This is a genomic window from Thalassotalea litorea (assembly GCF_043642205.1).
GTDB lineage: Bacteria > Pseudomonadota > Gammaproteobacteria > Enterobacterales > Alteromonadaceae > Thalassotalea_A > Thalassotalea_A litorea.
This window is the reverse complement of record NZ_JBHZSG010000001.1, coordinates 1-57,671: the sequence shown is the minus strand read 5'-3', so window position 1 is coordinate 57,671 and position 57,671 is coordinate 1. Positions and strand designations below refer to the sequence as shown.

Genomic DNA, 57,671 nt, shown 5'->3' with positions numbered 1-57,671 from the left:
TCTTTACCGATCCCTCCCCTTAACAACAAACCGTCCGTTAATTCAGCAACAATATTGAATCTCGGTAAAACAAAATCATAATCACTTGATTCTACGCTCGGTGTTACCACACCATTGACTTCACTTGTACCTGTCGATTCGATGTCAGTGACGACATAGCGGACACCGAGATTACCACTGACGGGCACATCTCCGAACTCTACCTCATAGTCACCCTGAATATAGAGAGCGATGGTTTCCTCTTCGATATCAAAGAAAGAAGAGATCTGGGTTGTTGGCTCTGCTAATGATTCATTAACGTCTTCGCCATAAATCGCATTGTTCGCGGAAATTGCCTGATTTATGGTATCAAGTACTCGCTGCGGATCGCTAAAGGATACGCCATTATCAATAATCAAATAGTCACTGATATATAAGGTTCGATCATCCGCGCCATTAAAGTTATTCGCGCCAGGTGTAACGATATCTGAAAATAAATCGGCCATAGGTCGATTCCAGTTACCAAAACTATTACTCGATGTCGTGTTATTCGTCATATTGGTCGTGCGATTCCAGCGCACACCCGCATTAAAATCATAAAATAGCGGAACCATCTCAGAAATATCATACGTAAAGTCGACTCTGGCAGCCGCTTCGGTTCCTTCCCGAACCCGCAGTCCCTGACCAATACTTCTTAACGCATAGTTACTTGGATCAAGCAGTTGCGCAGATGTTGGTGATTCAGGCAGTCCCGGAGCAATACCAAATTCAAAGGTATTGTTGGCGATATTGAAAATGGCTGGTGTACCGTTATCGTTATAGGTATTCGGGCCCGGCTGGATACTATTGGGGTTAATAAAATCCAAAGAAGAGTTTAACGAGGGATTATCTGACTCTGAATCGGAATAAGAAACTTCAGCGTGAAGCTGATAATCATCACTGCTATATTCCGTCCCTAAAGCAAACACCCGACTTAATGTTAACCGCGAGGAGTTACTGTTACCGGTACGTAGATTCGGATCGACGCGCTCTCGCCCATTAACAAGTTCAGATCCCACTCCAAGTATACCGCTGGTAACCACGTTTACTTCGCCAAGATCTAAGCTCCCATACATGCCATCAACGGTACCTAAATCAATAGTTTCAAAGCTGGTATTGTCGGTGTTGTCGATAACGGGATTTCCGCCAGTGCCTGAAAAGAATGCCCGAGAGTTGGTCTGCACACGCTCTTGGTCATTGATGGTTGCGTCAAAATAAAATTTCAGATTGTCACTGGTTTGAATTTCAAATGAAGACGTCAGGTTCTTGGTTTCATAATTTTCAGCATTTAGTGGTTGATCCAGGAACTGAGTACGCAAGAAAGGAAATTCTTCGGCACTGGCTCTGCCTGAATCAGGCATAACGACTCGATCACGGTCAAAGCGAGGGTTAGCTGAAGCAACATCAAGTTCAGCATAGCTACCGGTAATAACAACGCCGATTTTTCCTAAATCCGTTTCCCAGTTGTCACCAAAGGTGCCGGAAATTCGCGGAGTCGTCGAATCCGCCAAATCACTATTTTCGGCCTGAATGCGAAATTGAGTCAAACGCTCTTCCAGACTATTGCCACGTAATGTGCGTAAATTAATAGTACCGCCAACCGAGCCTTCGACCGTTTTTGCGGTTGAAGCTTTGGTGACTTCTAAAGACGCGATAAGAGCTGCGGGTAAATCTTCAAAACTAATGCCGGTTCTGCCACTACCTGAACTTACCGTGGAAACTCCGTTTATTTCTACTCGGTTTGCGCCGGTACCCCGAATTTGCACTCCTGTTCCTACACCATTGGTCCGATCAATTTGTACACCCGTAATATTTTCAAGGACTTCAGCTAAGTTTTGATCGGGCAACTTACCGATGTCTTCTGCCTGAATGACTTCCTTAATATTTGATGAGTCACGCTTTTCCGCAAGCGCACTTGCTAATGCACTGCGAATCCCGGTAATTTCAATAACTTCAACGTCATCTTGCTGATTGTTCGCGTCATTTTCTTGTGCAAACACACCGCCTGATACGCCGCTTAAAGCGGCCGTAACCGATAAAGCCAATACAGATTTTCTCATGAACATGTTCTTCAACTTGTATCTCCCCGTTTATTTTTATAAAGCCAGCTGGCTAAAAATTAATCTAAACGCTAAAAACAGAAAAAACAAGCAAAAACAATCGAAACCGATCACTTACAGATCAAATATGATTGAATATGACCATAAAGTGTAAGGGGAAAGCGCGCCAACAGAATAATGGATTACGCCATGGTGATAATTATACCAATCACATTAAGTTTGTGCACAACTCAGAGTTAAGGCATAGGTTCAGTTACAACATAGATTTTATTGATATAGTCATTCTATATTAATGAAATATAGGGCCGTAAATGGACCTCTGATAAACTCCCTACGGGTGAGTTTTAAAGGCATTTATCCTGCGTTACTGATTTTGACCGATTTTGAGATAATGGAGCGACCATTCTCTGCAATCAAAGCCTTGCCTAAAAGCCTTAAAATTCTCACTGAGTGAGCAATAATTTAATGTGATTGGTATTACAATGATTGCCAGAGTTCACTGGCAATCATCGGCGAATGCAGGACAGCCCCTTCTTGTCAGAAATGGCTGTCATCAGGGACCCTTCATTAAAAGTGATTCACCCACTTGTCTAATCGAGAAAACGTATTATCCGTAATGGTAACACCCGTCGTTTCCCGACCATCTTCAAAACGTGTAACGATACCATAGGTGGTGGTGATGCCTTCACGTGAACTGCCCGTGATGCCACTTATCGTATTATAGCGAATCGTATTGCTGCCCTGGACGCCATTTAAGGCAATACCTTCGTAGTGATCCCCATATTTATTGATGGCTGTTGACTGGTTGGCGACTTCGGCACCCAGTGCCAGGATTTGATTATGTTCAATAGTCACATTGTTCGCGCGCTCAACACTCACTGGCCGCACCGCAGCAGTTATGTGATTATTACTGATGGTTACATTGGTTGACGTCCAACCATCATAAACCCGCTTTATACTCAATCCTACAACGACATCTTGCATCGTGTTGTTGAGCATCTTGATATTATCAGCACCACGCTTGCTGGTAATACCATCATATGCACGTTCCACATAGTTATTATGGATGGTAAAGTGATCACCAAATTCGCCATTTACGCCTCCGGCCGATACATAAATTGCGGCATCGCGTACGCCATAAAACCGGTTGTTTTTAATATCAACCTTTAATCCACCAATCAATAAAATTCCACTATCACCGCCAGCACGATCAAAGGCATCAGTAGTATTTTTCGTGCCTGTAAAGACAATATTTTCAATCTTCACGTCGTTTAATTTGTTGTCTCCATTGGCTTTCACTCCTCTTATCGACAAAGCATCAGCGGTGGCCTTGGTTCCCTCGCGACCAGCAGGAGTTCGATATCGGATGGGTACAACCGTAGATACTTTAGCTTCTGCCATATTGAAGTCCCCGCCTTGCCAGTCAAGGTCAACCAAAATTGCAGCGCTATCGCATTCATCGGATTTGCTGTTATGCGCATCAAAACTGAACATATCACCATCTAAGGATGAGGTAGCAATGAATTTAGCCCCCGCCGCATCAACGATTAAATCTTTCTTCAGGTAAACTTTCAGATCCGTATCGATATAGTAGGTGCCGCTAATTTCCAGGGGCAATCCAGTATTGGTTGCCTGCTGCAACGCGTCGCGTAATTTGTTTGTGTCCCCATTTGGATTTGCCGGCACTGAATTGCAGTCCGCGGCGAACACCCTATTCGCTGTCATGCATAACAACAAACAGATAACGACGTTTGTATTTATTCTTTTTAACATAATCATTTGCCTTTTTATTATTGTTCCTCCCTGAAAACAATGTAATCCCTACTGTCCCCTATTCCTGCAATCGCAACGGCTTCGCTGACACATGAACAACAAGGGTTTTACAATCTGTCATGTGTCAGCCTGTTGCAAAAACCTACCGATCTCTTAAACCTTAATTTGATGGCTTTTGCTTTACGGCTTTGTCAATCCCGTCTGTTGCAGGGCTTTGTCCGTCAGCCCATTAAAATAGTCATTGCCCCGGTAATAAGACACTGGCGACCAGTTTGCATTTTCTTGGGGTAGTTTCTGCTTCAGCTGATTTTTAATGTCCTGATAGTTAACCTCTGCCGCCAAATTATGCCATTCGTTTTTGTCGTGAAGATGGTCATACAACTCTTCCGATCCATCCGCGTAAACAATATATCGATAGCGCTCTGTTTTAATCGCATGATTATTGGGACCATAGGTTGTTACCGCCACGTGCTCCCAGGGAGCCTCCGGGTTCTTCAGCAACGGCGTCAGATCATTCCCCTGATTGGCTGCGTTATCGGGCAAGCCACAAATTTTGAGTAACGTTGGGTATAAATCCAATAAGCTCACCGGTTTGTGGGTCACGTTACTGGTAGCAGATCGCTGTTGATTCCTGGGTGGTTTGATAATCAATGGTGTCCTTGTCGCACGCTCCCAAAGAGACATTTTTGCAAATTTGCCCTTTTCGCCAAGCTGATAACCATGATCCCCCCAAACCACGACCGCGGTATTATGTGCATACGGACTGGTTTCTAACGCATCCAAAACGATACCAATGCAAGAATCGACAAAGGTGACACTGGCCAGATACGCTTGAACCATATTCTTCCACTCACCATTTTCAATCGCCCACTCGGTACTCGGCATTTGCGGTAGTTCTGCAACGGCTTTTGCAATCGCCGACACGTCATCCAAATCATCTGCTTTATAATTTGGCAGGGTTATTTTTTCGATGGGGTGCATATCAAACCACTTTTGCGGAACATGCCACGGCACATGCGGTCGTAAAAAACCGCCAGCCATAAAGAAAGGTTTTTCATGAGTCTGATGCAGCTGTTCGGCTAACCAATGGGCGCTGTCAAAATCAGGCATTTGATCATCGCGTTCAGGAAAAGCTCCCCAGTCGGTATTGGTTCTGGGATCATGCCACTTCATACGCTGCTCAGGATAAGGTCCAAACTGTTTTACGCGACCACCGTAAACGTCAAAGCTGCCGTCTGCCACCTGATCATGAAAGACTTTTCCCACGGCTGCGGTGTAATATCCATGTTGTCGAAAGTACTCACTCAAAAACACCGACTGTGCCGCCTTTTCGTTAGCGAGCTTAATGTCATTATCGCCAACATGACCGTAGATACCGGTAGTGGCAGGAGCAAGCCCTGTCATCACACTGGCTCTGGAAGGACCACAAATAGGTGCGGACGCATGGGCATTGGTGAATACGGTTCCCTGCTCTGCCAATCGATCGATATTCGGAGTTTTCGCGTTCGGGTGTCCGTCTAAAGGGCCAATCCAGTCATTTAGATCATCGACAATCAGCATAAGTACATTGGGGTACTCTTGCTTCAGCTTTTTAAACCAGCCTTGTTGAAAAATTGCCGCTGCAGCAAAGGCGCTAGCACCACCAACCAGAAAATGTCGTCTATTCATATCACTGCGTTGAACTTATTATTTGGATTGCCTATCAGACCAGATAAATTAACTCAGCCACCTCAAAGTTGCAACAACGCTCACAATAGTGCAACATCAATCAAAATTACAAAATAAGTTGAAAACTCTGCAAAAAGCCGATGGAGCCTGATCAACGTCGCTTTTGATACAAACAAGATGCTCCAGCCTGAAAGTACTGGTATGGCTTTCTTTACCTATGGTTTAAGCTTGGGCGTAAATCATGGTGTACTGAGTGAATCGGAATATTGAAAATAAAGGATAAAGTTATGACAACACGTTACGTAAAACCAATAAATTCATTACTGGTGTTGTTGGCCAGTAGTATATTGCTAAACGGTTGCACCGGCGCCAGTGATACACAACCAACAAGCAAAACGGCAACGGCACAATCGACCCCGGCGGCGAATACGCAAGTGATGGCATATGGTCGGTTTGTCCCAGAACGCAATGACGATTTTGCCTGGGAAAACGACAAAGTTGCTTTCCGTGTCTACGGACCAGCTGCACCATTAAAAGGGCACTCCAGTGGCGTTGATGCCTGGTTAAAACGGGTAGATTACTCGATTATCGACAAATGGTACCAAGGGCACCTTAATGGTATCTCCTATCATGTTGATCACGGCGAGGGCTATGACCCTTATCATACCGGCATTAGTAGAGGTGTTGGTGGTTCTGCGGTTTGGGTTGATGGCACAGCATACGCCCCGCACAGTTATAAAAGCTACAAGGTTCTTAAAAGTGGTGCTGATGAAGTGGTCTTTAACTTAGTCTATGAATGGTATACACCGTTAGGTATCGTTAAGGAATCGAAAACGGTCTCCTTAGCATTAGGCAGTCAACTATACACCGTCAACTCTGAGTATACGTTGGACGACAAACCCGCTGCTTTACCCATTGCCATCGGAATTGCCACCCATGATGAAAAAGCAGAGACTTTTTCCAACCCCGCAACTGGCCGAATCTCAGCATGGGAAATCATTGACGGTCAAGGGTTAGGTACCGGTGCACTTGTTGAACCAAGCAATGTTAAAGAGATTAAACATATAGCAAGCGATATTAAAGATGAGAGCCATATATGGATTTTCACCGAATCCGATGCTCAGGGAAAATTGTCCTATAAAGCAGGATTTGCCTGGCAAACTGCTGCAGAGATCACCACAGCAGATGCTTGGCATACCTATCTAGACACCTATCAATAATAAGCACTCGCTTGAGTCACTGGCAATACCCGGCTAGTGACTCCGGTTTACTGCTCGAATCAATCACTAACCCCTATATTGGATAAAAACCATGGAAAAAATTGCCTTTGTTATGACGCTTTTACCTGGCAAAGAAGCAGAATATAAAAAACGACATGATGATATTTGGCCGGAACTGGTAACCGCACTTAAAGCTGCTGGGGTTTCGGATTATTCAATTTTTCACGAAAAGTCCTCAAATAAATTATTTGCGGTGTTAAAACGCACTTCGAATCACAGCATGGATAATTTACCGTTACAGCCAATCGTTAAGAAATGGTGGGCATTTATGGCAGATATTATGGAAACCCATAGTGACAATGCTCCTATCGCCGAACCTATCGACTTAGTTTTCCATTTGGAGTAAATACGGATGAACCGTATTTTGCAAATGGCGCTCATAGCGACGCTGTTTTCTACCTTAATCCTAGGTAGCGCCCAGGCTTTCGATATAAAGCATGGCCTGCGTGACAGTGACGGGCGACACATGATCCCTCGCGGTTTTGTTATCAACACCAATGATCATGCAGGCTCAGTCGATTTTAATCCTGACGATTATCTTCGCATGGTGCGCATGGGCGCTAACGTTCAGGTAATTCGCCTTGAGTTGGGCAGGTTAAGTGAGTTTGGTCAATCATCATTTGAACCTGAGTATTTGGCTCGGGTAAAGAGAGCGACAACGTTAGCGAGAGAAGCCGGTATAAAAACCATTTTTAAATTGACTGTCTACGGTGCCAAGGGGTTTTCCTGGTCGGAACTTTACCTCGATGAAAACCATGCTCAGCAAACGTATATCAACGCATGGCGGCATATATGGGATACTTTCAAAGACAATGATGCGGTAATTGGCTATGACCTTGTTAATGAACCTCGTAAAAAAGACATGGATATTGCCTATGATGATTTAACCAATCAGTATTTGATCCCTTTTTACGAAAAGCTTATCGACGCAGCCTTGCCGTATAGCGAGACAAAACAGTTTTTAATACAAACCGTTTTTATGAATAAAGGTGACGCCATTAATAACAACCAATATGCCGAGATTAAGCAAAAAATCAAACGAAAAAATATTATTTTTGCGCCGCATATTTACCAAAAAAACATGGATTACATCGTTCCAACCATGGAACGATTTGCTAAAGAGTCGGAATTATTACAGGCGCCTATTTTAATTGGTGAGTGGGGTTTTCCAACGTTCGTGACCACCGATAATTCAGTAAAAGAGCAACTTAATTATATTGAGTTTTATATTAAAACCGCTGAAATATTTGACCAAATGGGCGTTGGCTCAATTAAAGCCTGGTTTTTAGGGAATCGCAGCTATCAAAACTTTTTACCCGGCGGCCAATCAACCTGGGCAATTTTTCGGGATAAACAAGCCATTGGCACGGTGGAGCGCAAATACATCACGGATATTATCGCCCGCCCTTATCCACAACTGATTGCCGGGGATATTAAAAGCTTTCTGTTTGACTTTGCAAGCAGGACATTAAACCTAACTATGGTAAGTGATAATCGTCAAGGTGCCTCGCGCATTTTTATTGGCGCGGATCGCCACTATCCCGACGGATTTACCTTACACATTGGTGACGACATGATTTTAACCAAAAGTCCTCTTACTCGAGGTTTTGAAGTTAAACATTCAAAGCCAAACACCAATCCTGGCAACATTATCTGGGATGAAGACAGACAACAATTAGTCATTCTTGCCTGGCCATCTGATAAATCCGAGCTAGACGTGCAAATCACGCCGGGTTTATACAAGCATCCAGACCCAGCGGTAAAGGATCATTAATCGTTAACTGTCAGATTGAATCTCGACATTCTAATACCAATCACACTAAGTTTGTGCACAACTCAGAGTTAGGGCAGAGGTTCAGTTACAACATAGATTTTATTGATATAGTCATTCTATATTAATGAAATATAGGGCCGTAAATGGACCTTAAGATAAACTCCCTACGGGTGAGTTTTAAAGGCATTTATCCTGTGTTAGTGATTTTGACCGATTTTGAGATAATGGAGCGACCATTCTCTGTAATCAAAGCCTTGCCTAAAAGCCTTTAAATTCTCACTGAGTGAGCAATAATTTAATGTGATTGGTATAACGCATTTTTTAGGACGCAAATGAAGGGAAAGTGGTTACCTTTCCCTGCTATTCATCATATTGGTACCATCGACAATGACAAATAACACGTTACTGACAATTTCATTGAGCTTTATCGCAATCGTTTTAAGCGGCGTTACGAAAACCCAAGCAGGGGACAATGCATCAACAGCTCTGGCGCATACCAATAAGCCAAGCATTATTTTTTATTTAGCCGACGATCAAGATGTTTACGACTACGGTGTTTACGGCAATGAAAAAGTACATACTCCGGCGATCGATCAACTCGCTAATCAGGGCATGTTATTTGAAAACGCCTTTACGGCTCAGGCAATTTGCGCTCCCAGCAGAACGCAACTTTTTACCGGTAAATATCCATTAAAAAATGGTGCTTTTGCCAATCATACTCCGACTCGACCGAATATAAAGTCGGTGACCAAGCACATGCGAGCATTAGGTTATGATGTTGTTTTGGCTGGTAAAAGTCATGTTAAACCGGAAAACATCTATGACTGGGATCATGAGTGGCAACCGATCCCCAAAGCTGGCGTCCCTAGAGACTATATTCCCCTGGCAGACATCGAAACCTACTTTAAAACAGTCAACAAGCCTTTTGTCATGTTTATCACCTCAAAGTATCCCCACGGTAAGTATTTTGACGTAAAGAATCCAAATCCAGAAGACCTTAAATTTCATCCTTACGATGAGCATTTAAAACATAATGAAACCTATGTGAAGAAAAAAGCCGGCTATTACCGAAGTATTGAAGAGGACAATACCCAACTGGAACATGTTCTGGCATTGGTAGACACGCATTTAACCGACAATACGCTGTTTATTTATAGCGCTGATCACGGGGTCTCAGGCAAGTTTGGTGTTAAAGACATCGGTTTAAAAGTCCCTTTTATCGTGCGCTGGCCAAATGTCATAAAACCTAACTCTCGTTCTGAACAGTTAATTCACTATACTGACGTACTGCCAACCTTTATCGATATTGCCGGTGGTAATGCGGATCAAAGCATGGACGGAAAAAGCTTCTTAACCTTGCTAAATGGCGCCGACAAAGCCATTCACCAATACGTATATGGGGTCAGAACCAATCAAAATATTATTAATGCGCATATTTTTCCCTCGCGGATGATCCGCAGCAAGCGCTATAAATATATCCGTAACTTTAATGCGCTTGAGGTACTCGATAAAAACCTGGGCGACAAACCGAATATCAATGCATTTTTACGGCTTGGTGCAATGCAGCACCCCAATGAACCCTTTGAAGCATTGTATGACTTAGAGTCGGACCCGTTTGAGCAGCATAATTTAATCGCCGTTCCAGAATTGACCAACATCAAAAACCGACTACAAAAACAGTTATTTACATGGATGTCTGAACAAGGTGACTTTCTCACGGAAGGCTTTGGTAATATTCCTGTAATCACAGCACCAGCATTTAAGTTAGATCAAAACAATCCGCCACGCAGGACAAGTGTCGACAAAGCACTGGAAAATACCTTAAAACCACAGGATTATCTGCTAATAGAGCATTGGCAAGAGTCAATGCCATAGTGTGCACCGGGCATGAGTGACCGAATACAGATTTTGATACAAGGTTTCCTCGAGAGGAACGTCATTGATCCGAGGCAGGTGATAGTATTCACTATAACGGGGGAGGAGCAACCACCACCGCAAAGACCGTGTTATCGCTTGCCAATACCGATTAAATTACCCGGATTATTGACTCGTTGAGTACCCCTCACTTTGATTTTTTAATTGCTGAAGCTGTGCCGATAAACGTTTAACATCGCTGTGATAACGAGGCTCAAATACAACATTGGTTGTTTCCTGTGGATCTACTGCCAGATCAAATAACATCCTCTGCAGATGACCGTCAGCGGTCACATACTCCGTATATATTAATGTTTCAGTGATAACCGTATCTCCTTGTTTGAAACGAGAATAAACCACGGGTTTATGTACATCCTCAGGATTGGTTAATAACGGTACCAGGCTACGTCCGACCATTTGTTGTGATAATTGCTGATCAGGTTTCAACCCGGCAAGCTCAATCAAGGTTGGAAAAACATCAACCAGGCTCACCAAAGCATCCGATGTTAATGCCGCTTCACGGTCAGGCGCATCAATGATCAAAGGAATGTGTAACGCACTATTGAGCATATTATGCTTTCCCCAATAATTGTGTTCGCCTAAGTTAAATCCATGATCGCTGGTTAACACCACTATCGTATCGTCACGTAGTCCTAACGCATCTAGAGTAGCTAATATGTCACCCACCTGCTGGTCGATAAAACTCACAGCTGCGTAATATCCCAGTAACGACAATCGATGAAATTCATCCGAGTTATACTGGTGATTTTTAAAGTGATAGACGTGAATTTCACCAGAACCCGTTAAAGACTCCGGTGCATTGATTGGCTTAGTTCGCAATGTTGACGGTTGAAAGTCCGTCTGATTGTATAACTCAAAATACGTTTTTGGGGCGTTGAAAGGCAAGTGCGGTCGGCGAAACCCTGCGGCTAAGAAAAAGGGTTTATCCTGTTGCGCTAATCGTTTCAAATCAGCAATGGTTTTTTGTTTTACCTGACCATCATAATACGCCTCATCGTCGTGATTTGAGCGTTCGTACCAAGGTCCTCTATTGCCAAAACGTTTGCTCGGTTTCACATAGTTTTTTGAATCTTCACTAAAATATGCCGGTCCTTTGGCCTTGGGCTCCCATGCTGATTCGCTCCAACTCTCTTCATTTGAGTCTTCTCTACTGTGAAATACTTTGCCATTAGAAATGGTATGGTATCCGGCACTTTTAAAAAACTCTCCCATAGTCACGGCGTCAGGGACTTCGCGCTCTGCATTGGCGAGGTAATCAATAAATCGCGTTTTGTGAGGGTAAATACTGGTCATCATACTGGCTCGTGATGCGCCACAAACGGGAACATTCGCGTAGGCACGATTAAATAACATTCCCTGAGAGGCCAATTTATCTAAATTCGGGGTTATGGCTCTGGTATCCCCCATGGCGCCCATCGCCGTGCGATAATCATCGACCATGATCAGCAATACGTTCGGCTGTTTTTGAATGCCCGCCCCTGGTTGTTGCGTTAACGATACCGACTGGCAACCTGCCAGGTATAGAGTACATATCGAAAGTAACGCCGAAAGTTTAACTGACATACGCGCCCTCATAGTTATCATTGTCCTGCGGTTGATGCGCATAGCGTTTGTGATACATAGCCGTAATAATCGGTACTAAAATAGAGGTGACAATGACGCTTGTGGCAATTAATGCCGTGGCACTTTGTGCCGCGAGAGCAAATTTAGGCTCAATCGCTGCAATGGCAGCAGGGTTTGCGATTGCAGCGCCAGCCGTGGATGATGCGGCGACTCCCGCGGTGCCATTGCCTTTACCAATCCAGCGATCCGCAAGAACAAGTGGGATACCGGTAATAACAATGACTGCAAGCCCCAAAATGATACCCAGCAATCCAGTTTCCATGATAACGCTCAGATTAATCGTATTGCCTAATGCAAACCCGACAAATGGGATCATCACGGCACTGGCTCGGCTAAAGAATTCCCGTAAACTTACGTCTAAATTACCGAGAATGAAACCCGCAAGAAACGGTAAAACTGCGCCAATAAAATGGTGAAGTTCAAAGGATGCTGCGCCAACAGACCCCAAAATTAGCATGGTCATTAGTGGGCCCGATTCAAGCGACATTAAGATAAACGCACCGGATTCTTCTTTCGAGCCATACTGGTTCATCAAACTGGCATATAAACCTCCGTTTGTCATATCCATTGCAGAAACTAATGCCAGAGTTGAAAGCCCGGCAAATATGCCAGCTTCAACGCCATGTTCCGGTATTAGCGCCGCTGCAATTATCGCCACAAGCCATGCGGTAGCAACTTTGGTGATTACCAGAGTGCCGGATTTACGTAACACAGTTCCGGTGGAACGTAGGTTAATACTTGCACCAATACAAAAAAACCAAACGGCTAAAATGGGTAATATCCCGGTCATCATTCCTTTGGTAAAACCGCCAAAATAATCCGCCGAATTGGGTGCAAAAGTATTTATGAGTGCCCCTAGAAATAATGGTACCAGCATCATTCCACCGGGTACGCGCTCTATCGATTGTTTAATGTTCATGGGTATCTCACCTAATCTCGTTTCTATATTAGTTTTGTTGTTAAGTCTTGTTGTCTAGGGCTATTCGTGGTCGATGGCCGCATTATTACCAAGCGCTCGCTTTGGATGAAATGAAGGCGCATCGGCGGGAATTTCCTATCAATGTCGCCATTTCACGTTTAGGTTCCATTCAGGTTGATCTGCAGAACATATTGCCCGGCAGAATACTTTGCCGGTTGTTTTGTTTTAGCTCCCTTTGCGTTTATCTCAGGCACGCTCACATAAGCCACGGTGTTGTCAGGCACAGTGAATTTCCAGACAACGGTATCCGTTTCTCGCTGCCAGTGACTTTTTATCGTCCCATAATGGGTTTGGTAACTCACTTTGACCCAATCCAATCCGTCTACAAATTCAGGCTGTAACGCAAAATGTTGGTAACCGACGCTATCGTCCAGAGGCCTTATTCCCCCTAACCCTTCGTAAAACCAACCATCATAGCCACTGTGAAAAGGATGGTTTAGAGAAAAACCTGGCGCTTCGGTGCCATCCGGATCTTGCTGAGGATCATAAAACCCTTTGCGCTCCCAGAGTGTGGTGGCATTGAGCTCATTAAACATATAGTCATAACCCGGATAACCTTTGGCCTTAAAAATATTAAACGCCGTGTTGGCATAGCCAAAATCGCTTAAAGCCCGATAAAGATACGTTTGTCCAAGCGCGCCAACCGAAGCATGTCCATGCCAGTCGCGGATCACATTCTCATTGAGAGCATGAGCAATCGATGGCCGCAAATGTGCAGGGGCAATAGCAAACATAATTGCCATTGCATCGGCGGTTTGACTCCCATAATGACCAGTTTTAGGGTCGTAGAACTCCTGATGAAATTGCTCAGAGATACGCGTAAACAACTGCGAATAGTGTTTCGCTTGTTCGGGCTTGTTCAATTGCGTTGAGATGTTTGCCATCAGATCAGCGGTATGGGCAAACAATGCGGAACTGGTTATGGTTGGCGTTGTATGCTGCGGGCTGCACCTGCCATTGACACGCGGCGTGCCTGGCTTGACCACAGGATCACACCAGTCGCCATAACCGGCTCTGAGCAATGAATTCTCCAGTTTCGCTTCTCCAGCCTGCATATATTCCTGCATGCTTGGGTATTGATTTTGCAATAATTGCAGGTCGCCATAATGTCGATAGTGCTCCCAGGCAATAATAATCTCCGCGGCAGCCCAATCAAAATTGCCACCATGGGTGCGTTTTCCGGGAACGACGGCGGGTGCAACATAGGCAGCGGTTTTAAAATCTCCAAGATATTTTTGCCAGAAGTTTCCCATTTGATAGTTATAGTTACCGGTGATCAAGGCGGCGTGCGCATCACCAGTCCAGCCGGCGCGTTCACGAATAGGGCAATCCATTGGCAATGCCATCAAATTACTTTCATAGCCCCACAAAGCCGTCTCATGAATCCGATTTAACAGTGGATCGGAACTCTCAAAGGTGCCTGCCACAGCGACATCACTGCGCACTAAATGCGCAGAAATTGCGTCCAATGCTGGTTGTTCCTGCAACCCTGTCACTTCAACGTAGCGAAAACCATGCCAGGTAAATATTGGTGTCCAGGTACCTTGCTCATCACCAGTAGCAATATAGCCATCGACTTGTTTTAACAGGGGCGCACCGCCACCGGATTTAAGGCTAATGTTGCCAAACGTATCGACCCACTCCCCATAACGAAAGTAGACTGCCTGATCCTTTGATAAATTTAATTTCGCCAAATCAATGGTTGGTATGCCGGTGAAGTTTTGGCCGAAGTCGAATACCCATACATTGGCCTGCGGATTAAACATCGCCACCGGGGTGAGCTTTTTAATCGCTTTTATCGGGGGCAATAATTGCGGTTCTAACACCTTTGTTGGCCACTGGTTCAGGACTCTGACAGGCTGCCAGTCTTTTACCTCAAGACCAGTACGATTCCAGCCATCAATGGCTAAGTTAGCATCGAGTAATTCTCCTGAGAAAACCCCTTCTTTTACAATGGGAGAAGGATGACTTAACCAAGATTCATCTGACACGATAAGCTGACTCGAACCGTCATCATAAGTAACGTGCAATTGCGCAATAAATTTTGGTTGGCCGTAAGATAATGATTTTTTCTTGGCGGTTGAGGACTTTTTGTCGGGGTTGCTCCAGCGACTAAAAGCGATATTTTCGTCATACCAACCGCTCCCTAAGTGAACTGCGATGGTGTTTTTACCTGGCGACAAAAAATCAGATACGGCATCGGTATTGTATAAAATGCGTTGGTCGAAATCGGTTTGCCCGGGGTCCATGATACGGTCATCAACATTCCTGCCATTCAAATAAACTTCATAATAGCCTGCGGCGGTACTATGCAGTTTAGCCTTAACAATCTTTCTACCATCAAGGTGAAAATCATGCCTGAACAAAGCAGCGGTTGGTTGCTCGATTAGCTGTTTCAGCACCTGGTGTTGCGTATCTCTTTTGCTTTGATTCAATTTTGGATTAGTTAAATCCGCGGCCAAACGCATCCAGTGTTCAACGGCATCATTGTTCTGTACCGCAACTTGTTGTTCCGCCTGAATCCATTTGGCCTGCCAGGAATGGGCACTAAGCAGACCCATCTCCCAATATTCTGCCTGACTCCAGGCTCCCGGATTAATAGCATCATCCGACCAAACCCGGACACGCCACACAGCCCGTTGATTCGCCTTCAACGTCTTACCTTGATATGGGATATTGACCGAGCGGCTCGAATCGACTTTACCGCTGTCCCATAAATCAGACTCGCCGTCATGTAGCTTAGCCAGAGTCGTTGCAACCTGAATCTGGTAGTAACGTTGTCGTTCGACATTCGCATGCCATGACATATTGGCATTGCCATTATGGACATTTAAGGGCGTTTTATTGCCCTCAATAAGTAGATTTGATGGACTTAACGACGTTTCCTGTGTCGACTTCTGTATCGATTTAGCGGTAATTTCTTCAGCGGTTGGTTGCGGTGAACACCCCAAGCATATCGCGCTGATCGCTACCCAGAAAATCAATCTGCTACGCCCATTTTTCATCATACTCTTCTCTGTTTATTTTATGATCATGCTGCCAACCCAAACGATTGAGGCGAAAAGATTCAATCCCATCGAAGCCGGTCCAGATCTGTCTAAGCCCTGCATTCTCTCAATACACAGAGGAAACCCGACGTGATGTTATTAAACTAGCGCATGATATTTTGTTATAGGTGCTAGCCAAACTAACAAACTTCAGATTGAAACTGAAGCAATTAATGAGCACAAATGATTATATGTGACCACTTTTGAGCTGTGCAAAAAAACGAGTAACGCTCATGGCATAGAAAAATGTTGAGTTGTACAACGTTTAGGAAACGCTGTAACAGAAGATAATGTAAGGAGTTAACACCGCGACCGATGCAAGCCGCGTATATCCATCAGACATCCGGTAAGACTTTGAAGGGGTGTCGTTCAGGATATAAGCCACAAATAGCTGTGCAAACCAATGTTCGCATGAGTCGGATAATTACAGACATGAAAATAACCCGTTTTTTCGATGCATTAACATAAATCGGTTATGCAACATTATGGTTTTCCCCATCCATCGTGATAGTTCAAACTTCGCCGCGATCAACTCGGGCTTGTGGTTTTTCGCGACTTTAAAAGTTGATTTATCGGCGTATTCCAATAGCGCTAGCTATTTTTAACCAGGGCCATCCATCCTAATATCACTCAAACTTTGTGTGTATTTTGAGCTCATCTATCAGTTGTTGATTTATATCTGCGTCATATTCAGGGTTAAGCTGTGTTGGCATATCTGCGCCCGTTTTGAGTCGCCATGCCTGCAGTTTTGCTTTCAGTTCATTCAACTTTTCTGGTAATTTCGCGGCCAGGTTATGTGTTTCAGCCATATCTTTGGCAAGGTCGTACAATTCATACTCATCGTCCTCAAAGTAATGAATCAACTTCCAGCTGCCACTGCGCATCGCACTACCCGGGCGAGTCCGAAATAAGGGATCCTGGCTCTGGTCTGTTGCTGCATTACGTGCTTGCAGGTATACAGGAAAGTGCCAAAAAAGATCGCGGGATTCTATGAATTGCTGGTCCAACAACACCGAACTTAAATCGATACCATCCAACACTTGATTTGGCCGTTGCGCATTTGCCACACTTAGTAATGTCGGGTAAAAATCGGCATTGATTACCGGCGTGTGGTTGACGCCAGATGGGATGTGATCTGGCCAACGAACCAGCAATGGTACACGCAAGCCGCCATCGTAATAAGAGCCTTTGCCCGCGCGCAGAGGCGATGGGAAATTAGACATACGATAACCACCATTATCTGAAGTAAAAATCACTAAGGTGTTGGCCGCTATATTTTCAGCCTCCAATGCTGTCAAAATACGACCGACATTGCTATCCATCAGTTCAACCATTGCCGCGTAGGTTGCTTGTTTTTCGTCTGTTATACCTTTTTGATGGTATTTTTTGACTTTATCGGCAGCTGCTTGGAACGGTGTATGCACGGTATAGTAAGGAAGATATGCAAAAAATGGCGTGTCTTTCTGGGTTCTCACCCAGTCAATCACTTCCGATGTCAGGCGATGAGTCAAGTACTCGCCTTTTGGACCATCCTGAATATTAGGTAACTCGTATGGACTAAAGTAATGAAAGGTCATTCCCTGATGACTACCGGCAACATTGATATCAAACCCTTGGGAATCCGGATCTGCACCTAAATGCCATTTGCCAAAATGGCCGGTGGCATATCCCGCAGTTTTTAACGCTTCAGCTAGGGTAATGACGTCTGGTTTTAAACCACGCTGATTTTTTATCGGAATTAATTTGCGTGCTTTTGCATTTCCTCTTGCCGAAGGCGATACCGTATAGACACCATGGCGAGGGCCATATTGTCCTGACATCAACACCGCCCGGCTTGGGGCGCAATTCGCCGCGCCAGCATATGCATTATCAAACTGTAAACTTTGTCGGGCTAACGCATCAATATTGGGTGTCTCAAATAAATCCGTTGTTTGGTTATAGCCAATATCAGACCAACCCAAATCATCGACCACAATCATGATGATGTTCGGTGGCGTTTTAACGCGAGTAGACATCGAGGAAAATGCGAATGCCGTCAGGCTTAAGGCACATGTCGACAATGCTGCGGTTAATAGCAATAAGGAATGGGATAATTTCATTTATGCTCCTGTATTCTTATTTTTATGGCGTATTTCTATGATTCGAAACGTTAAGTCACGCCACCCCTGGAGCAGACCCAAAACGGCGTTTTTGATTACCCGATCATTATAAAAACCATGTTTCATCGTTAACTTAGCGCCCCTGCTTTCTCGCAGACGCCGATCAAATTAACAAACTTCCGGTTGAAACTGAAGTACTTCTTGAGTAATTATGATTTATAATGACCAAGTTTGATTTTTATAGTATAAGTTATCAAAACTTGTCGAATTGAAAGCTGTCGATGTATACGGCTATCTCTAAAAATTCTGCCATCGGGAAAGGAAATCATGCCAGTTAACATACCAATATTCTGTTCTTCATTGTTATTTCTATTGGCGTTTTATGTCGGTAGTGCCGCAAGTACAGAGCAGCACGATTGCTCGCTGCCGGATACAAATACGCCGGCAGTGCAAGCTCCGACTCAAGGGTGTGCTGTGATACTTGGCAATAAAGTAGCCCAGTGGCAAATCAATCACCTAGACAATTTTGATTACCTGGCACCGCGTTACCACCACGCGTCATCAAATCCACAGGGCTGGATTCAGGCAGCATTTTATATTGGCTTAACTCGCTGGGTCGATACGGTTAATGATCCGCACATGCTGGCTCATATTGAGACAATGGCGAAAGCACAGCAATATTCATTGCGTCTGTCTCGGGGCAAACACGCCGACGATCATGCCATTGGCCAAACCTATTTATGGCTGGCCGAGAGAACCGGCAATAAAGCCGCTTATCAACCTGTAAAAGCATTGTTCGATGAAATTCTCGCCAACCCTTCAACGGTGAGTTTGGAAATGAATGAATCGCTCCCCAAACCCAAAGCTTATGAAAGCGTTTGTCAGGACCGCTGGTGTTGGGCAGATGCGTTGTTTATGGCCCCAAGAACCTGGCTTAAACTAAGCAACATCACCCAGGATAAAAAGTATTTTGACTTTGCCGATCAGGAGTTCTGGCTCACCGTAGACTACTTATTTTCAGAACAACATGGGCTATTTTACCGCGACAGTCGCTATTTTGATAAAGTCAGTGATAACAACCAACCTGTCTTTTGGAGTCGAGGCAATGGCTGGGTTTTTGCTGCGTTACCGCTATTGATCGAGGAACTTCCTCAACACCACCCTTCACGAAATAATTATATCGAACTCTACAAAAAATTCGCCAAAGGGTTAGTGAGCGTTCAAAAACCTGATGGTTATTGGCCCGCCTCGTTACTGGATCCAGATAAAGTAAAAACGCCAGAAGTTAGCGGCACTGGATTCATCACCTTTGGATTGGCATGGGGTGTAAATAACCAGATCCTTACTGACGACATCTATAAACAAGCGGTAAAAAATGGCTGGCAAGCGATTACACGTGCGATTGCCACAAACGGACGTGTTAACTGGGTACAACAAGTTGGCAAAGCACCTGATCCGGTAAACAAACAAGACACTCAGCTTTATGGTGTTGGAGCTGTGTTACTGGCAGCGTCAGAAATGACCCGTTACGAGGAGTAACCATGACCGCCGCTACCTATATGCACCGTGGCTTGCTGCCTTTATTCGTTCTGGCTCTGAGCTTGGGCTCTAATTTTACCGTTCAGGGTGACGAAGGCGTCCCACCAAATACTGAAAACTCTCTGGTAATCGAGGCAGAAAATTTCGCCAGCCAACACCTGGACAGCAAACGCCGCTGGATCGTGTTTTCTAAAGAAAGCCAGCCTCATCACTACCCTGATGCAGATCAGCCTCACTATCACAACGCCAGTGCGGGAAAATACATAGAATTGTTGCCCGACACACGCACCAATCATCATGAATTGCTGGAACAAGGTGAAAACTTTAGTCAACAACCCGGAAAACTCGCGATACTTAGCTACCCAACCTATTTTGCCTCGCCGGGAAAATACTACGTTTGGGCTCGCGCCTATAGCACGGGCAGTGAAGACAATGGCGTCCATATCGGTCTTAATGGGCAATGGCCAGCTTCCGGTCAACGCCTGCAATTATGTCAAGGTAAACACCAGTGGACCTGGTCTTCGGCACAACGCAGCAAAGAAAACCATTGTGGCGTTGCCAACACCATAAGCCTGGATATCCCTTCCGCGGGTGTGCATACCATCCAGGTATCGATGCGTGAAGATGGCTTTGAATTAGATCAGTTATTGCTGACCATGAATAAAGATGTTCAGCCTCAAGGTATAGTGCCAGGCAAACCCAAGGTCTCTTCGGCGCCCCTTGAGAAGAAAGTGATGTTGCATCAGATTGATAATTATCAGCGAATATTGGCTGCCCCTACAGATTTCACGTATCCCACAAGCAATAATCATGACGTTGAGCAAATCCCATTTTATCACCACAAAAAAGAGCATGCCTTGGCAATCAATGCTGTACAGCAAACCTTTCGCAATCAATTTGCTTACGCCGAGTATCAAGTGCAGGCAAAAGAAGCCGGTCAATACACACTAACGCTGGTTACCCTCTCTGAAATTGATGGTGAATCAAAATACCAGGTCATGATTAACGATAAGATCGTCGGTCAATTTCAAAACCCAGAGACGGCAATCGATTATCAGGAAGCTTATTTTCATATCGATAAGGTTACACTTTTAAAAGATGACATAATCAAAGTGGCGGCAATGGCCGTCACCAATGGCAAAATACCTGAAAATGGTGGTACTGCGTTTGCTCGAGGCCGCTGGCGGGCATTAGTGTTGAGTCGTCCAGAATCATAAATGGAATGCAAATGAAGTTAGAAAAAGAACAATCCGCTGTTTTCTTTAACGTATCGATACCCAGCATTATTCTGCTAATGATGGTTAGTCTGACTATGATGGCCTGCAACAGCGCGTCAATGCCTGAACATGGCACTCAAGCTTCCCCAGCCAGGCCCAATGTTTTATTTATTCTTGCTGATGACCATCGCTGGGATTTGATTGGTAAATATCACCCTATTATCAAAACCCCGAATTTAGATCGGCTAGCGAATAAAGGGACAGTGTTTACCAACGCATTTGTAACCACCCCAATTTGTGCAACATCGCGGGTTAGTATATTAACGAGTTTAACCGAGCGTACCCATGATTTTACCTTTGGTCGCCCGGCTACCGGCATTGACGAAAGCAATAGCATTTACCCAAAAATTTTAAAGGATAATGGCTATCGCTCTGCATTTGTTGGTAAATATGAGATTAAGCTGTCAGGCAAATCGGAAGATAAATTTGATTACTTTAAAGAATTGCTACAAACCAGAACGGTTGAGTACCAAGGTGAAGAGATACCACAGACTTATCATATTGCAGAATTAGCCAAAGCGTTTATCGCACAACCGGAAAATGACAACACCCCCTGGGTCATGGCCGTCAATTTTTGGGATCCGCATGCACACGATAGCGATCAAGAAAATCAATACCACTATCCTGAAGAATTCGAACAGTATTATCAGCATGTCACAATTCCAGACGCCAAGTTTTCTCGTGATACAACCTTCGCCGAACTGCCTCAATTTTTACAGGAATCGATTGGCCATGTACGTTGGCAGTACCGTTACGGCAGTGATGAACTCTATCAAAAAATGGTTAAACGGCATTACCGGGCAATTAGTGGTGTGGATAAAGCCGTTGGGATGATTTACGCCGAATTAGAGAAGCAAGGAATTGCCGATGATACGGTGATTATTTATGCCGGGGACAATGGCTATAACATCAACGAACGTCAATTAGCGGGCAAATGGTTTGGTTGGGAAGAAGACTTGAGAATTCCTCTTATCATTTACGACCCTCGCAACAAAGCGGCACAAGGGCAGGAAAAATCTGAAATGGCCTTAAATATTGATATTGCGCCGACGATTTTAGCGTTAGCTGGTGTGCAGGCACCAAAGAGCTATCAAGGGGAAAGTCTGGTTCCATTATTACAAAATGACCAACACGCAAGTGATTCCTGGCGCCAGGAATTCTTTTTCGAACATATGTATCAACCTAAACGCGTATCAATTCCGCCAACGGTTGGTATGAGAACTAAACAGTGGAAATATGTAGATTTTTACAAGCACGATTTTCAACAGCTATATGACCTAACCAAAGATCCACAAGAAGCTAAAAATCTTGCTAACTCTCCTCAACACCAGGCCATATTAAAAGAGTTAAGCGAGCGTACCGATGTTTATATCCAAGAATATGAACGTCAACGCACATCCGAAGTTAAGCAACGAACGTCATTTGTTAACCAACGTAATGAACAAGATTCACAAAATAAGAAGAATAACGAATATGAATAGACGTAAAGTTTTAAAATATGCGGCTATGGTTACGGGGACTGCGATTTGTGCCCCCCTGACCTCGGCTTTGCTAATGGGCTGTAGCGAACAATCCGTGACTGACACCGCCAAGCCAATCCCACTGACTGCCTCACAAGTGCCTGAATTTTTTGATCGGGAAACCTTTGAGGCAATCACCCAAATTATGGATACGATTTTACCAAAAACAGACTCGCCATCCGCTTCCGAGGTGAAGGTCCATTTGATTATGGACAATATGTTTCACAAGGTCTTTGATGAAAAGTACCGTCAGCGCTTTTTAAAACAATTCGCACACCTTAATGATTATTTGGCAAGTAACAACTTTTATCACGCAGGCCCTCAGGCACAATTAAAGCAATTACACCGATTAGAAGCCATGACATCTGAGCCTGAAAACCCTGTGTACCGAGCGTATATCGATTTAAAACAACAAACCATCTCTTACTATTTATCAACCGAAGAAATTGGTGAGAATTACCTTAACTATTTACCCATCCCTGGCGGCTACACACCTTGTGTAACCGTTGCAGAGGTTGGTGGCAAAGCGTGGGCTGAATAATGAATAATAATACGTTTGACGCCATTGTCATTGGCTCTGGAATTTCAGGTGGCTATAGTGCCATGGAACTTTGTAAAAAAGGCTATAAAACCTTAATGCTTGAACGTGGCCGTATGGTCAATCATGGTGAATACCCAACCGCAATGATGGATAAGTGGGATTTACCTAATCAAGGCGAAGTAAGTCTGGAAGAAAAACAAAAACACTACGGTAAACAAGAAAGACTGCATTGGTGGGTTAAAGAAGACGTTAAGCATTTTATTAATAAAGATGACGAATACCCATATGACGAAGATGAACGCTTTGACTGGATCCGTGGCCACCATGTTGGCGGTCGCTCCGTTATGTGGGGACGTCACTGCCCACGTTGGAGTGATATCGACTTTGAAGCCAATAAAAAAGAAGGGATCGCTATCGATTGGCCGATTCGTTACAAAGATATCGAGTCATGGTATGACTATGTAGAGACTTTTGTCGGTGTGGCAGGGCAAGCAGAAGGCTTAAAACAGGCTCCCGATGGTAAATTTATTGCCCCGTTCCCACTCAATTGTGTCGAACAAAAAATGCGTGAGGCGGTTAACGAAATGTATCCGGAACGAGTTGTCACGCCTTGTCGAATCGCGAATTTAAGCGAATACAATCCTGAGGTGCATTTAGGCAGTCGCGGACAGTGCCAGGCCCGTAATCGCTGTAAACGTGGTTGCCCATTCGGGGCGTATTTTAGCACTCAATCGGCAACCTTACCGGTCGCTCAGCAAACCAACAATCTCACTTTGCAATCGGATGCTATCGTGATGGAAATTATCTACGATACGCAGCTAAAGAAGGCAACCGGCGTCAAAGTGAAAGATGCCAACACAGGTGTGATCACCGAATATTACGCACGCATTATATTCTGTAATGCGAGTACCGTAGGTACCGCCGCGATTTTGCTCAATAGTCGCTCAGAAGCCTTTCCAAATGGATTAGGTAATAGCAGTGGTGAATTAGGCCATAACTTAATGGACCACCATTATGGTATGGGCGCTTCGGGCACACTGGATGACTATGAAGACGCCTATTACAAAGGCCGCAAGCCAAAAGGCTTTTTTATACCACCATTCACCAACATTGATGAACGGACCAGACAAAAAGACTACCTGAGAAACTTTAGTTATCAAGGGGGTGCCCGACGAACACACAACAACCCAAGCGGTGTTGTTGGTGCAGACTTAAAAGAGGCCATATTAAAACCCGGTAAATGGCGTATTGGCATGGAATGTTTTGGCGAAATTTTGCCATATCATGAAAACCGTATGTACCTGAACTTTGATAAACGCGATAAACATGGCATGCCGATTATCACTTTTGACGCTAAACTACGCGAAAATGAATTAAAAATGCGAGAACATGGCATAAAGTGTGCTGTAGAGATGCTTGAAGCTGCAGGCTGTACCGACATTCGTACGCACAATCGAACAACGGCACCTGGCGCATGTATTCACGAGATGGGCACCGCTCGAATGGGCCATGACCCAAAGACCAGTGTATTGAACAAGTGGAATCAACTCCATGATGTGGAGAATGTTTTTGTTACCGATGGCGCTTGCATGACAAGCTCAGGTACGCAAAACCCAAGCATTACTTACATGGCATTATCAGCACGTGCGGTTGATTATGCCGATAAACAAATCAAAGCTGGAAAGCTATAAAACGATAAGGTTTGGAAATTAATACAAGGTATTATGGCATCATTGGCGAAATTAACCCGCAGCAGGTTTACCGCAAGGATATCGTCTAACCCCAATTAGAGGTGAATGTTAACCGTGGCAATATCAAATATATATGATTTGATATTGCCGATGCGCCGCCGTTAATTAAAGCCGAAACTTTCGTTCAAAATAAGTAGCAATTTGAGTATTACAGAAATAGGACAGCTGGTTGGCGGGATCAGTTTTCTTCTCGCCGTGTTGGCCTTCTACCAAAAAGACGACCGTTACTTAAAAACCTTGTTAATGGCGGTGTACCTGATCCACGGAGTGCACTTTTACCTGCTCGATAGTTTGGTGCCCGCTACGCTTTGTTTAATAAGTTTTCTCAGAACTCTCATTTCTCTTTATATACGCTCATCGCGAATGGCAATCATCTTCATCGTTCTGATCGCGCTGTTGAGTTATCTCAACTATCAATCTCTTATTGACTTGCTCCCTATCGCCGCCAGCGTTCTTGGTACCTACGCGCTGTTATGTTTAAGTGGCATTAAAATGCGACTCGCAATCTTAATCGGTTCAGCCTTGTGGTTAATTAACAATATATTCATCGGCTCCATCGGCGGTACATTAATGGAAATATTTATCATTTCGACAAATGCATTCACGATCTATCGATTAATGGCGACGGCAGAGCCTCGAGGATAACTCAAGACACCCTTCCACGTGCATTAAAGGTGTCTAGTTCGGCTTGGGTTACGCAGCCTCGATAGGTTCCTGGGATCAACATAAAGTCAGGATTTGCCGGCTCTGAGGTGTAGTAAATATGAAAAATAATTTTCTTTAATTTGCGATAGCTTTTCGATAATTCAGACGTCTGATTAGCAAAAGCGCGTTTATCCAGTTGGCTCACCAATGCAACCCGCTCATCCTTACCTAGGTTGAGATAGTGAGTCTGAAACGAAGCCTTGGCAATTTCATTGAGTTTAACCAGCAACTGCAGAAACTGTTTTTTTGTCCCGGCTACCGCCCAGGTTAACATCATCGCATCCAGCACAGGAATAACATGAGCATCTGTCGCCCCTGCCGTGTCGCTGATGGGTATCATAATTTCGGCAATATCCGCCAGCATCGTCATATGCTCTGCCGAAAAAAACTGACCGCTATTGCTGATAACAAGCAGCTCTTTTTCTGTATTAGTTGTGCCTGCAAGTATTGGCGCGGCAACCAAAACCATCGCCGAGCCGATAAATACACGACGACTGATAATAAATTCACTACTGAATGTCCTCATCCTTTAAAGACTCCCTTTTTGCATCAATTTAGCGGCATAATCCGCAGCTCGCACGGTAATCGCCATATATGTTAAAGAAGGATTTTGGGTAGCACAGGAGGACATACAAGCGCCATCGGTCACAAATAGATTATCGACATCATGGGCTTGAGCCCATTTGTTTAATACGGAGGTGTTTGGATCATTTCCCATACAAGCTCCGCCCATTTCATGGATACGATCGCCAATAGCAATATGTCTGTCTTCAGGTGTTGTGTTGACATTGATATCGACGCAGCCCCCAACATCGAGTATTTCACCAATATCTTTAGCCGCTTGCCTGATCATTTTTCGCTCGTTGTCTCGAACGCGGGCATCAATATGTAACTGTGGAATCCCCCATTGATCGGTCTTAGTCGGATGCAAAGACGCCACATTATCAAAATACGGTAGCATTTCACCGTACATAATGGCTCGGAATTTCCAGGGGCCTGGCTGATTCGCGACTTCCTTCACATCTACACCAATTCCTGCCTTGTTCGCATGGGTTGGAGTCTTGGTTCGATGTTGAGCCGTTGCCTGAAACCCATAACCGCGCACAAATTCAACACCATCTTTTTGGTCATGCCGGTAATTGGGAATATAGGTTGCGATGGGTCGACGACCTGTTGCAAATTTATCGTCAAGCCCCGGGACAATGCCATCGGCCAGAACACCGCTAAAATGGTCCATTATATAGCGCCCGACGACGCCGCTTGAGTTGGCGATACCATTGGGAAACGTTGCGGATTTGGAATTTAACAGAATTTGCACCGACCCTAGTGCTGAAGCACATAAAAACACCACCCGTGCCTTGTAGCTGCGCTTTTCTTTGCTGAGCGTATCAATGATACTCACGCCCGAAGCCCGGCCGAGCTTTTCATCATAGTCAACGCGCTCAACAATGGCATTCGTGATCAGAGTAAGATTACCGGTATTATTCGCTGCTGGCAGCGTTGCCGATAACGAACTGAAATAGCCGCCAAACGTGCAACCCCGTTTGCAATAAGCGCGAGCCTGACATTGACCCCTTCCTAATTTCATTTGTTCTGCGGTAGGCTCGGTGATATTTGCTGCCCGGCCAATAATCAACCGGCGATCAGAATAGGCTTTGCGAAGGTTTTTTGCGATGACTTTCTCGGCACAACTCATCTCCCAGGGTTTTTGAAAAACACCATCCGGTAAGTCTTCCAACCCATCGCGATTTGCGGATACGCCAATAAATGATTCGACATAATCGTACCAGGGTGCCAAATCCTCGTAACCTATTGGCCAAGGAACACCGTTTCCATCTTTCTTATTAGCCACAAAGTCCTTAGGCCCCCAGCGCAGAGACTGTCTACCCCAGGTAACGCTACGACCACCTAATTGATAGCTTCTCACCCATTTAAACGGGCGAGCATCCGGATAGCTATAAGGATGTTCTTTGTCATCCGCAAAAAATTGCTTAGTTGCTCCTTTAAAATACCCTTTCTGCTTTATCAATTGGTATCGCCCTTGTTCATCGAAATCTTCAGGGACCAGATTACGATTTTCAATTTGCCAGGGCGCCTGCATATCCGTATATTCCGAACCACGGTGCTCCACATTGCGTCCTCGTTCGATGACTAAGGTTTTAAATCCTTTTTCGGTAAATTCCTTCGCCGCCCAACCGCCGGTTATGCCGGAACCGACCACGATAACATCATATTCCTGCGCCATAGTTTTATTCGTAACCCCTGTGTTTGTCCGCTAATCGAGTAGATTGCGATATGTGTTTCTAGATAAAAAGGATGTCTACAACTCAACGATGTAAATATTACGGAAGCGAACAATATTGTCGCTCTTTCCCGTTTCCCTGAGTTGTTTGCTGCCATGATGTTGTAAACCAATCACCCCTTTACTGTCTTTGCGATCGATAATATGGGTCGTCAAAATGCCATTGACGGTAATTTTTATCTCTGTGCCACGACATTCAATACGATAGTGGTTCCAGGCATTGGCTTTGAAAGTGCTTGCCAACTCTTCATTCCAGTTTGCTATGTATGATTTAATAAAGTCTTTATCCCTGTTGCTACGCACAGGATGTTCAGGGTGCAGCCACTGCCGCCGGCCCTGATCAAACAAACCGCCACTCCATCGTCTCGGGCTGGGATCGACTTCAGCCTGATAGCCAACAACGACTTTGCCCTGATCTAGATCGCGAATTTGACCTCGAAAAATAAAGCCAGAATTACTGTATTCGGTAACGTCAGGCATTTTAATTTCGGCAGTTAAAATGAAGTCTTGATAGGTTTTTCGGGTTGTTAAAAACCAATTGGATTCTGACTGCAAATGTAACTCGCCATCCACCATTGTCGCATTACCAAATGGGTAAACATTTTCAAACTGAGAGAGTTGAGGGTCGAGCAAACTGGCTTTATTAACCGTGGCGCATGATGCGCATAGAATCGCCATGTTCATAGCCAGCATGAGTTTAAAATTTCCTATTTTCACCGAAAATTCGCCTTTACTTAACGATCAATAATGATTACTTTTGATTGAATATAATCGATAGTTACATATTTTTATTCGGTTAAGCAACTGCAAATATTTGAATGAAGAGGAAGTTTCATTAGTGGGTTTAAAAAAACGATGTTTGATCTGGCTTTGGTCGTTGATATCGCTCTGGCCGATTGTCTTTGCAACGGCGGCGCCATTAAAAATAAGTGCGCAACTTCATTCCGTAAAGGATGAACTGAGCAGAGACTTTGATAAGACCCTAAGCGAATTAGCAAAAATGGGCTTTTCCGGGGTAGAATTTGCCGGACGATATGGCCCCTATGTTAACAACCCTGATGGCTTAAAGAAACGCCTTGCCGAGCTGCAACTCAAGGTCAGCGGCGTACACGTTCCGTTACAACAACTGCGTGGAGACGCTGGTGCTCGCAATCTTAGATTTTACCAAAGGATTGGCGCCGAAACGGTCATTATTCCTCACGATATCAGGGTCAACGACCCGAATAAAATCGACGAACTGATAAACGAACTGAATAAAATTTCCAGCATTGCTCAAGGCTATGGTTTAAAACTTGGTTACCACAACCATGCTAAAGAGTTCGATACCTACCTTAGCGGTTCGTACTGGGATTATTTGAATACTCATACAGACAACGCTGTGGTTATGCAATTGGATGTTGGTTGGGCACGCTTTGCCAAACAGGACCCCGTGCAATTACTCACACAACACCCCAATCGAACATTAACAACCCATTTCAAAATCCGAACCTATAAAGGCCGTCCTGGCAGTGTTGCAGCAGAGACTAAAGTACTTCTTGGAGAAGATAATTATGATTGGCATGCGCTGATCCAAGCTTGCAAAACTAAAGGTGCCACGCAATGGATTGTCATCGAGCAGGAAGAATACCCGCAAGGGCTAACCCCGCTGCAATCAATCGAGCGCTCTTTAAACGGCATTGCACCTTTCTTGGTGGGCAATTAACAAGCGCGGACGCCAGTATTAGCATTATTTCTGATGGAATAACCCTAGTCTTTTAACAGACAAACACAAAGGAAGTCTGGATAATAGATATATGCGTAGTGGTGCTTGCTCGAATACCCGATATGGATGACAAAACCTGTATCAATTGATTTGGATTCAACAGTGGACGTCGAGAATAAACACTGTTTGCAATGAAATTTCTATGAAGAGGAATGGCGCTCTCGGCAGGAATCGAACCTGCAACTTAGACTCCGGAGGTCCACGTGATATCCATTTCACCACGAGAGCCGCACATTGAAAGGGAATTTTATTCTAACCCTTTTGAATTTGCCATATAAATCTGTCGATAGCAGCGTCTTTGATGGCTATTTGTACAAAATATCGGCCTCAACCCTGCCTTTAAAGGAAATGAATCCTATTGAACATAGCGAAGTACCCGTGTCGTTCTTCACAATCATCATGCTCGTAACAAGATGCACCAGGTACGATTAACCTTGTAGCGGTTAAATCCGATACATTGTTGCCTGACTTAATACGTTTTAAATATTCTGCCATTGAATTCTGCGCAGGCCAAAAGTGCTACTCCTGGCGAATTTCCATCGCAGTGCAACCAGCCTGAACGCAGCTATTTTCCCGTTGCGGCAAATGCTATATGATGTATCTTTTGTACGCAGAAAGTCGTTATGGATCAATCAATCAAGCCGCCAAAATGGCAACAATGCCAAGTCGTATTGGCCGGGAATCTGGTCGCAAAGCCAGAGGTTCGTTATCGCGCCAATCCCGCCACGCCAGTGTCGGAATTCGTTATTGCTACCCACCAACGTTGGTTTGATAAATCCACTAATAGCTACAAAGACTGGACGACCTATTTAACCTGTCTTGCCCAGGGTGAGTCTCTGGAACGTGAATTTATTCATGCGGATAAAGGCCAGCTGGTCATGCTTAGTGGGAAACTCGGTGGTGACAATAACAAGCACCTTATTTTGACCGACGATGTATCGGTCGTCGGTAAAGGCCTGCCGCAGAGCATTAATCAATTACACATGCAGGCGACGTTAATTTCTGAGGTGAAACTGATGCAAACCCAGAATAATGTCAGCATGGCTGAATTTACCGTACAGTGTCAGCAGTCTGGGTTACCGGCAAAACATGCCAACGCCGAGCGAATCGTCCACGTTTTCGGGAAATCGGCACAGTTTCTAGCCGATAAAGCCATCCCCAATCAGCAGGTCATCATCGAAGCGAGTCTCGCTCAACAAGGTGACCATAAACAGTTACAGCTTATCGATGCCAAGCGGGTTATAATCTGCCCAGAATAATAATGCATAAGAAGTTGTTTACCCTTGTCCTTTAGTCGCCGATTTCTCGCCCTTGCAACCTGGCTTGGTCTAAGCCTGTTTTCGCCTTTTTTGTTCGGTAACTATGGCAGCGTCACCGTTGCCAGTATCGTCAATGTCTATGACGGCGATACCTTTCGCGCCAATATTGCCCACTGGCCCGATGTTATTGGCAATAATACTCCGATACGAATCAACGCAGTGGAAACACCGGAAATCCGCGGTAAGTGTGCAGCTGAAAAACAATTAGCCATTCAAGCCCGGGATTTTACCCGGGAACAATTACTAAAAGCAGAGTTAATCGAACTGAGGAATATTGAGCGCGGCAAGTATTTTCGTCTTGTTGCCGATGTTTATCTGGATGGTCAAAGTCTGGCTCAGCAATTACTGGCCCATGGGCTGGCGCGACCTTATGATGGTAATAAGAGGCATTCCTGGTGTACCGGCACGTCCTGAATCGAAAACAACTAAAACAGTGGTGGCTACGTCATCGCCTGACCATCAAGCTGATCTTAGGTTTTTTGCTGCTCGGCATCCTCATTAGCGCCGGCATTCACTATTCGGGTCTAAGCCAATATTTTAACCTCAACACTCTGGAGCAATTCAGGACTCAGTTTGCGGAAAATCTGGCCCTAAACTTTTTGCTCCTGATGATCCTGGGTACAGCTGTTGGTTTGCCCAGGCAAATTTGTGCATTTAGTGCCGGATATTTATTTGGTGCCATGTCAGGCATATTTCTGGCAACGACTGCAGCCATCCTTGGTTGCTTAATCACGATTGTTATCGCCAGATATGGGCTCAGACACCTGCTAGTGCCCAAATACCAACAGCAGGTGGATAAAATTCACAAGCTTTTGGCGCATCAAACATTTCGAAAAACCCTGATGGTTCGTTTTATCCCTGCGGGAAATAATTTTCTGTTTAACCTGTGTGCCGGAGCCGCCCATGTGCCGCTAAAGCCCTATTTGCTTGGCTCTTATCTTGGTTATATTCCCCAGATGAGTATTTTTGCGTTGATGGGAAGTGGGATTAAAATGCAATCGAGTGCACAGTTTAGCGTAAGTGTTGTGCTCGCCTGTATCGCCGTGGTGATTGCCTGGTCACTGAAATCCAAACAATAGGGCCCGTCCCCCCTCAGTTATCACACTGACCTGACACCAGAGAACATTGCTCGGCAAATTATTCGCGTTAAAGGCCAACTATCAGACAAAGAAAAAGGCGCTAAAAGCGCCTTTTAAAAACTATAATCTAATTATTAATCTAACTGGCTTAGATACACCACGATGTTTTTATAATCCGTCAGGAAATCTGCACGGTCTAGCTCATTGGCATTAACACGATACTTACCGTTAACCACAATCGTTGGCACGCCCGTTAAAGCTCGCTTGGCCACCAGATCATCTTGATTTTTCTTTTGCTTTTTCGCTTGCGAGTTTACCGCAAAGCTTTTAAACATTTTATCAAACGTTTCACCTTCAACACCGTTCATCACAAAGATTTTACGGATATCTTCTGGCGAAGTGATTGGACGACGCTGTACTTGAATTTCATTAAAAATTGCGCCAATTAGCTGATTTTTCTGTGGCAGTTGCTCAGCAACCACTAACGCTTTAGTGATGTCGAACTGTACTTGTTCGCTTGCAGCACGAAGAAAGTCCACATGATTTTTTTCAAAGCTTACGCCTTCAGGTAATGAGCGCGCTAAGTCCTGCATAAAGGGTTCAAAGCGTAAACAATGAGGACAATAAAAAGAGAAGTACTCGCGCACTTCCGGTTTGGCAGACGCGGTTTCACTCACCTTAGTGTAGTGCTTGCCTTCTACATACTTCGCGGCCTGACTACTAAACGCAGCAAGTGCGGTAATCAAAAATAAAGAGATTAACTTCTTCATGTAATTCTATTCCTTACGTATTTCTAATTCTAATTTGTGTGATACCAAATACGATGGTTTTATGATCGATTCCAAATGTCTAACGGACATTCCCGTATAGGTGAATGTTTTTATGACACCTTCACCTTGAAAATGTTCAACAAAGCAAAGCATTCTTGTCTTGGCGTGCGGTTTTCTGTTCGCTGAATGATCAATTTTCTGTCGTAATTGCTAATGAATATACCATTATGGCATTAAACTCAAGGGCGGTTCTTGTAAAGTGGCCACCTGTTCTTTTAATGCAAGTATTTGTTGTTCCCAATATTTCTCGGTATTAAACCAGGGGAAATTACGGGGAAAAGCCGGGTCTTGCCACCTTCTGGCAAGCCATGCCATATAATGCACTACTCTCATGGTTCTAAGCGATTCTATCAGTGACAGCTCACTACTATCAAATGAAAAGAATTCTTCATAACCCATTAATAATGTATCCATTTGTAACATTTGCTGCTGTCTGTCACCGCTGAGCATCATCCAAAGATCCTGGATTGCCGGTCCGGTTTTGCAATCATCGAGATCAACAAAATGTGGGCCATCATCGGTCCAAAGGATATTGCCGGCGTGACAATCGCCATGAAGTCGTATTTGACGGTTAGGCGCATAACGAGCGCTTGCCAACTCAATGACCTGATCCAGTATGGTGTAAAATGGCGTTTGCAACCCCAGCGGTAGCATCTGACAATCCTGCAATACCTGTCTGGCATCGAGCAAACTTTCCTGAATGGAAACGGTTGGGCGATGCTTAAAATCTTGCTGAGAGGAGACCGCATGTATACGGCCGACAAAACGCCCCATCCACTCTAGTTGCTCGAGATTATCAACTTCAAAGATTCGACCACCGCGACAGGGGAATACCGCAAAATGAAAGCCATTATGATGAAAAATGCTGATCCCATCACGCTTTAAAGGTGCCACAATCGGCAGTTCTTGCTCGTCCAACTGGAAAGAAAAATCGTGTTCTTCCTGAATTTGCTGCAACTGCCAACGGCCTGGGCGATAAAACTTGCAGACAAATTTACGACGCTCTTCATCGTGAAACTGGTATACCCGATTTTCATAGCTATTTAAGGCCAACAGACCACTATCGACCTGAAACCCGGCACTCTCCAGACCATCAATAATGGTTTCAGGTGACAACGATGAAAAATTAAAATCTGTCATAGCAAACCCAGTTTAAACAATAGAACGAAATTGTAACCTGTATCGAACCAATCCCCTAGGATGTATTTTCTTTGGCGTTAACGTCTTTATCGCCTTTACGGCCGACGATTAAAAAATTTGCTCGATTGCTTAATAATGACATCATTGTCCTTTGGCTCGATTTGCTGAACCACAAATGAAATATCTGTCATGTATTCCTTTAGTTCGTATGGGTCAACGGCGATACTGACGGTGACCGTTTCTAACTGCGCCGCTTTTACCCTGATTTTTTTCTTTCCTTGCCACTGAGTATGGTCCAGACCTTCTATCGATATTTTGTAAACACTGTCAATTTGCGACTTATTCAACACCTTGAGGGTATAAACATTTTCAATCAACCCTTCATTGGTTTCCCGGGATAAAGCATTGCGATCCCGAATAATATCCAGTTGCAGCGGCACTCGAGTCGCTAAATCTCCCACAAAAAATCCGGTCATCACCAATAAAATCGTCGCGTACATAAATAGTTTCGGGCGCAGTATATGTACCTTTTTGCCTGTCAGTTCATGTTCGGTGGTATAGCGGATCAGACCTTTGTCATAACCCATTTTATCCATAACACCATCACAGGCATCGGCACAGGCACCACAATTGATGCACTCATATTGCAAGCCATTACGGATATCTATGCCGGTCGGGCAAACCTGCACACACAAATTACAATCGATGCAATCACCAAGCCCCAGCTCTTCAGGGTTGGCTTTTCGTGAACGCGGGCCACGTGTTTCACCACGGTTAGTATCATAAGACACGGTAAGTGTATCTTTGTCGAACATGGCCGATTGAAATCTTGCATAAGGGCACATATGCAAGCACATAATCTCACGCATCCAACCCGCATTGCCGTAGGTCGCAAACGTGAAAAACACAATGCAGGCCGTCGCCATAACACTGGCATTGAAAGTAAAAAAGTCGAGTACAAGTTCACGCATCGGAGTGAAGTAACCAACAAAGGTAATCGCCGTCAACAATGCGAAGGCAATCCAGCAGGCATGTTTTGCCGCTTTGCGCCAAAATTTATTAAGCGACATGGGTTGCTGATCCAGTTTTTTACGCTGATTAGCGGTTCCTTCAAACCGTTCTTCAAACCAGATAAAAATAAACGTCCAGACCGTTTGCGGGCACAAATAACCGCACCATACCCTTCCCAAGAACGTAGTCACAAAAAACAGTAGGAAAGCGCCAATAATGAATAACCAGGCCAGTAGGGTCAGATCCTGAGGCCACAGGGTTAATCCCCAGAGATTAAACCGCTGTTCACCGATATCAAATAAAATCGCCTGTTGGCCATTAAACTGGAGCCAGGGTAAAACCGCAAACAGCGCCAGAAAGAAAAAATTCATTTTCTGGCGGACCTGTTGAAAGTAACCACTTACTTTTCGAACGTAAATTTGATCGCGAGGTTTATATTGCTCGACTTCAGCATTGCGGGGACGGTGAACCTTGATTTCTTTTACCGGTATCGTTTTGATCGGCACGGATTTAGAGTTATTTTCTTCCATCAGACGACAATCTCACCCTGGGACTATGTCATTAATTTGTTAAATTATACCTTAAGAGCCAAACCATAGTATGATTTAACACAAGTTTTATGGCTTTTTTCAAACAAAATTAGGTATCATGGGGCCAATAATAATTATCGGGTCCTGTTATGAAAAAAATACTGATATTGATCGTTGCAGCTGCAGTGTACCTTCACTATTACCCGTCACCACAGTTAAACGCCTGGTGGGAGGAACAAAAAACTGCGATAGATAACAAATTTAATGATGTTATGGATACGAAAGCCCGTGTTAGCCCGTCAAAATTACTTAGTGTTATGGCTGGCGATTTGAGGAAAGCGAGCAAAAATGAGCGCGCGTATATTGAACAGCTAACAGAGTCTCGCGACAATATCAGGAATTATTACAATGAATATTGTAGTACTGGTAAACACAACCGCCGGTTAAGTAAAAACTTGCAACTGAACCTGTGTTCAAATATCGAACAGCACCGCCTGTACTAAAAATCTCAGGCAGGTTATATCTGTCTTGTTTCTGATTTATGATAAACAACGTTCCGCCCGTCTCGGGCAAAGCCTACCAGATTCATATTACTTTTTTGTGCCAATGCCACCGCCATGCTGGTTGCTGCGGAAACCGTGACCAGGGTGGCAATCCCAAATAGTTGACACTTTTGCACCATTTCAAAGCTGGCTCGACTTGAGGCAAGAACAAAGCCTTGCTCACGATGAATGTTATGCTTGCTAAGATATCCAATAAGCTTGTCCAACGCATTATGTCGGCCGACATCTTCACTGATGTGGATTAGGTTACCGTCCTTATCAAAAAAACCACAAGCATGGACACTGCCACATTGTTGATTGAGTACCTGGGCATCAGAAAAGCATTGTAACGATGCAAGAATTCGTAAAGAGCTCGGCATTTCACTATAAGGTAGTGGGTCTTTATTCGGCGCAATCAAATCCAGGGATTCTTTGCCGCATAAGCCGCAGCCACTCCCCCCTTTAAGCATACGACGCCGCTGCTTTAAGCGATTAAACTGTCTTGAGTTGATATCCAGCTGCAATTCCAGGCCGTTTTCCTGAACAACCGTTTCAATACCAAACACATCGCTAGTCGAGTCGATAATGCCTTCCGTTAATGAAAAGCCCAAGGCAAAATATTCTAATTCCACCGGGGTTAGCATCATCACAGCATGGGTTAAGCCATTATAAACAATGGCGACAGGCAGCTCTTCAACCAAACAATCCTCTATGATACGTTCCCCACTTTCACTTGAATGACGGACACTAACGTACGCGGACAACGTGCCACAACGGCGATCGTTACTATCGCTTTGGAGGTTCGGGGGTTGTGTCTGCTTGATGCTGATAATCAGTTCTCCGAAGATAAATGCGCTAGTACTCTGGCAAAGTCATCTGCACTTTGCTGTTGCTCGCGGTGCTGATACTCATGAATCACCCACCGTCCATTCACCATCACATCGCGCACCGCATTACTGGCATTGGCAAAGATAAAGCTGTCCATACGATAGTCGGCACCGCCAGCGTACAGACGCATTTTATCCTGATCAAGAACTAATAAATCCGCTTGTCGACCTACAGCTATTTCACCGGTATTGCTGGATGTCGCCAGCGCGCCACCCTGGCTGCTGTGCTGCCATAAATTAAGGCCAACAGATGCGGTCTGAGCATTAGCCAATACGGCTCGCTGTTGCTTTTGTAGGCGCTGTGCGTATTCCAGTAATTTCAATTCTTCCGTCGCACTGACACTGATATGACTGTCAGAACCAATAGCCAATTGCCCACCGGCTTGTAAAAAATCTGCGGTAGGGAAAATTCCATCGCCAAGATTCGCCTCGGTGGTAGGGCAAATCCCAGCAATGGCACCACATTTGGCAATCCCTTTTAGTTCCTGTTCATCAATATGAGTAGCATGGATCAGGCACCAATGCTTATCCACGTCGATATTATCCAATAACCATTGCACCGGGCGTTTTTGATAATGCGCCAAGCAGTCATCCACTTCCTGCATTTGCTCGGCAATATGAATATGAATCGGCGCTTGAGCATCAAGACGTTTAACATGATTTACCACGTCATGTAGCGATTCTAAATCAACCGCACGCAATGAATGGGGAGCAATACCGACGTTGGCATTTTCTATCGATTTGGCGTAATCAAAACAGTCACTGACTAACTGATTGAACTGCTCAACACTATTAATAAAACGACGCTGTCCATGGGTTGGCGGCAAAGGACCAAAGCCGCTAAACCGATAAAGCACTGGCAATAGGGTAATGCCAATTCCAGCATCGCCTGCCGCCTGAAATATTGCTCTGGCCATGGTACTCAACTGCGGATAGCAATTACCTTCAGGGTCATGATGAAGATAATGAAACTCAGCGACGCGGGTATAGCCGGCTTTAAGCATCTCAATGTACAACTGTCTGGCAATAACCCTCGCTTGCTCTGGACTGATATGATCGACAAATTTGTACATGATCTTACGCCAAGTCCAAAAGCTGTCCTGCCCTTCACTCCCCTGCTCAGAAAAGCCAGCAAAACCACGTTGAAACGCATGCGAATGGCAATTAACCATGCCAGGGATAACGGGTCCCTGCGCTTCTTCCGCGTGATCAACCTTGCCAGCAATAATCTCAGCGATTACGCCATTTTCAATCATTAAGGTTTGATTTTGGTGCCAACGGGTACCAATAAGAACATCCCGCGCAAATAACGCGTGTGAACAAGGTTGTGTCATTACTGCGAAACTCCAGACGAAGAACAGTTAGAATTGCTACGGTGAGAATGATGGTTATCAGACATATAATCCAGAAAGCTTTGTACCATCATCCGCAACTGCGGAATCACCTGTTGAGCTTTGGTTTCATTGTAGGTGCTGACCTGCACGGTGTCGCCATCTAACGCTTCATTCATATAGGTTCTTTGTGATAACTCCAACTGCACCGTCTCAATGTGTTTATCCAAATTCGCGTATGCGCGAGTTATGTAACCGCCTTTAAAGCGACCATCGATAACCTGAGAATAAGGTGAAAAATCCATGCGTTCCAGTTGTTGATGCAGCGCCTGACTACAGCTTTTACCCTGGTTGGTTCCAAAATTAAAATCAGGCAGCTGACCGTCAAAAAAGCGTGGAACCTCAGAGCAGATGGAATGGGCTTCCAACAACAAGGCTTTACCATGAATTTTTTGGATCTCGGCTAATGTATCAGCCACCGCCTGATGATAAGGCTGCCAGAATGTGGCAACGCGACGCCTAATTTCTGCTTCGCTTGGTTGCATATCGGTTTTGTACAGAGGCTGGCGCTGAAAATTTGTGGTCGGACACAGTTCGGTGCTGTCTGCACCTGGATATAAGTTCGCGCCATCGGGGGAGCGATTCAAGTCAATCACGTAACGACTATAAGTAGGCACAATTACATAAGCACCCAGCGCTTTTGCAAACGCATATAATCTATCCAGATCCCAGTCAGTATCGGCAACATTCAAGCCTGCGGCAGTCATGGTTTGTCGAATATCATCGGGAATTTCTATGCCATTGTGAGGCATAGATATCAGCAGCGGTTGGCTGCCTTGTTGTAACTGAAAAATAGATTGCGTCATAGGATTTTTCGAATACCTGGTAAAGACCTTATCAGCCATAAAATTAAACGTTTATGCTGCGGTCAAAGTTGTATATACAATATTGCGTAATGTAGCATTTTCAAGCCATATCTAAAACCCGACAAACCAAACAAACCGCACAAACAAGCGATAATCGTCGAACGCAGTTACGATTTATTACGGTTTGAATTTTGCTTTTATCACAATCTTTTGCTTTAATTATAACTTTCGAAACGAAACTTAAAAGAACACATTCGAAACTTATGTCGAAACGCAATACTCAACAACGCCGCCATGTAATTTTAAGCCATTTAGCGCAGCAGGGCGAAGTCAGTGTCGATCAATTGGCCATTCAGTTCCAAACCTCAGAAGTAACCATACGAAAAGATTTGGCCGCTTTGGAAAATAGCGGCCTTTTGCTACGTAGATACGGTGGCGCAGTCCCTCTTCCTCAGGAAATCATCCAGGCTGAAAACAACGAACAAGTTTCGAAACGAAAGCTTTCTATTGCCCGTGAAGCGGCTCGCCATGTCAAAGACCATAACCGCATTATTATTGACAGTGGCCGGACAACTGCGGCGATCGTTCCCGAACTGCGTCACAAGCATGGTCTGGTGGTGATGACAAATTCACTGTCTATCGCCAATCAAATTCATGAGCTGGAAAATGAACCAACTTTATTGATGACCGGAGGAACCTGGGATGCCAGATCGGAAGCGTTTCAGGGAAAAGTCGCGGAACTGGTATTACGATCTTACGATTTCGACCAGCTGTTTATCGGTGCCGATGGCATAGATTTAGACCGCGGCACCACAACCTTTAACGAGTTAATCGGGCTGAGCCAGGTAATGTCTGAAGTCGCCCGTGAAGTCATCGTGGTAGTGGAATCGGAAAAAATCGGGCGCAGGATCCCAAATCAGGAACTGCCCTGGAGCTCGGTCGATACGCTAATCACCGACTCCCAATTAAGTAAACCATTAAAACAACAGATAGAAGCGCATCAAGTCAAAGTCGTTTGTGCGCAACCCCTAGACTAATGAATCGGATTACGATTCAGATAATGATTTAAATAACCAATATTTAAAAACAGGAACGAATTATGTGTGGAATTGTTGGTGCAGTAGCGCAACGTGATGTTGCCGATATCCTTGTAGAAGGTTTGCGTCGTCTTGAGTATCGTGGCTATGATTCAGCCGGTGTCGCAATTATTAATAACGCCAATGAACTGCAACGAGTCCGTCGTCTGGGCAAAGTGCAGGAGTTGGCCGATGCCGTCAATGCAAATCCATTAAGTGGCGGTACTGGTATCGCCCATACTCGCTGGGCTACCCATGGTGTACCGAGTGAAGAAAATGCTCATCCTCATGTCAGTAATCAAAACATTGCCGTCGTCCACAATGGCATAATTGAAAATCATCAGGAATTGAAAAACCTGTTGATTGAACAGGGTTATGAATTTACCTCACAAACTGATACCGAAGTGATTGCCCATTTAGTTGATCACCTGTTAAAAACGGAAGAAACTCTGCTTGCTGCAGTGCAAAAGGCCTGCAAACAGTTTATTGGAGCCTACGGTACGGTAATTATGGACCGCCGTGATCCGGAGCGCGTGGTTGTTGCTCGTTCTGGCAGTCCTTTGGTCATTGGTTATGGTCTTGGTGAGAACTTTCTGGCATCCGACATGATGGCACTATTACCTGTTACCCGTAAATTTGCTTTCTTAGAAGAGGGTGATGTCGCTGAAATTACCCGATTTGAGGTAAATATCTTCGATAAGGAAGGCAATGCCGTTGAACGTGAAGCGACTGAAGCTCAGGTCAGTCATGATGCAGGTGACAAAGGCGAATACCGTCACTACATGCTCAAGGAAATTTATGAGCAACCAACAGCCATTCGCAATACGCTAGAAAATCGCATTGTTGGCAATCAAATCAACACCGACGCTTTTGGTGGCGAGAATGTGAACGCCGATGAGCTATTAAAACATATCGATCATGTGCAAATCATTGCCTGTGGTACCAGCTACCATTCTGGCATGGTAGCCCGTTATTGGCTGGAGCAATATGCGGGAGTTTCCTGTAACGTAGAAATTGCCAGTGAATTTCGCTATCGCAAATCTTTTGTTCCTAAAAATGCGTTGCTGGTAACCATCTCTCAATCCGGTGAAACCGCCGATACCCTGGCCGCGCTTCGCTTAGGCAAAGAGCTTGGATATTCCTCAAGTCTGACAATCTGCAACGTCCCAGGTTCGTCATTAGTCCGTGAATCGGATATGGCATTTATGACCAAAGCCGGAGCGGAAATTGGCGTTGCGTCAACCAAAGCATTTACCACACAGTTGGTGGGCCTGATGATGATGACCATCGCCATCGGCAAAAACAAAGGCATGGCGCCAGCATTGCAACAAGATCTGGTGCAATCGCTAATGAGCTTACCAGCGAAAATTGACGAAGTGCTGGCATTGGCCAAAGATATCGAGGCGCTCGCCGAAGATTTTGCCGACAAGCAGCACTCGTTGTTTTTAGGTCGCGGCGATCAATATCCAATCGCCATGGAAGGGGCGCTAAAGCTTAAAGAGATTTCCTACATTCATGCCGAAGCTTATGCCGCTGGCGAGCTAAAACACGGACCGCTGGCGCTAATCGATGCCGATATGCCGGTTATCGTGGTGGCACCAAAAAATGATTTGATTGAAAAATTAAAGTCGAATGTTGAAGAGGTTCGTGCCCGTGGCGGATTGATGTATGTGTTTGCCGATACCGATGCAAAATTTGCCAGTGATGACACCATGAAAGTTATCCAGGTACCTCATTGTGATGAAGCCATAGCACCGATTGTTTATACCTTGCCGCTACAGTTACTTTCTTACTACGTAGCGATTATCAAGGGTACCGATGTCGACCAGCCGCGTAACCTGGCAAAATCTGTTACCGTTGAATAAATCGACTAAAACGCTAGCATAAAAAAAGGCCTGACTGATCGTCAGGCCTTTTTGGTTTAAAGCTCGGTGTGGTTATTTACTAACCGCTTCCATGCCCTCGCCCGATTCAGCTAATTTAATACCACTCACGTATTCCAAACCATGAGGGATCTGAATACTGCTATTTGCAAACGCCTCGCCCTGGGGTTCTGCACGACCACCATTACATGACGCTAAGAATGACTCCGCCACCGCATAAAAAGACAGGTTATTTTCAGGCTTGGCAAAACCATGACCTTCGTCAGGGTACAACACATAAGTAACCGGAATGTTTTTCGCTTTCATTGCTTCCACAATTTGATCCGATTCTGCTTGTTTGACCCTCGGGTCATTCGCACCTTGAGCAATCAATAGAGGTTTACGAATTTCATCAACTTTAAACAAAGGCGAGCGATCCACTAACAAGGCTTTACCCTCTTCTGTATTGGGATCGCCGATGGCGCGATAGAAGGTTTGTTTAAAGCTTTCCCAGTACGGTGGAATCGATTCCAGTAGCGTTTGCAGGTTCGATGGACCAACAATGTCGACACCGCAGGTAAATTCATCCGGGGTATAGGTCAAGCCAACCAAGGTTGCATAACCGCCATAGCTTCCGCCCATGATGGCAACCGTGTCTTTTTCAGTGATACCTTGTGCAACAGCCCAGCGTTTGGCATCAATTAAGTCATCATGCATGGCACCGGCCCACTGGCCATTCCCGGCATTAACAAAGTCTTTACCAAAGCCCGTTGAAGCGCGGAAGTTAACCTGCAACACCGCATAGCCACGATTCGCCAGCCATTGGATATCGCCGCGGTAGCCGTAACCATCGCGTCCCCAGGGGCCGCCATGAACGAGTAACACCATCGGCACAGGTTTATCCGCTTTGCCATCCTGATCAGGATCCGCTTCCAACGGCAAGGTGTAATAGGAAACCAAATCCATATTATCCCGAGATTTAATGACAGTACCGTGCATCTTCACCAGAGGCAGGCCTTGAAGGTCTGGATTGGTGACAAACAACTCATTCAATTCCCCTGACTGTGTGTCAAATACCTTGTAAACCGGGGACTCATCACTTTCATCGGTATACACCGTCCAGTAACGATTATCTGAGGTTTGCGCCAATACCTGTGAGCCTCCTGACAGTTGCTCATTGAGTTTGGCGATGGTGCCTTCCATATCGTCATCAATGGCGTACCAAATAGGACGAATTTTATCGATAGAATAAGCAATAGGCGCATGATTGTCGGGATCAAAAAGCACGGCGCCGATATCGACATTGTCGTCGCTGGCAATCACTTTTTTCTGCTTTGACGTTAAATCCATATGGACAAGTGCCGCTGTATTGCGCTCGCGACTATCGAGCATATATATGCCTTTGTTTTCACTATCAAAGCCAATGATATTGGTGGTAAGTGTATCGGCGAAGGGAATTGAGAAAATCTCATTCCAACCCGCCCCATCACGTTCCAGAATTTGATAGCTGCCATCAGCCAAGGACTTCATTGCCAGACGCACATCGAGGTTATTGTCCACCAAAATAGCGCCAAGACCCGTCGCATCAGCAAGCAGGGTTCTTTCACCGCTTGCCATATCCAGCAAATAGGCATCGTGCCATTTAGGGTCCCGATCATTAAGACCTACCACGACCACTCCGGGTTTGGATTTGCTTTGAGCGAGTACTTCGGCGCGGGTATTCTCATAAGGGGTAAGGTTTTTAGTTTCACCCGATTTGAGGTCAACGGCATAAAGGTGCCAGTTCTCATCGCCATTTTTGTCCTGGGTATACATCACATACTGGCTATCTTTCGACCAGAAATGCACGGGAATACCTCGACCTGTGTCCTGAGTGATTGGTTTGACGCTTTCAAAATCTCCGCGTTTGCCGACAAACACGTTCATCACCCCATTGAGTGGCGCGCGAAAACTCATCATTTCACCATCAGGACTGATACGCCCCTGGAAACGGCTGGGATTGCCAAATAATACTTTTCGATCGATTAATTGAGGTGCCGACACTTCAACATCAGCCTGGTTACTAACAAGTGGTTCTTGTTGCGCCGCAGAATCGTTGGATGACGAGTTACAGCCCGCAAGAGCGGCACAGAGAGACAGTAGTACTGCTATAGATTTTCGCATAGGTCTTCCTTTTTATAGAGAAAATTTCACCATGGGGGAAAACCACAAAACGAGTCGCGGCAACAACCTTATGCCAAAACCGCTTAATAACCCTAACAGATTGTTCTTAATAGTTTTATATAAATGGAAAATTTGCAAGGCACGATTCATATTTACTTACATCTTTGCCGTAAAGATGGCGAGCTAGCATCAAAAAAGCACATGTTAATGAGCACAGTAACCTTCATATCATCAATTTCCGGTTTTAATCTTCGCAAAAGCGTTTAATATGATGGCTCAATAATTTATCTCGATACCAGCATAACAATAGACGTTTTTTCGTCATGGAGTTTTATTGCAATGCAGCAGTCCAAGCGTCAGATAATGGCACAACAAAAGTATCAAGCCATTATTAAAGCGGCGACCAAATTATTCGCCGAGAAAGGTTTTCATGGCACGACGGTACCAGAAGTTGCCAAACAGGCAGGTATTGGCGCCGGTACCATTTATCTGTATTTTCAGAATAAAGAAGACCTTGTAAACGGGGTATTTCAGGAAAGTAAAAGCAAGCTTAAGCTGTATCTGGCCAGAGATATCAAGATTGACCAATCTCAGGATCTACAACAGGCCTTCAATGTGGCCTGGCAGAATTTGTGCGATTTTGCGTCAGAAAATCCTCAAGATTTTTGTTTTCTGGAGCTTCACGAGCACAGCAAATACCTCAATAGAGAAAGTAAGCGAATCGAAATTTCGATATTGGCTCCCCTAAGAATGATAATTTTACAGGGTAAAAAACAAAGTAAAATCAAACCCCTGCCCGCCATCACTCTGATTGCAATGATCTGGGGTGTGTTTGTTGGATTATTTAAAGCTAACCTGCACGGTTACGCTAAACTCAATCAATCTACCCTAACCAGCGCCCGTGACATGTGTTGGGATATGATATCGCCATAGGTCGAAAAAGCATTTCCAGAACTCTTCAAAAAATAAATTCTTGACTTGAAACTAGCGAGATGGAACTATTCAGAAATAACTGAATGAACGTTCATTCAATTTATTTGAGAGACTATAATAATGAGAATCCAAAACAAATATCTAGTTTTCTTTTTTCCGCCAATGGCTTACGACCTATTGCAGTACCTATTTTTTCCCGTCAATTATTTGCTAGGTTTACTCTGTTATATCCAACCGCAGAAATCCGTGTGGAATGAACCAGGGTTTGAAACCCAAGAGCTAAATGGCACCAACATCGACCAGGCCGCATTAACAGATATTATTTTGAATAAGAAAAATCATGTCTATCACGAACATGATATCGTCAAATTGTATGACTCACTGCCCGCGGCAAACGCTCGAAAAGATCTTATCGGTAGAGCTTGGAAAGGCAAAGTTTTGCGAACCAATCGCTCAACGCTCGATTTTGCTCACTGGTTTATTGCAACGCCACTAAAACTTCTGGGATTTACCTGGGGCAAACGATATTGCACCGCAAAAACGGGGGACCCGTTATTTCTCCGCTGGTTAAACCTGTTTTATATCCCGCTCCCGCTATGGGGCAATGTCAGCATGGTTGACGTAAGGTGGCGTGGTGAATGCACTGCGACTATGGTTTATGACCATCAGCCATGGCGCGATCACTTTAAAGTGTTATCTGATAATGGCGAACACGTGGTACTGCTTGGTGTATGGACTCACAAGCACATTGCCGGAGGTTGGTTTACCCTGACCCTGGACAAAAATATTACCGCCAATGCCAAGTAAACGCCGCATGATGCCTTAATGGCGTCTCAGTATTCGTAACGTTTTAGTAGTAGAACAGCTAAGTAGTCTTATGAATTTCGATTTTATTATTGTCGGTGCCGGGAGCGCCGGAGCAGTACTGGCAAATCGCCTGAGCAGTAATGCCGATGTAACAGTGTGTTTGCTTGAAGCAGGCAGCAGCGATTCGTCGTTACTCACGCAAGTGCCCGGAGCAGTTGGCGCCCATATGTTTTACCATAAGTACAACTGGGCTTATGATAGCGTGCCGGATCCCGACAATACTAACACGGGACACTTCTGTCCTCGTGGCAAAGGCCTTGGTGGTAGTAGTTTAATCAATGGCATGGTCTACACCCGCGGTCATTCAAGTGATTATGACCGATGGCAGGAGCTGGGCAATCCTGGTTGGTCGTTCGAAGCGTTACTTCCCTATTTTAAAAAGTCAGAAAACTTTCAACATGGCGAAAATTATTATCACGGTGCCGGTGGGCCACTGCCTGTCACAACAATAGATAAAGGTTTTTTTGCTACTGATGAGAAGTTCATTGAAGCATCCCAACAAGCCGGACTGCCATTGAATGAAGATTTTAATGACGATCAATTATTAGGCGTTGGTTATTATCAATTCACCATGGCCAATGGCAAACGGGCCAGCGTTGCAAGCGGATACTTAGATCCAATCCGCCAACGAAGAAACCTAACCATTATCAGCGACGCCAGGGTCAGTAAGGTTCTACTCGACAATAAAAAAGCCACAGGTATTCAATATATTAAGGAAGGGCAACGGCATACGTTGTTCTCAGACAAGGAAGTTATTCTAAGCTCAGGTGCATTTAACTCACCACAGATCCTGATGCTTTCCGGTATTGGCGATGAAGCGCATTTACGGGATGTAGGGGTTAAACCCATTCATCACTTGCCTGGCGTAGGTAAAAACCTGATCGAACACCCAGAAATTGTTCTTGCCTACGAAAACCGTAAAAAAGACGGTTATTCGTTGTCCAACGTAGGCAAACGTGCCTGGGAAGTATTGCAGTACGCTAGTACGAAAAAAGGCCCTTTAGGCAGTTCAATTTTATCCGTCGGCGGTTATCTGCAAACTGATGAGCAAGAAACCGTTCCCGATATTCAAATACATTTTGGTTCGCTGCTCTTTGAAAACCACGGACGCAATATTGAGTTCCTCTTAAGTCATGGCTTTTCGATGCATTTGAACGTATGTCAGCCACTGAGTCGTGGCGAAGTCTCACTACATAGTGCCAACCCAACAAGCGCGCCTCGAATCAATTTAAACCTGCTAAGTGAAGAAAAAGACATCGAACGACTTGTCGAAGCTGTCAGGAAAACCCGTCACATTATTGACCAAGATGCATTTAAACAGCACCGCGGCAAAGAAATTATTCCTGGCGAGCAGGTGCAAAGCGACGCCCAATTAAAAGCGTTAATCCGTGAAAAAGTATCCCATGTCTATCACCCGGTTGGCACCTGTAAAATGGGTAACGACAACATGTCCGTCGTCAATCATGAGTTAAAAGTCATTGGTATTGAAGGGCTTCGTGTCGTGGATGCCTCTGTTATGCCAACAACGGTTTCTGCCAACACCAATGCGCCAACCATCATGATTGGCGAAAAGGCAGCAGATATGATCAACACCGAATGGCAACAGCATGTTGCCAAAACCTCTGGCAACCATTAAATGGCGAGTTATTGTATGAAGTTATTTGTCGTCTTATCCATTGTTCTGGCGCTAACAGCGTGCCAGGACCAGCCAAACGTTAATGAGAATGAAAACAACACGCTAAGCCTTCGAGACCAGGCAGATGCAAGCTATCAACCGGATGCCGCCAGTCGTTCCACCCAATTGCACCAGCAACAATGGCAACAAAAATTGCCTGTTGGTGACTTTCTCGATGGTTCATTGATGTCGCAGCACAGTAAGGAACAACGTATAGCTGCGCTTCCCAAAGATATCGCAGCGATCAGAACCGGAGATTTTTTATTTACTAATGAGCAACCTGATACCATAAATCCATCGTTGTTTTCTTACATGCAGCAGGATCTGCAAGATACCGGCCTGTTTAAAATCTCGGAAGGTGTTTATCAAATTCGCGGTGATTTGGCCGACGTCACTCTGGTTCGAGGAAATTCCGGTTGGATTTTAATTGATGCCGGGGTTACTAAAACCTTTACCGAAAAAGCCTGGCAAGCTTTTCATTCCGTTCTACCGGGCGGAACTGAAGTGCCAATAACCTCTATCATATTGTCACATAGCCACATAGATCATTTTGGTGGGATCAAAGGATTTGTCAGTCAACAGCAGGTTGATGATGGTCAGGTTAGCGTCATCGCTCCCTATGGTTTTATGGAAGAAGTCTTAGCGGAAAATATCATTGTGGGTAGTGCCATGCAAAGGCGAGCACACTATCACTTTGGTTTTACGTTAGATACCCGTCAAGATGGTCGTGAACGCTTTTATTTTCCTCTGGTAAAAGGGGATTATTCGCTGATCCAGCCAACCGAAATTCTGCCGCAGAATAAGTCCCACATTGAAACCCGTGTTATTGATGGTGTAACCATACAATTTAAAGACATCAGTGGTGCCGAAGCGCCCGCATCGACCCTGATGTATTTTCCAGAACACAATATGCTTTATAACTCCGAGCTCATGTATCGCGGCCAACATAATATCTATGCATTACGAGGCGCTAAAGTCAGAGACGCGTTAGCGTGGTCGAAATTAATTAATGAAGTGATTGTCAAGTGGGGCGATAAGGTTGAATTGATGACCGGCCCACATGGACCAACTTTTTCTGGAAACGAGAAAATCAATGAGTTCATGGAAATTCAGCGGGATAATTATGGGTTCATTCATAATCAAACCGTCCGTCTTATAAATAGTGGCGTGAAACTGCAGGACGTGGGGCATCGCATTGAGGCTATGGTCCCGCAAAGTTTAACGAAAGTCTGGCATACCCATGGCTTTCATGGCTCCTATAGCCACAATGCACGTGGTGTAGCCAATCGATATTTAGGCTTCTACGATGGCAACCCAGCCTATCTGAATCCATTACCAAGCGTCGATGAAGCGACATTGTTTATTCGTTATATGGGCGGCGAAGAGTCTGTATTTACACAGTTAAAACAGGATTACCAGCAAGGAAAATATCAAGAAGTCGCGACCATAGCCAACAAGCTAGTAACGGTTAATCCTGACCACTGGCCGGCTCGGCATTTACTCGCCAAAGCGTATGAGCAACTTGCGTTTCAGGCAGAAAACCCACAATGGCGTAACGCCTATTTAGCCGCTGCGAAAGAGTTACGTTTAGGCGAAATTCAAGTCCCGGATATGCAAATCAAACTCGATGACTTGCTGCAAGCCGCAACCGTAGAGAACATTCTAGATTCCCTTGCTGTGCGCATCAATGGCGTTGATGCGGCTGATGAACGTCTGGCGTTTAACCTAAGGGTGACCGATACCGATGAGATCTTTTTCGTGCAATTGTCAAATGGCAATCTCAATTATGCGCGTGTCGACAAGTCAAAAGATACATCCCTGACACTAACCATTAAGCGTCAGGATCTCATCCGCTTATTAAGCAAAAACATGTCGGCGACGCAAATTCTATCCTTTGCATACGAGGCTATTTCCGGATCACCTTTACCTTTGATCACCCTGATAACACTGATAGAGAAAGACCAACCTTTCTATCCTTTAGTACCGATGCCTGAAGATTAATAAAACCAAACAAATAGACATAACAATAATAATCACAATGATAACGAGAAAAATGAGGGAGACGCTATGAAAACAAAAGGCGCTACAACACCAAAGATACATGCTTTATCACTGGCGATAGCCGCAAGTCTTGCCACACCCTATGCGATTGCAGCAGAGGCCGATGCCCCTGCAAAATCGGAATTAGAAACCATTGTTGTGACGTCGCAAAAACGTCAACAAACCCTGAAAGAAGTGCCCTTGTCAGTTTCGGCCGTTAATGGCAGTAAACTGGAGCAATCCGGCATAACGCAACTTTCTGAACTATCTACATACATTCCGAATTTCGCGATTCAAAAAGGTTCGTTAGGCGACACCATCAATATCCGTGGCATGCAATCCGGTAACCAAGCGGGATTTGAACAATCCGTAGGTACCTTCGTCAATGGTATTTATCGCGGCAGAGGACCACAATCGCGTTTCTCTTTTATGGATGTTGAACGTGTAGAAGTACTTCGTGGTCCGCAAAGTATTTTATTTGGCAAGAATACCGTTGCCGGAGCTTTGAATATAACCACCGCCGAAGCCGATAGTGAATTTAATGGCAAAGTTTCCGCTTCCTATAATCTGGATCACGAAGCGACGGAATACAGCGCGATGATTACCGGAGCACTAACCGATGATCTAAACGGTCGAATGTTTATCGTTAAACGAGACATGGATAAAGGCTGGGTTCACAACAACTATTACGATCAAGGTTCTCCGCAAAACGATGAACTGATGGGCCGGGCAACTCTGGATTGGCAAATGACCTCTGATTCTCGGGTGAAGTTTGTTTATGAAGCCAGCGATTTTGATGCCGCGGTCGCACACAGCATGAAAGTTGCCGGTCCTCTCGCCGCATTTGGCGCTAAAGACGATAGCTGGGACGAATCTAACATTGGTAATGAAGGCCCAATATTTGATATTGGCTCCGAGCAATCCATGACGGGCAAACACAACGAATTCTCGCTAACCAGCGAAACGCAATTTGAAAATGGCCTGTTAACTGCAATTTTCGGTCAATCAAATTACGATTACTCACGATTTACCGATGCGGATTATTCTGCATTAAATGCGCTTCGTTATGATGATAGCGAAGAATTTGAACAAACCAGTTTCGAATTACGCTATAACTCGCAGTTAGGTGATAATTTTGAATATACCGCCGGACTATATTGGCAGACTCAAAAACTCACCACGGACAGCTTGTCTTACTTTAACCTGCCAACTCTGCAGAATGTCATGTATGCCGGTTGTGGGCAGGCATTAACGATGCTAGGTGGTGATATTAATCAGGTATTCGTGCCCGGTGATGCTGTGCAAACTGCCGCCGGTGTTGTCCTGGGGGTTCCAGGCGCACCTGCTTCAATTGTAAACGGATGTGGATTGTCTGCCGCATTCGTTGGCGCCCCAGCCATTGGCCGCTATGCACAATTGCAACAAGATACCGATACGTTAGGCGTGTTTGCACAAGGAACCTGGCATTTCAGTGATGATTTGCGCACCACGTTCGGTTTGCGTTACACCAATGAAGAAAAATCGGCAAATCAGAATGTACATACCAGCAACCTTACAAGCGCTGGCGACAAACAAGAATCGATGATCCCGCCGTTGATTGCATTAGGGGAAACCGTTGGCGAGTTTAAAACTCACCACTTCACCGATCAAGATCCTGGCATGAGCAGAGATGAAAACAGTCCAACGTGGTTGCTGAACCTGCAATATGACTTGTCAGACGCCACGACAACCTATGCAACAACCTCTACAGGTTACAAATCCGGTGGATTTAACTCCTTCTATATGGCCAGCATCGACACTCAAGGTAACCGCTACGCGGATTCAAATGATGTGAGTTTTGATGAAGAGCAAGCAACAACCTATGAACTGGGGTTAAAAACAACTCTGTTTGATAATCGCGCTGATCTAAATATTGCGTTGTTCAGAACCTCGTTCGAAGATTTACAGGTGTCGATTTTCAGTGGTAACACCACCTTTGAAGTACGCAATGCTGCTGAAGCGACCACTCAAGGACTGGAAGTTGATGGTCGCTGGTTAATCACAGACGATTTAACCATGTATGGTTCATTAGGATTGCTGGATTTTGGTTACGACGACTTCAAAAATCAGGCATGTACCAGCGATCAGTTCATTCAGCGACGCCAGGCTATTTACACGCAAATGTTAAGCTCGGGTAATGTACCAGGTGCGATTGGCACCGCGTTAGGGTATAGCAATGCAAACTGTGCGAGAGAAGAAATCAATGATTTAACTAACCGTACGTCTGAGCATTCCCCGCAAGTAAAAGCGTCTTTAGCATTTGAGCACTACCTTGAGCTTGGCAACTATCAACTGCAAACCAATGTTGATATGAACTATCTAAGTGAAACCTATCGTGTTGCCGATCTTGACCCTGTAGGACTGGAATCTGCGAAAACATTTTTCAACGCCAGCATGTCATTATCGCCTACTGAAGGGGATTGGAAAATCAGCCTGATCGGTAAAAATTTGAGTGATGAACGACATATGAGCTTTATTAATGACATCCCGATGTTTGCCGGTGCCCACGGCTTCGTGCCACAACCGGGAAGAAGCTTTACGGTGAAATTCGACTATTACTTCGGAGATTATTAATCCAATGGCCGAAACAGGTAGTCGCCAGAAATGGCGCTACCTGAATTTTCCTCCCTTTAAAACGCCACTGAAGGACATTTTCTATGAGTTCATCAATTTCTGACTTAAGCGAATTAAGTCATACATTGGAACAGCAAAAAATAGCGTTTACCAATAACCCTTACCCGAAATATCAGCAACGGATAACCGAATTAACCGCATTAAAGTCATTAATTTTATCGAATCAGCAAGAAATTATTACGGCTATCAGTGCGGATTTTGGCCACCGAAGCGCTGACGATACGTTAATCGGCGATATTCTCACTTCGGTTTCTGCCATTAATTACACCATAAAGCACCTAAGAAAATGGATGCAACCACAAAAGCGTCATGTTGGTGTTTTGTTTCAGCCTGCCTCAGCGAAGGTGCTTTATCAGCCTCTCGGTTGTATCGGTATTATTGCGCCGTGGAATTATCCGCTATTGCTTTCTTTGGGACCGTTAATAACCGCTCTCGCCGCTGGCAATCGAGTCATGATCAAAATGTCGGAATATACACCGAACACGAATGCATTATTGGCACAGCTTCTCGGACAGATATTCACCATTGAACAAGTTGCCGTTGTCGAAGGCGATGCCACCATGGCCGCGGCATTCAGTGGTTTACGGTTTGATCATATTTTATTTACTGGTTCTACCCAGGTCGGCCGTTTAGTCGCCCAATCAGCGGCTGAAAATCTTGTACCTGTGACCTTAGAACTTGGCGGAAAATCACCAGCCATTATTGATCATGAGATCGATATTAAAACGGCAGTCGAGCGCTTGATCCTGGGTAAAACATTAAATGCCGGGCAAACTTGTGTGGCGCCGGATTACCTGTATTGTCCGTCCGAAAAAATAGAACAATTAGTGACCACATTCAAATCGCAATTTAAATCCATGTACCCCAGTATTTGTGCGAATGAAGACTATACCAGCGTGGCGTTTGACAAACACTATGCAAATTTACAGGCATTGTTGCAAGATGCTAAAGATAAGGGTGCCATTGTTATCCCACTGCAGATGGTGGAGCAATCAACAGGGCACCGAAAAATGCCCCTAACGCTCGTATTAAATACCAATGACTCAATGGCGATAATGCAGCAGGAAATATTTGGGCCGCTATTACCGATCAAAGCATATCATGCACTAGAAGACGTACTTGCTGAGATAAACCAAAAGCCCAGACCGCTGGCGTTGTATCTATATAGCTTTAACAAAAAGACCCAACAACAGGTTTTACGCCATACCCATTCTGGCGGTGTTTGCATTAACGATGCATCGTTTCATGTTGCGATGGACGATTTGCCTTTTGGCGGAGTTGGCGATTCAGGCTCAGGGCGCTATCACGGTGTCGAAGGGTTTCAGACATTCTCCAACGCCAAAGCCATTTTACAACGCGGAAAACTTAGTTTTAGCAAATTGCTGTTCCCTCCCAATGGCACGGCTTTTCATAAATTAGTCTATAAATTATTTATCCGATAACTATTAGAACAAGGATTGAAAATGACAACACAACATCAATCACTCGCTGATCTTATTGAAGACAGTTTACAACAACATGCCGATGCGCCTGCATTTTCGTGTTTAGGTCAAACCCTGACTTTTGCGGATATAGACGCAAAATCCAAAGCATTGGCGGCCTGGTTACAAGCGCACCCGCAATTACAACCGGGTGATCGCATCGCCATCCAATTACCCAATGTTATTCAATATCCGATTTCGGTTTATGCGGCATTACGCGCTGAACTCGTTATCGTTAATATAAACCCCTTATATACACCCGCAGAAATGGCGCATCAGCTAAAAGACTCCGGTGCTAAGGCGATCATCATATTGGACGACCTGCTGGGAAAACTGCAGCAAATCCAGGAGCAGACGGCGATTGATTTAGTCCTTGCAACCAAGGCCGATGATTTACTATCTGGTAATGGTGGTTCGGCTTCCGAGAGCGTATTAAGCTTCAATCAATGCATTGAGGAGGGGCTATCGTTAGCGTTACAAAAGCGTAAAAGTGCCAACTCTGATGATGTTTGCGTGTTGCAATATACCGGTGGTACAACAGGGGTGTCGAAAGGGGCAATGCTGACCAATAACAATCTGCTTAGCAACGCTCAACAGACCATAGAGCGCCTAGGCGCACGATGTGGTGTAGAAAGCGAAATTTTTGTTTGCCCACTACCGCTTTATCACATCTACGCCTTCACGGTAAATATGATCGCATTTGCAAGTCGAGGGAACTTAAATATTTTGATACCAAACCCTCGTGACGTCACTGGTTTCATCAATGCCATTAAACCCTTTAAATTCACCGGTTTTTCGGGCATCAACACCTTGTTCGTTGGCTTATGTCAGGTACCGGATTTTAAAGCATTGGATTTTTCAGCCTTGCACCTAACGATCTCTGGAGGCTCAGCCCTTACCACGACTGCGGCTAAAACCTGGTTTGATGTTACTGGTTGCACCATTTCAGAAGGTTACGGCTTATCGGAAACATCACCAGTATTGTGTCTAAATACCCCTGGTGAAGAACAAATAGGTACAGTAGGTTTACCGTTAAAAGATACCGAAATTCAACTTTGGAACGAACAAAACCAAGCCGTAACAGACGGCGATGAAGGGGAAATTGTGATCCGCGGTCCTCAGGTCATGCTTGGTTATTGGCAACGTAAAGATGAAACGGCGAAGGTCATTACTGACGATGGTTTTTTTAAAACCGGAGACGTTGGGGTGCGATTGCCATCTGGCCATATAAAAATTGTAGATCGCCTAAAGGACATGATCATCGTATCTGGTTTCAATGTATACCCGAATGAAATTGAAGATGTGTTAGTGCAACATCCGGCTGTACTTGAGGCTGCCGTCATTGGTGAAGTTGATGATAAAACCGGCGAAAAAGTTTGTGCTTATATCACCACAACCTCGGCAATCTCAAACCAGGAAATTATCGATTTTTGCAAATTGCAGCTGACCAACTACAAAGTGCCTAAAAAAGTCGTCATTCTTGATGAATTACCCAAATCCAGTGTCGGTAAAATTCTGCGTCGCAAACTCCGTTAACCCGTCAATTTAGGGCTAGTTATACCAATCACACTAAGTTTGTGCACTAGCCCTCCCCCATACTTTATTCGTGAATGTGTGAGGGATTGCCAGGTTAATACATCTGCCAATACTTACCGGCCAGAATTAAAAGCTGGCACCAAAGATCAACATTGGCCCCTGGAATTGGTATTCAATATCCAGACCACCATTGTCACGGTTATCATCGACCGTGACTTCATAGTATCGCCAACCCAAATTCGTATGCCACGTGTCCGAAAACTGATATTTGATTCCCGCATGGAGATCCACCATCTGTCCTTCAATGTTATCTATTTTGATTTTAAAATAGTGTGCATGGGTATCAATAGACCAGTTGTCGGTCATCTGATAGGCAGCGGAAACCCCGATATCCGGCAATGGTGCAGTAACATCAGAGAACACCGAATTATCGGGATCGGATTGCCGGCAACCTAAATTGTTATCCCCTTGCTCACAAATTTCTACCTGGCCTTTAAATCCCAGTTCAAAATACATAACGTGCAGACCGAATGAGATCCCTAAATCCAGTTTGTCGCCATTATAAAATTTGTAGCCATAACCAATTCTGGAAATATCAACATTCATTGAACTGGTAAGCTCGGCGGAACCATCGACGATATACGTTTCATTTTCATAATCGAACTCAAACGGTTCGACATTACCTGTCGTGGTCGATTGCCGGTGTAAGCGTATGTAATCAAAGTAAATATAGTGGCGTTCATTAAACGCATAGTTGACCTTAAAGTAAGGTAATAACTCCGCATCTTCGAGCTCGAGATCTTTCTCGAAATCTAACTTCAAATCAACTTGCTCACGCAACTCATCAATAGCAGAACGGGCGTTCAACGAGGAATCTGTTTTGGCATAAAAACCGCCAAGTTCGATAGTGAATTCACCCGCATTGACTGCGGGCAACAAAATAAAAGGCATTAAGACCGCGGCGCAACAGCCCTTGCATATAACAGAGTTCATAACTACTTCTCCATTTGCCAGAATTCGCCTGTAAAAAAACCCTAGTCGAATAACCTGGTTAGCGCAAAGCTCCTCTCCCCCCTACGCCAGAAGACAACCAGGTTTGATTTTTAACCAGCTGATTCTATTTATGTTTTTGCTAGATAGGCCAGGATAAACAACTCATTCATTTATCCGGTCTAAATCACTTTATTAATAGCTAAAATCGATTGCGTTGTTTAAATGCCGTTTAATTTTTTCTAACCATTACCTAGGCGATGCCTACCAGCGTTCTATCATCTATGCTGTACATACACTTACTAAACGCGGAGTCCGCCATGTTTGAGAATCGAGAAGGTAAAAAAATACCCAGTGTCAGCTTTCCTATGCGCATAAATAATGAATGGAAAACGGTGAACAGTGACGAGTTATTTGCGGGCAAAACCGTTGTCGTTTTTTCGTTACCTGGCGCCTTTACACCAACATGCTCTTCAACACACTTACCCAGATTTAATGAGCTCGCCGCTACGTTCAAGGAAAATGGCGTCGATGAAATTGTTTGTGTTTCCGTGAATGACACCTTTGTGATGAATGCATGGGGCGCGAATCAAGAATGCGAAAACATTACGTTGATCCCAGATGGCAATGGCAACTTCACCGATGGCATGGGTATGTTGGTGGATAAGCAGGATCTTGGTTTTGGCAAGCGCAGCTGGCGCTATTCGATGCTGGTCAAAGACGGGGTTATCGACAAGATGTTTATAGAACCGAATATTCCTGGTGACCCATTTGAAGTATCGGATGCCGATACCATGTTGGATTACATCAATCCCGATGCCGCAAAACCGCAAGCAGTCAGCATATTTTCAAAGCCGGGGTGTCCATTTTGCATTAAAGCCAAAGAAATGCTGACCGAAAACGGTTACCGCTATGAGGAAATTCTGCTTGGAAAAACCGTAAGCCTAACATCGCTCAAAGCAATTACCGGCCTGGAAAGTACGCCACAAATATATATCGACGGCAAACATATCGGTGGCAGTGACGAATTAAAATCGTTTTTATCCCAATAACGACGTACGAGATAATTTGCACTTAGAACTTGCCTTTCAACGAGTCAGGTTCGCATACTACCAATCACATTAAATTATTGCTCACTCAGTGAGAATTTAAAGGCTTTTAGGCAAGGCTTTGATTGCAGAGAATGG

Annotated in this window: 43 protein-coding genes and 1 tRNA gene (1 of these 44 running past the window's edge); 25 read left to right on the top strand and 19 right to left on the bottom strand. The window is 44.7% G+C overall.

Annotated features, from left to right (window positions below; genetic code table 11):
- From ACHUFQ_RS00220 to ACHUFQ_RS00210, 3 genes are all read right to left on the bottom strand, one after another.
- Positions 1-2,078, bottom strand: the 5' portion of a protein-coding gene (locus ACHUFQ_RS00220) for a TonB-dependent receptor (protein ID WP_394171859.1). It extends 952 nt beyond the left edge of the window; the window shows 2,078 of its 3,030 coding nt (coding positions 1-2,078); it begins with the start codon at positions 2,076-2,078; its stop codon lies beyond the left edge, outside the window.
- A gap of 567 nt (positions 2,079-2,645) precedes the next feature.
- The gene (locus ACHUFQ_RS00215) at positions 2,646-3,803 is read right to left on the bottom strand and encodes a right-handed parallel beta-helix repeat-containing protein (RefSeq protein ID WP_394171857.1); all 1,158 of its coding nucleotides are present in this window, start codon (positions 3,801-3,803) and stop codon (positions 2,646-2,648) included.
- A 228-nt stretch (positions 3,804-4,031) separates the two neighbouring features.
- Positions 4,032-5,519, bottom strand: coding sequence for a sulfatase (locus tag ACHUFQ_RS00210; RefSeq protein WP_394171856.1), 1,488 nt, complete (start codon positions 5,517-5,519; stop codon positions 4,032-4,034).
- A gap of 287 nt (positions 5,520-5,806) precedes the next feature.
- On the opposite strand from ACHUFQ_RS00210, the gene ACHUFQ_RS00205 reads away from it, so the two are divergent.
- The 4 genes from ACHUFQ_RS00205 (at position 5,807) to ACHUFQ_RS00190 (ending at position 10,448) form a co-directional block, all read left to right on the top strand.
- Entirely contained in the window at positions 5,807-6,739 is a 933-nt protein-coding gene (locus tag ACHUFQ_RS00205; protein ID WP_394171854.1) for a DUF4861 family protein, read from the top strand.
- A gap of 91 nt (positions 6,740-6,830) precedes the next feature.
- Positions 6,831-7,145: an L-rhamnose mutarotase gene (gene rhaM / locus ACHUFQ_RS00200; protein ID WP_394171852.1), complete on the top strand. Its 315-nt coding sequence runs from the start codon at positions 6,831-6,833 to the stop codon at positions 7,143-7,145.
- A gap of 6 nt (positions 7,146-7,151) precedes the next feature.
- The gene (locus tag ACHUFQ_RS00195) at positions 7,152-8,573 is read left to right on the top strand and encodes a cellulase family glycosylhydrolase (RefSeq protein WP_394171850.1); all 1,422 of its coding nucleotides are present in this window, start codon (positions 7,152-7,154) and stop codon (positions 8,571-8,573) included.
- 387 nt (positions 8,574-8,960) lie between these two features.
- Positions 8,961-10,448, top strand: coding sequence for a sulfatase family protein (locus tag ACHUFQ_RS00190; protein WP_394171848.1), 1,488 nt, complete (start codon positions 8,961-8,963; stop codon positions 10,446-10,448).
- Between the two features lie 165 nt (positions 10,449-10,613).
- On the opposite strand, the gene ACHUFQ_RS00185 is transcribed toward ACHUFQ_RS00190, so the two are convergent.
- The 4 genes from ACHUFQ_RS00185 to ACHUFQ_RS00170 all read right to left on the bottom strand — a co-directional run bounded on the left by ACHUFQ_RS00185 (position 10,614) and on the right by ACHUFQ_RS00170 (position 18,256).
- Positions 10,614-12,071: a sulfatase gene (locus tag ACHUFQ_RS00185; RefSeq protein WP_394171846.1), complete on the bottom strand. Its 1,458-nt coding sequence runs from the start codon at positions 12,069-12,071 to the stop codon at positions 10,614-10,616.
- Positions 12,061-13,050: a 2-keto-3-deoxygluconate transporter gene (kdgT, locus tag ACHUFQ_RS00180; protein WP_394171844.1), complete on the bottom strand. Its 990-nt coding sequence runs from the start codon at positions 13,048-13,050 to the stop codon at positions 12,061-12,063. Before kdgT ends, ACHUFQ_RS00185 begins: the two co-directional genes overlap by 11 nt.
- A 158-nt stretch (positions 13,051-13,208) precedes the next feature.
- Positions 13,209-16,118 (bottom strand): family 78 glycoside hydrolase catalytic domain, encoded by a 2,910-nt coding sequence (locus ACHUFQ_RS00175; protein WP_394171842.1) that lies wholly within the window; start codon positions 16,116-16,118, stop codon positions 13,209-13,211.
- Between the two features lie 665 nt (positions 16,119-16,783).
- The gene (locus ACHUFQ_RS00170) at positions 16,784-18,256 is read right to left on the bottom strand and encodes a sulfatase (protein ID WP_394171841.1); all 1,473 of its coding nucleotides are present in this window, start codon (positions 18,254-18,256) and stop codon (positions 16,784-16,786) included.
- Positions 18,257-18,583: 327 nt separating this feature from the next.
- Here ACHUFQ_RS00170 and ACHUFQ_RS00165 point away from each other — a divergent pair, with 327 nt between their 5' ends.
- From ACHUFQ_RS00165 to ACHUFQ_RS00140, 6 genes are all read left to right on the top strand, one after another.
- Entirely contained in the window at positions 18,584-19,795 is a 1,212-nt protein-coding gene (locus ACHUFQ_RS00165) for a glycoside hydrolase family 88/105 protein (protein WP_394171839.1), read from the top strand.
- A gap of 2 nt (positions 19,796-19,797) precedes the next feature.
- Positions 19,798-21,012 carry a hypothetical protein gene (locus ACHUFQ_RS00160; protein WP_394171837.1) on the top strand — a complete coding sequence of 405 codons (1,215 nt, stop codon included), beginning with the start codon at positions 19,798-19,800 and terminating at the stop codon, positions 21,010-21,012.
- A gap of 11 nt (positions 21,013-21,023) precedes the next feature.
- The gene (locus ACHUFQ_RS00155) at positions 21,024-22,553 is read left to right on the top strand and encodes a sulfatase-like hydrolase/transferase (protein ID WP_394171835.1); all 1,530 of its coding nucleotides are present in this window, start codon (positions 21,024-21,026) and stop codon (positions 22,551-22,553) included.
- Positions 22,546-23,133, top strand: coding sequence for a gluconate 2-dehydrogenase subunit 3 family protein (locus ACHUFQ_RS00150; RefSeq protein WP_394171833.1), 588 nt, complete (start codon positions 22,546-22,548; stop codon positions 23,131-23,133). Before ACHUFQ_RS00155 ends, ACHUFQ_RS00150 begins: the two co-directional genes overlap by 8 nt.
- A complete protein-coding gene (locus ACHUFQ_RS00145; RefSeq protein ID WP_394171832.1) occupies positions 23,133-24,824 on the top strand; it encodes a GMC oxidoreductase in 1,692 nt (563 codons plus the stop codon). The genes ACHUFQ_RS00150 and ACHUFQ_RS00145 overlap by 1 nt, the downstream gene beginning before the upstream one ends.
- A gap of 201 nt (positions 24,825-25,025) precedes the next feature.
- The gene (locus ACHUFQ_RS00140; protein ID WP_394171830.1) at positions 25,026-25,529 is read left to right on the top strand and encodes a YgjV family protein; all 504 of its coding nucleotides are present in this window, start codon (positions 25,026-25,028) and stop codon (positions 25,527-25,529) included.
- Between the two features lies 1 nt (position 25,530).
- Here ACHUFQ_RS00140 and ACHUFQ_RS00135 read toward each other — a convergent pair whose 3' ends face one another.
- The 3 genes from ACHUFQ_RS00135 to ACHUFQ_RS00125 all read right to left on the bottom strand — a co-directional run bounded on the left by ACHUFQ_RS00135 (position 25,531) and on the right by ACHUFQ_RS00125 (position 28,584).
- Positions 25,531-26,115 (bottom strand): gluconate 2-dehydrogenase subunit 3 family protein, encoded by a 585-nt coding sequence (locus ACHUFQ_RS00135; RefSeq protein WP_394171828.1) that lies wholly within the window; start codon positions 26,113-26,115, stop codon positions 25,531-25,533.
- A gap of 3 nt (positions 26,116-26,118) precedes the next feature.
- Positions 26,119-27,834, bottom strand: coding sequence for a GMC oxidoreductase (locus ACHUFQ_RS00130; protein WP_394171826.1), 1,716 nt, complete (start codon positions 27,832-27,834; stop codon positions 26,119-26,121).
- A gap of 75 nt (positions 27,835-27,909) precedes the next feature.
- On the bottom strand, positions 27,910-28,584 hold the full coding sequence (locus ACHUFQ_RS00125) for a 3-keto-disaccharide hydrolase (protein ID WP_394171824.1): 675 nt from the start codon (positions 28,582-28,584) through the stop codon (positions 27,910-27,912).
- 145 nt (positions 28,585-28,729) lie between these two features.
- Between ACHUFQ_RS00125 and ACHUFQ_RS00120 the strand changes: the two genes are divergently transcribed.
- Positions 28,730-29,593 (top strand): sugar phosphate isomerase/epimerase family protein, encoded by an 864-nt coding sequence (locus ACHUFQ_RS00120; RefSeq protein WP_138319378.1) that lies wholly within the window; start codon positions 28,730-28,732, stop codon positions 29,591-29,593.
- A gap of 213 nt (positions 29,594-29,806) precedes the next feature.
- Here ACHUFQ_RS00120 and ACHUFQ_RS00115 read toward each other — a convergent pair.
- A tRNA-Arg gene (locus tag ACHUFQ_RS00115) sits at positions 29,807-29,881 on the bottom strand.
- A gap of 395 nt (positions 29,882-30,276) precedes the next feature.
- On the opposite strand from ACHUFQ_RS00115, the gene ACHUFQ_RS00110 reads away from it, so the two are divergent.
- The 3 genes from ACHUFQ_RS00110 to ACHUFQ_RS00100 are packed head-to-tail and all read left to right on the top strand — an operon-like array spanning position 30,277 to position 32,051.
- Positions 30,277-30,912: a single-stranded DNA-binding protein gene (locus ACHUFQ_RS00110; RefSeq protein ID WP_394171822.1), complete on the top strand. Its 636-nt coding sequence runs from the start codon at positions 30,277-30,279 to the stop codon at positions 30,910-30,912.
- A 24-nt stretch (positions 30,913-30,936) separates the two neighbouring features.
- Positions 30,937-31,386 carry a thermonuclease family protein gene (locus tag ACHUFQ_RS00105; protein WP_394171820.1) on the top strand — a complete coding sequence of 150 codons (450 nt, stop codon included), beginning with the start codon at positions 30,937-30,939 and terminating at the stop codon, positions 31,384-31,386.
- Positions 31,368-32,051, top strand: coding sequence for a TVP38/TMEM64 family protein (locus ACHUFQ_RS00100; protein WP_394171819.1), 684 nt, complete (start codon positions 31,368-31,370; stop codon positions 32,049-32,051). The genes ACHUFQ_RS00105 and ACHUFQ_RS00100 overlap by 19 nt, the downstream gene beginning before the upstream one ends.
- Before the next feature lie 134 nt (positions 32,052-32,185).
- Here ACHUFQ_RS00100 and ACHUFQ_RS00095 read toward each other — a convergent pair whose 3' ends face one another.
- The 3 genes from ACHUFQ_RS00095 to ccoG all read right to left on the bottom strand — a co-directional run bounded on the left by ACHUFQ_RS00095 (position 32,186) and on the right by ccoG (position 35,562).
- Positions 32,186-32,821, bottom strand: a complete 636-nt coding sequence (locus tag ACHUFQ_RS00095; protein WP_394171817.1) for a thiol:disulfide interchange protein DsbA/DsbL — start codon at positions 32,819-32,821, stop codon at positions 32,186-32,188.
- Positions 32,822-33,046: 225 nt separating this feature from the next.
- On the bottom strand, positions 33,047-34,021 hold the full coding sequence (locus ACHUFQ_RS00090; RefSeq protein ID WP_394171815.1) for a serine/threonine protein kinase: 975 nt from the start codon (positions 34,019-34,021) through the stop codon (positions 33,047-33,049).
- A 95-nt stretch (positions 34,022-34,116) separates the two neighbouring features.
- The gene (gene ccoG, locus ACHUFQ_RS00085; protein WP_394171813.1) at positions 34,117-35,562 is read right to left on the bottom strand and encodes a cytochrome c oxidase accessory protein CcoG; all 1,446 of its coding nucleotides are present in this window, start codon (positions 35,560-35,562) and stop codon (positions 34,117-34,119) included.
- A gap of 149 nt (positions 35,563-35,711) precedes the next feature.
- Between ccoG and ACHUFQ_RS00080 the strand changes: the two genes are divergently transcribed.
- Complete coding sequence (locus ACHUFQ_RS00080) at positions 35,712-36,065, top strand: hypothetical protein (RefSeq protein ID WP_394171811.1); 354 nt, start codon at positions 35,712-35,714, stop codon at positions 36,063-36,065.
- A gap of 14 nt (positions 36,066-36,079) precedes the next feature.
- On the opposite strand, the gene fdhD is transcribed toward ACHUFQ_RS00080, so the two are convergent.
- The 3 genes from fdhD to hutG all read right to left on the bottom strand — a co-directional run bounded on the left by fdhD (position 36,080) and on the right by hutG (position 39,188).
- Positions 36,080-36,805, bottom strand: coding sequence for a formate dehydrogenase accessory sulfurtransferase FdhD (fdhD, locus tag ACHUFQ_RS00075; RefSeq protein WP_394171809.1), 726 nt, complete (start codon positions 36,803-36,805; stop codon positions 36,080-36,082).
- Positions 36,806-36,936: 131 nt separating this feature from the next.
- On the bottom strand, positions 36,937-38,325 hold the full coding sequence (locus ACHUFQ_RS00070; RefSeq protein WP_394171807.1) for a formimidoylglutamate deiminase: 1,389 nt from the start codon (positions 38,323-38,325) through the stop codon (positions 36,937-36,939).
- A complete protein-coding gene (hutG, locus tag ACHUFQ_RS00065) occupies positions 38,325-39,188 on the bottom strand; it encodes an N-formylglutamate deformylase (RefSeq protein WP_394171806.1) in 864 nt (287 codons plus the stop codon). Before hutG ends, ACHUFQ_RS00070 begins: the two co-directional genes overlap by 1 nt.
- 263 nt (positions 39,189-39,451) lie before the next feature.
- On the opposite strand from hutG, the gene ACHUFQ_RS00060 reads away from it, so the two are divergent.
- On the top strand, positions 39,452-40,225 hold the full coding sequence (locus ACHUFQ_RS00060) for a DeoR/GlpR family DNA-binding transcription regulator (RefSeq protein WP_394171805.1): 774 nt from the start codon (positions 39,452-39,454) through the stop codon (positions 40,223-40,225).
- A 62-nt stretch (positions 40,226-40,287) separates the two neighbouring features.
- A complete protein-coding gene (gene glmS / locus ACHUFQ_RS00055; RefSeq protein ID WP_394171803.1) occupies positions 40,288-42,129 on the top strand; it encodes a glutamine--fructose-6-phosphate transaminase (isomerizing) in 1,842 nt (613 codons plus the stop codon).
- A 72-nt stretch (positions 42,130-42,201) separates the two neighbouring features.
- Here the strand turns inward: glmS and ACHUFQ_RS00050 are convergent, their stop codons facing one another.
- Complete coding sequence (locus tag ACHUFQ_RS00050; RefSeq protein WP_394171801.1) at positions 42,202-44,289, bottom strand: S9 family peptidase; 2,088 nt, start codon at positions 44,287-44,289, stop codon at positions 42,202-42,204.
- Positions 44,290-44,628: 339 nt separating this feature from the next.
- Between ACHUFQ_RS00050 and ACHUFQ_RS00045 the strand changes: the two genes are divergently transcribed.
- From ACHUFQ_RS00045 to ACHUFQ_RS00015, 7 genes are all read left to right on the top strand, one after another.
- The gene (locus tag ACHUFQ_RS00045; RefSeq protein ID WP_394171800.1) at positions 44,629-45,222 is read left to right on the top strand and encodes a TetR/AcrR family transcriptional regulator; all 594 of its coding nucleotides are present in this window, start codon (positions 44,629-44,631) and stop codon (positions 45,220-45,222) included.
- 120 nt (positions 45,223-45,342) lie between these two features.
- Positions 45,343-46,029 carry a DUF4334 domain-containing protein gene (locus tag ACHUFQ_RS00040; RefSeq protein WP_394171798.1) on the top strand — a complete coding sequence of 229 codons (687 nt, stop codon included), beginning with the start codon at positions 45,343-45,345 and terminating at the stop codon, positions 46,027-46,029.
- Positions 46,030-46,099: 70 nt separating this feature from the next.
- Positions 46,100-47,725, top strand: a complete 1,626-nt coding sequence (locus tag ACHUFQ_RS00035) for a GMC family oxidoreductase (RefSeq protein ID WP_394171796.1) — start codon at positions 46,100-46,102, stop codon at positions 47,723-47,725.
- Positions 47,726-47,740: 15 nt separating this feature from the next.
- Positions 47,741-49,765: an alkyl/aryl-sulfatase gene (locus ACHUFQ_RS00030; protein ID WP_394171794.1), complete on the top strand. Its 2,025-nt coding sequence runs from the start codon at positions 47,741-47,743 to the stop codon at positions 49,763-49,765.
- Positions 49,766-49,831: 66 nt separating this feature from the next.
- Positions 49,832-52,417: a TonB-dependent receptor gene (locus ACHUFQ_RS00025; protein ID WP_394171792.1), complete on the top strand. Its 2,586-nt coding sequence runs from the start codon at positions 49,832-49,834 to the stop codon at positions 52,415-52,417.
- 83 nt (positions 52,418-52,500) lie between these two features.
- Positions 52,501-53,919 (top strand): coniferyl aldehyde dehydrogenase, encoded by a 1,419-nt coding sequence (locus ACHUFQ_RS00020; RefSeq protein WP_394171790.1) that lies wholly within the window; start codon positions 52,501-52,503, stop codon positions 53,917-53,919.
- Positions 53,920-53,940: 21 nt separating this feature from the next.
- Positions 53,941-55,494, top strand: coding sequence for an AMP-binding protein (locus tag ACHUFQ_RS00015; RefSeq protein ID WP_394171788.1), 1,554 nt, complete (start codon positions 53,941-53,943; stop codon positions 55,492-55,494).
- 126 nt (positions 55,495-55,620) lie between these two features.
- Here ACHUFQ_RS00015 and ACHUFQ_RS00010 read toward each other — a convergent pair whose 3' ends face one another.
- Positions 55,621-56,487, bottom strand: a complete 867-nt coding sequence (locus tag ACHUFQ_RS00010; RefSeq protein ID WP_394171786.1) for a DUF481 domain-containing protein — start codon at positions 56,485-56,487, stop codon at positions 55,621-55,623.
- Positions 56,488-56,804: 317 nt separating this feature from the next.
- Between ACHUFQ_RS00010 and ACHUFQ_RS00005 the strand changes: the two genes are divergently transcribed.
- Positions 56,805-57,536, top strand: coding sequence for a glutathione peroxidase (locus ACHUFQ_RS00005; protein ID WP_394171784.1), 732 nt, complete (start codon positions 56,805-56,807; stop codon positions 57,534-57,536).
- Positions 57,537-57,671: the final 135 nt, after the last annotated feature.

What these genes read in the sequence shown, in the direction of transcription:
- hutG (WP_394171806.1), bottom strand. Translation starts at nt 39,188, where the DNA reads ATGACGCAATCTATTTTTCAGTTACAACAAGGCAGCCAACCGCTGCTG.
- rhaM (WP_394171852.1), top strand. Translation starts at nt 6,831, where the DNA reads ATGGAAAAAATTGCCTTTGTTATGACGCTTTTACCTGGCAAAGAAGCA.
- ACHUFQ_RS00155 (WP_394171835.1), top strand. Translation starts at nt 21,024, where the DNA reads ATGAAGTTAGAAAAAGAACAATCCGCTGTTTTCTTTAACGTATCGATA.
- ACHUFQ_RS00165 (WP_394171839.1), top strand. Translation starts at nt 18,584, where the DNA reads ATGCCAGTTAACATACCAATATTCTGTTCTTCATTGTTATTTCTATTG.
- ACHUFQ_RS00060 (WP_394171805.1), top strand. Translation starts at nt 39,452, where the DNA reads ATGTCGAAACGCAATACTCAACAACGCCGCCATGTAATTTTAAGCCAT.
- kdgT (WP_394171844.1), bottom strand. Translation starts at nt 13,050, where the DNA reads ATGAACATTAAACAATCGATAGAGCGCGTACCCGGTGGAATGATGCTG.
- ACHUFQ_RS00205 (WP_394171854.1), top strand. Translation starts at nt 5,807, where the DNA reads ATGACAACACGTTACGTAAAACCAATAAATTCATTACTGGTGTTGTTG.
- ACHUFQ_RS00215 (WP_394171857.1), bottom strand. Translation starts at nt 3,803, where the DNA reads ATGACAGCGAATAGGGTGTTCGCCGCGGACTGCAATTCAGTGCCGGCA.
- ACHUFQ_RS00110 (WP_394171822.1), top strand. Translation starts at nt 30,277, where the DNA reads ATGGATCAATCAATCAAGCCGCCAAAATGGCAACAATGCCAAGTCGTA.
- ACHUFQ_RS00050 (WP_394171801.1), bottom strand. Translation starts at nt 44,289, where the DNA reads ATGCGAAAATCTATAGCAGTACTACTGTCTCTCTGTGCCGCTCTTGCG.
- ACHUFQ_RS00080 (WP_394171811.1), top strand. Translation starts at nt 35,712, where the DNA reads ATGAAAAAAATACTGATATTGATCGTTGCAGCTGCAGTGTACCTTCAC.
- ACHUFQ_RS00150 (WP_394171833.1), top strand. Translation starts at nt 22,546, where the DNA reads ATGAATAGACGTAAAGTTTTAAAATATGCGGCTATGGTTACGGGGACT.
- ACHUFQ_RS00160 (WP_394171837.1), top strand. Translation starts at nt 19,798, where the DNA reads ATGACCGCCGCTACCTATATGCACCGTGGCTTGCTGCCTTTATTCGTT.
- ACHUFQ_RS00040 (WP_394171798.1), top strand. Translation starts at nt 45,343, where the DNA reads ATGAGAATCCAAAACAAATATCTAGTTTTCTTTTTTCCGCCAATGGCT.
- ACHUFQ_RS00025 (WP_394171792.1), top strand. Translation starts at nt 49,832, where the DNA reads ATGAAAACAAAAGGCGCTACAACACCAAAGATACATGCTTTATCACTG.
- ACHUFQ_RS00070 (WP_394171807.1), bottom strand. Translation starts at nt 38,325, where the DNA reads ATGACACAACCTTGTTCACACGCGTTATTTGCGCGGGATGTTCTTATT.
- ACHUFQ_RS00135 (WP_394171828.1), bottom strand. Translation starts at nt 26,115, where the DNA reads ATGAGGACATTCAGTAGTGAATTTATTATCAGTCGTCGTGTATTTATC.
- ACHUFQ_RS00090 (WP_394171815.1), bottom strand. Translation starts at nt 34,021, where the DNA reads ATGACAGATTTTAATTTTTCATCGTTGTCACCTGAAACCATTATTGAT.
- ACHUFQ_RS00035 (WP_394171796.1), top strand. Translation starts at nt 46,100, where the DNA reads ATGAATTTCGATTTTATTATTGTCGGTGCCGGGAGCGCCGGAGCAGTA.
- ACHUFQ_RS00130 (WP_394171826.1), bottom strand. Translation starts at nt 27,834, where the DNA reads ATGGCGCAGGAATATGATGTTATCGTGGTCGGTTCCGGCATAACCGGC.
- ACHUFQ_RS00030 (WP_394171794.1), top strand. Translation starts at nt 47,741, where the DNA reads ATGAAGTTATTTGTCGTCTTATCCATTGTTCTGGCGCTAACAGCGTGC.
- ACHUFQ_RS00045 (WP_394171800.1), top strand. Translation starts at nt 44,629, where the DNA reads ATGCAGCAGTCCAAGCGTCAGATAATGGCACAACAAAAGTATCAAGCC.
- ACHUFQ_RS00020 (WP_394171790.1), top strand. Translation starts at nt 52,501, where the DNA reads ATGAGTTCATCAATTTCTGACTTAAGCGAATTAAGTCATACATTGGAA.
- ACHUFQ_RS00175 (WP_394171842.1), bottom strand. Translation starts at nt 16,118, where the DNA reads ATGATGAAAAATGGGCGTAGCAGATTGATTTTCTGGGTAGCGATCAGC.
- ACHUFQ_RS00210 (WP_394171856.1), bottom strand. Translation starts at nt 5,519, where the DNA reads ATGAATAGACGACATTTTCTGGTTGGTGGTGCTAGCGCCTTTGCTGCA.
- glmS (WP_394171803.1), top strand. Translation starts at nt 40,288, where the DNA reads ATGTGTGGAATTGTTGGTGCAGTAGCGCAACGTGATGTTGCCGATATC.
- ACHUFQ_RS00125 (WP_394171824.1), bottom strand. Translation starts at nt 28,584, where the DNA reads ATGCTGGCTATGAACATGGCGATTCTATGCGCATCATGCGCCACGGTT.
- ACHUFQ_RS00005 (WP_394171784.1), top strand. Translation starts at nt 56,805, where the DNA reads ATGTTTGAGAATCGAGAAGGTAAAAAAATACCCAGTGTCAGCTTTCCT.
- ACHUFQ_RS00195 (WP_394171850.1), top strand. Translation starts at nt 7,152, where the DNA reads ATGAACCGTATTTTGCAAATGGCGCTCATAGCGACGCTGTTTTCTACC.
- ACHUFQ_RS00185 (WP_394171846.1), bottom strand. Translation starts at nt 12,071, where the DNA reads ATGTCAGTTAAACTTTCGGCGTTACTTTCGATATGTACTCTATACCTG.
- ACHUFQ_RS00015 (WP_394171788.1), top strand. Translation starts at nt 53,941, where the DNA reads ATGACAACACAACATCAATCACTCGCTGATCTTATTGAAGACAGTTTA.
- ccoG (WP_394171813.1), bottom strand. Translation starts at nt 35,562, where the DNA reads ATGGAAGAAAATAACTCTAAATCCGTGCCGATCAAAACGATACCGGTA.
- ACHUFQ_RS00190 (WP_394171848.1), top strand. Translation starts at nt 8,961, where the DNA reads ATGACAAATAACACGTTACTGACAATTTCATTGAGCTTTATCGCAATC.
- ACHUFQ_RS00170 (WP_394171841.1), bottom strand. Translation starts at nt 18,256, where the DNA reads ATGAAATTATCCCATTCCTTATTGCTATTAACCGCAGCATTGTCGACA.
- ACHUFQ_RS00145 (WP_394171832.1), top strand. Translation starts at nt 23,133, where the DNA reads ATGAATAATAATACGTTTGACGCCATTGTCATTGGCTCTGGAATTTCA.
- ACHUFQ_RS00010 (WP_394171786.1), bottom strand. Translation starts at nt 56,487, where the DNA reads ATGAACTCTGTTATATGCAAGGGCTGTTGCGCCGCGGTCTTAATGCCT.
- ACHUFQ_RS00095 (WP_394171817.1), bottom strand. Translation starts at nt 32,821, where the DNA reads ATGAAGAAGTTAATCTCTTTATTTTTGATTACCGCACTTGCTGCGTTT.